The organism is Halomonas sp. LC1 (genome assembly GCF_030247125.1).
Lineage (GTDB): Bacteria > Pseudomonadota > Gammaproteobacteria > Pseudomonadales > Halomonadaceae > Vreelandella.
Window position 1 is genome coordinate 1 of the sequence record NZ_JASSPG010000007.1, and the last position, 56382, is coordinate 56382.

Annotated in this window: 58 protein-coding genes (1 of these 58 only partly in view); 19 read left to right on the forward strand and 39 right to left on the reverse strand. The window is 60.3% G+C overall.

Going from position 1 to position 56382, the window contains the following annotated elements; translation table 11 throughout:
* A partial coding sequence (locus QIT27_RS12000) for an ATP-binding protein (RefSeq protein WP_285263958.1) occupies positions 1–665 on the forward strand: 665 nt, incomplete at its 5' end.
* A 10-nt stretch (positions 666–675) separates the two neighbouring features.
* On the opposite strand, the gene QIT27_RS12005 is transcribed toward QIT27_RS12000, so the two are convergent.
* Together QIT27_RS12005 and QIT27_RS12010 are read right to left on the reverse strand one after the other, a co-directional pair.
* A complete protein-coding gene (locus QIT27_RS12005; RefSeq protein ID WP_253018591.1) occupies positions 676–1263 on the reverse strand; it encodes an NADPH-dependent FMN reductase in 588 nt (195 codons plus the stop codon).
* Positions 1260–2252, reverse strand: coding sequence for an alpha/beta hydrolase (locus QIT27_RS12010; protein WP_285263959.1), 993 nt, complete (start codon positions 2250–2252; stop codon positions 1260–1262). Before QIT27_RS12010 ends, QIT27_RS12005 begins: the two co-directional genes overlap by 4 nt.
* 219 nt (positions 2253–2471) lie before the next feature.
* Between QIT27_RS12010 and QIT27_RS12015 the strand changes: the two genes are divergently transcribed.
* Positions 2472–4646, forward strand: coding sequence for a malate synthase G (locus QIT27_RS12015; protein WP_285263960.1), 2175 nt, complete (start codon positions 2472–2474; stop codon positions 4644–4646).
* A 293-nt stretch (positions 4647–4939) separates the two neighbouring features.
* Positions 4940–5356 carry a PaaI family thioesterase gene (locus QIT27_RS12020; protein ID WP_285263961.1) on the forward strand — a complete coding sequence of 139 codons (417 nt, stop codon included), beginning with the start codon at positions 4940–4942 and terminating at the stop codon, positions 5354–5356.
* Between the two features lie 37 nt (positions 5357–5393).
* On the opposite strand, the gene paoC is transcribed toward QIT27_RS12020, so the two are convergent.
* Genes paoC through QIT27_RS12035 form a run of 3 tightly spaced genes read right to left on the reverse strand, consistent with a single transcriptional unit; the run spans position 5394 to position 9094 of the window.
* Positions 5394–7577: an aldehyde oxidoreductase molybdenum-binding subunit PaoC gene (gene paoC, locus QIT27_RS12025; protein WP_285263962.1), complete on the reverse strand. Its 2184-nt coding sequence runs from the start codon at positions 7575–7577 to the stop codon at positions 5394–5396.
* Between the two features lie 3 nt (positions 7578–7580).
* Positions 7581–8531, reverse strand: a complete 951-nt coding sequence (locus QIT27_RS12030; RefSeq protein ID WP_285263963.1) for an FAD binding domain-containing protein — start codon at positions 8529–8531, stop codon at positions 7581–7583.
* Complete coding sequence (locus QIT27_RS12035; protein WP_285263964.1) at positions 8528–9094, reverse strand: 2Fe-2S iron-sulfur cluster-binding protein; 567 nt, start codon at positions 9092–9094, stop codon at positions 8528–8530. The genes QIT27_RS12030 and QIT27_RS12035 overlap by 4 nt, the downstream gene beginning before the upstream one ends.
* A 168-nt stretch (positions 9095–9262) precedes the next feature.
* On the opposite strand from QIT27_RS12035, the gene QIT27_RS12040 reads away from it, so the two are divergent.
* The 3 genes from QIT27_RS12040 (at position 9263) to QIT27_RS12050 (ending at position 13446) form a co-directional block, all read left to right on the forward strand.
* On the forward strand, positions 9263–10252 hold the full coding sequence (locus tag QIT27_RS12040) for an XdhC family protein (RefSeq protein WP_285263965.1): 990 nt from the start codon (positions 9263–9265) through the stop codon (positions 10250–10252).
* A gap of 5 nt (positions 10253–10257) precedes the next feature.
* Positions 10258–10851, forward strand: coding sequence for a nucleotidyltransferase family protein (locus QIT27_RS12045; protein WP_285263966.1), 594 nt, complete (start codon positions 10258–10260; stop codon positions 10849–10851).
* Between the two features lie 90 nt (positions 10852–10941).
* Entirely contained in the window at positions 10942–13446 is a 2505-nt protein-coding gene (locus QIT27_RS12050; RefSeq protein WP_285263967.1) for an EAL domain-containing protein, read from the forward strand.
* On the opposite strand, the gene QIT27_RS12055 is transcribed toward QIT27_RS12050, so the two are convergent.
* Positions 13433–13873, reverse strand: coding sequence for a DUF411 domain-containing protein (locus tag QIT27_RS12055; RefSeq protein ID WP_285263968.1), 441 nt, complete (start codon positions 13871–13873; stop codon positions 13433–13435). The genes QIT27_RS12050 and QIT27_RS12055 overlap by 14 nt on opposite strands.
* Positions 13874–14038: 165 nt before the next feature.
* Between QIT27_RS12055 and QIT27_RS12060 the strand changes: the two genes are divergently transcribed.
* Positions 14039–14794, forward strand: a complete 756-nt coding sequence (locus QIT27_RS12060; RefSeq protein WP_285263969.1) for a MauE/DoxX family redox-associated membrane protein — start codon at positions 14039–14041, stop codon at positions 14792–14794.
* Positions 14795–14800: 6 nt separating this feature from the next.
* On the opposite strand, the gene QIT27_RS12065 is transcribed toward QIT27_RS12060, so the two are convergent.
* Positions 14801–15181, reverse strand: a complete 381-nt coding sequence (locus QIT27_RS12065; RefSeq protein WP_253018611.1) for a DUF423 domain-containing protein — start codon at positions 15179–15181, stop codon at positions 14801–14803.
* A 142-nt stretch (positions 15182–15323) separates the two neighbouring features.
* Between QIT27_RS12065 and thiS the strand changes: the two genes are divergently transcribed.
* The 3 genes from thiS to trmB are packed head-to-tail and all read left to right on the forward strand — an operon-like array spanning position 15324 to position 17129.
* Entirely contained in the window at positions 15324–15545 is a 222-nt protein-coding gene (thiS, locus tag QIT27_RS12070) for a sulfur carrier protein ThiS (protein ID WP_285263970.1), read from the forward strand.
* Positions 15546–15572: 27 nt separating this feature from the next.
* Positions 15573–16367 carry a thiazole synthase gene (locus QIT27_RS12075; protein ID WP_044629869.1) on the forward strand — a complete coding sequence of 265 codons (795 nt, stop codon included), beginning with the start codon at positions 15573–15575 and terminating at the stop codon, positions 16365–16367.
* 12 nt (positions 16368–16379) lie between these two features.
* Positions 16380–17129: a tRNA (guanosine(46)-N7)-methyltransferase TrmB gene (gene trmB, locus QIT27_RS12080; RefSeq protein WP_285263971.1), complete on the forward strand. Its 750-nt coding sequence runs from the start codon at positions 16380–16382 to the stop codon at positions 17127–17129.
* Between the two features lie 3 nt (positions 17130–17132).
* On the opposite strand, the gene QIT27_RS12085 is transcribed toward trmB, so the two are convergent.
* Both QIT27_RS12085 and QIT27_RS12090 read right to left on the reverse strand, forming a co-directional pair.
* Positions 17133–17735 (reverse strand): glutathione S-transferase family protein, encoded by a 603-nt coding sequence (locus tag QIT27_RS12085; protein WP_285263972.1) that lies wholly within the window; start codon positions 17733–17735, stop codon positions 17133–17135.
* A 255-nt stretch (positions 17736–17990) separates the two neighbouring features.
* Positions 17991–18905, reverse strand: coding sequence for an AEC family transporter (locus QIT27_RS12090; RefSeq protein ID WP_253018617.1), 915 nt, complete (start codon positions 18903–18905; stop codon positions 17991–17993).
* Between the two features lie 121 nt (positions 18906–19026).
* Here QIT27_RS12090 and QIT27_RS12095 point away from each other — a divergent pair, with 121 nt between their 5' ends.
* A complete protein-coding gene (locus QIT27_RS12095; protein ID WP_285263973.1) occupies positions 19027–19530 on the forward strand; it encodes a hypothetical protein in 504 nt (167 codons plus the stop codon).
* Positions 19531–19534: 4 nt separating this feature from the next.
* The gene (locus QIT27_RS12100; protein ID WP_253018621.1) at positions 19535–20137 is read left to right on the forward strand and encodes an SCO family protein; all 603 of its coding nucleotides are present in this window, start codon (positions 19535–19537) and stop codon (positions 20135–20137) included.
* Positions 20138–20180: 43 nt separating this feature from the next.
* Here QIT27_RS12100 and QIT27_RS12105 read toward each other — a convergent pair whose 3' ends face one another.
* The 7 genes from QIT27_RS12105 to QIT27_RS12135 all read right to left on the reverse strand — a co-directional run bounded on the left by QIT27_RS12105 (position 20181) and on the right by QIT27_RS12135 (position 26513).
* Entirely contained in the window at positions 20181–21248 is a 1068-nt protein-coding gene (locus tag QIT27_RS12105) for an alpha/beta hydrolase family protein (RefSeq protein ID WP_285263974.1), read from the reverse strand.
* Positions 21249–21251: 3 nt separating this feature from the next.
* The gene (gene bamJ / locus QIT27_RS12110; RefSeq protein ID WP_159343528.1) at positions 21252–21932 is read right to left on the reverse strand and encodes a BamJ family beta-barrel-assembly machinery protein; all 681 of its coding nucleotides are present in this window, start codon (positions 21930–21932) and stop codon (positions 21252–21254) included.
* 148 nt (positions 21933–22080) lie between these two features.
* A complete protein-coding gene (locus tag QIT27_RS12115; protein ID WP_159343529.1) occupies positions 22081–22524 on the reverse strand; it encodes a universal stress protein in 444 nt (147 codons plus the stop codon).
* A 21-nt stretch (positions 22525–22545) separates the two neighbouring features.
* Positions 22546–23829, reverse strand: coding sequence for a TRAP transporter large permease (locus tag QIT27_RS12120; RefSeq protein WP_159343530.1), 1284 nt, complete (start codon positions 23827–23829; stop codon positions 22546–22548).
* Positions 23830–23857: 28 nt separating this feature from the next.
* Positions 23858–24436: a TRAP transporter small permease gene (locus QIT27_RS12125; RefSeq protein ID WP_159343531.1), complete on the reverse strand. Its 579-nt coding sequence runs from the start codon at positions 24434–24436 to the stop codon at positions 23858–23860.
* A gap of 271 nt (positions 24437–24707) precedes the next feature.
* Entirely contained in the window at positions 24708–25757 is a 1050-nt protein-coding gene (locus QIT27_RS12130) for a TRAP transporter substrate-binding protein (RefSeq protein WP_159343532.1), read from the reverse strand.
* Positions 25758–25940: 183 nt separating this feature from the next.
* A complete protein-coding gene (locus QIT27_RS12135) occupies positions 25941–26513 on the reverse strand; it encodes a TIGR02444 family protein (RefSeq protein ID WP_285263975.1) in 573 nt (190 codons plus the stop codon).
* Positions 26514–26542: 29 nt separating this feature from the next.
* Between QIT27_RS12135 and QIT27_RS12140 the strand changes: the two genes are divergently transcribed.
* Entirely contained in the window at positions 26543–28489 is a 1947-nt protein-coding gene (locus tag QIT27_RS12140) for an ABC-F family ATP-binding cassette domain-containing protein (protein ID WP_285263976.1), read from the forward strand.
* A gap of 6 nt (positions 28490–28495) precedes the next feature.
* Here QIT27_RS12140 and dtd read toward each other — a convergent pair whose 3' ends face one another.
* The 10 genes from dtd to QIT27_RS12190 all read right to left on the reverse strand — a co-directional run bounded on the left by dtd (position 28496) and on the right by QIT27_RS12190 (position 37210).
* The gene (gene dtd, locus QIT27_RS12145; protein WP_285263977.1) at positions 28496–28933 is read right to left on the reverse strand and encodes a D-aminoacyl-tRNA deacylase; all 438 of its coding nucleotides are present in this window, start codon (positions 28931–28933) and stop codon (positions 28496–28498) included.
* A 94-nt stretch (positions 28934–29027) separates the two neighbouring features.
* The gene (locus QIT27_RS12150) at positions 29028–29609 is read right to left on the reverse strand and encodes a chalcone isomerase family protein (protein ID WP_285263978.1); all 582 of its coding nucleotides are present in this window, start codon (positions 29607–29609) and stop codon (positions 29028–29030) included.
* Positions 29610–29713: 104 nt separating this feature from the next.
* Complete coding sequence (locus QIT27_RS12155; RefSeq protein WP_285263979.1) at positions 29714–30559, reverse strand: universal stress protein; 846 nt, start codon at positions 30557–30559, stop codon at positions 29714–29716.
* A gap of 105 nt (positions 30560–30664) precedes the next feature.
* Positions 30665–31495 (reverse strand): bifunctional hydroxymethylpyrimidine kinase/phosphomethylpyrimidine kinase, encoded by an 831-nt coding sequence (thiD, locus tag QIT27_RS12160; protein WP_285264127.1) that lies wholly within the window; start codon positions 31493–31495, stop codon positions 30665–30667.
* 139 nt (positions 31496–31634) lie between these two features.
* Entirely contained in the window at positions 31635–32747 is a 1113-nt protein-coding gene (locus QIT27_RS12165) for a TRAP transporter substrate-binding protein (RefSeq protein ID WP_159343537.1), read from the reverse strand.
* A gap of 172 nt (positions 32748–32919) precedes the next feature.
* Positions 32920–34323 carry a TRAP transporter large permease gene (locus QIT27_RS12170; RefSeq protein WP_285263980.1) on the reverse strand — a complete coding sequence of 468 codons (1404 nt, stop codon included), beginning with the start codon at positions 34321–34323 and terminating at the stop codon, positions 32920–32922.
* Positions 34323–34883, reverse strand: coding sequence for a TRAP transporter small permease subunit (locus QIT27_RS12175; RefSeq protein WP_159343538.1), 561 nt, complete (start codon positions 34881–34883; stop codon positions 34323–34325). Before QIT27_RS12175 ends, QIT27_RS12170 begins: the two co-directional genes overlap by 1 nt.
* A 96-nt stretch (positions 34884–34979) precedes the next feature.
* The gene (locus QIT27_RS12180; protein WP_502875205.1) at positions 34980–35828 is read right to left on the reverse strand and encodes an endonuclease/exonuclease/phosphatase family protein; all 849 of its coding nucleotides are present in this window, start codon (positions 35826–35828) and stop codon (positions 34980–34982) included.
* Positions 35829–35830: 2 nt separating this feature from the next.
* A complete protein-coding gene (locus tag QIT27_RS12185) occupies positions 35831–36463 on the reverse strand; it encodes a thiol:disulfide interchange protein DsbA/DsbL (RefSeq protein WP_159343540.1) in 633 nt (210 codons plus the stop codon).
* Positions 36464–36580: 117 nt separating this feature from the next.
* The gene (locus tag QIT27_RS12190) at positions 36581–37210 is read right to left on the reverse strand and encodes a c-type cytochrome (protein WP_159343541.1); all 630 of its coding nucleotides are present in this window, start codon (positions 37208–37210) and stop codon (positions 36581–36583) included.
* A 309-nt stretch (positions 37211–37519) separates the two neighbouring features.
* On the opposite strand from QIT27_RS12190, the gene yihA reads away from it, so the two are divergent.
* Positions 37520–38167 (forward strand): ribosome biogenesis GTP-binding protein YihA/YsxC, encoded by a 648-nt coding sequence (gene yihA / locus QIT27_RS12195; RefSeq protein ID WP_159343542.1) that lies wholly within the window; start codon positions 37520–37522, stop codon positions 38165–38167.
* A gap of 6 nt (positions 38168–38173) precedes the next feature.
* Here the strand turns inward: yihA and QIT27_RS12200 are convergent, their stop codons facing one another.
* From QIT27_RS12200 to QIT27_RS12235, 8 genes are all read right to left on the reverse strand, one after another.
* Positions 38174–38911: an HAD family hydrolase gene (locus tag QIT27_RS12200; protein WP_285263981.1), complete on the reverse strand. Its 738-nt coding sequence runs from the start codon at positions 38909–38911 to the stop codon at positions 38174–38176.
* Positions 38908–39822 carry a tyrosine recombinase XerC gene (locus tag QIT27_RS12205; RefSeq protein ID WP_285263982.1) on the reverse strand — a complete coding sequence of 305 codons (915 nt, stop codon included), beginning with the start codon at positions 39820–39822 and terminating at the stop codon, positions 38908–38910. Before QIT27_RS12205 ends, QIT27_RS12200 begins: the two co-directional genes overlap by 4 nt.
* Positions 39815–40540 (reverse strand): DUF484 family protein, encoded by a 726-nt coding sequence (locus QIT27_RS12210; protein ID WP_285263983.1) that lies wholly within the window; start codon positions 40538–40540, stop codon positions 39815–39817. Before QIT27_RS12210 ends, QIT27_RS12205 begins: the two co-directional genes overlap by 8 nt.
* 16 nt (positions 40541–40556) lie before the next feature.
* Positions 40557–41390 carry a diaminopimelate epimerase gene (dapF, locus tag QIT27_RS12215; protein ID WP_285263984.1) on the reverse strand — a complete coding sequence of 278 codons (834 nt, stop codon included), beginning with the start codon at positions 41388–41390 and terminating at the stop codon, positions 40557–40559.
* Entirely contained in the window at positions 41390–42661 is a 1272-nt protein-coding gene (gene lysA / locus QIT27_RS12220; protein ID WP_253018643.1) for a diaminopimelate decarboxylase, read from the reverse strand. The genes dapF and lysA overlap by 1 nt, the downstream gene beginning before the upstream one ends.
* Complete coding sequence (gene lptM, locus QIT27_RS12225) at positions 42661–42789, reverse strand: LPS translocon maturation chaperone LptM (RefSeq protein ID WP_159343548.1); 129 nt, start codon at positions 42787–42789, stop codon at positions 42661–42663. Before lptM ends, lysA begins: the two co-directional genes overlap by 1 nt.
* A complete protein-coding gene (gene argH, locus QIT27_RS12230) occupies positions 42786–44189 on the reverse strand; it encodes an argininosuccinate lyase (protein ID WP_159343549.1) in 1404 nt (467 codons plus the stop codon). Before argH ends, lptM begins: the two co-directional genes overlap by 4 nt.
* A gap of 96 nt (positions 44190–44285) precedes the next feature.
* Positions 44286–46730, reverse strand: coding sequence for a sensor domain-containing protein (locus QIT27_RS12235; protein ID WP_285263985.1), 2445 nt, complete (start codon positions 46728–46730; stop codon positions 44286–44288).
* Between the two features lie 138 nt (positions 46731–46868).
* Here QIT27_RS12235 and hemC point away from each other — a divergent pair, with 138 nt between their 5' ends.
* From hemC to QIT27_RS12255, 4 genes are read left to right on the forward strand one after another with little or no spacing between them, the layout of a single operon-like run.
* Positions 46869–47813, forward strand: a complete 945-nt coding sequence (hemC, locus tag QIT27_RS12240) for a hydroxymethylbilane synthase (RefSeq protein ID WP_253018649.1) — start codon at positions 46869–46871, stop codon at positions 47811–47813.
* Entirely contained in the window at positions 47810–48562 is a 753-nt protein-coding gene (locus QIT27_RS12245) for a uroporphyrinogen-III synthase (protein ID WP_285263986.1), read from the forward strand. Before hemC ends, QIT27_RS12245 begins: the two co-directional genes overlap by 4 nt.
* A 43-nt stretch (positions 48563–48605) precedes the next feature.
* Positions 48606–50054, forward strand: coding sequence for a uroporphyrinogen-III C-methyltransferase (locus tag QIT27_RS12250; protein ID WP_285263987.1), 1449 nt, complete (start codon positions 48606–48608; stop codon positions 50052–50054).
* Positions 50051–51313: a heme biosynthesis HemY N-terminal domain-containing protein gene (locus QIT27_RS12255; RefSeq protein ID WP_159343553.1), complete on the forward strand. Its 1263-nt coding sequence runs from the start codon at positions 50051–50053 to the stop codon at positions 51311–51313. The genes QIT27_RS12250 and QIT27_RS12255 overlap by 4 nt, the downstream gene beginning before the upstream one ends.
* Before the next feature lie 57 nt (positions 51314–51370).
* Here QIT27_RS12255 and mscL read toward each other — a convergent pair whose 3' ends face one another.
* A complete protein-coding gene (gene mscL / locus QIT27_RS12260; RefSeq protein WP_159343554.1) occupies positions 51371–51862 on the reverse strand; it encodes a large conductance mechanosensitive channel protein MscL in 492 nt (163 codons plus the stop codon).
* A 322-nt stretch (positions 51863–52184) separates the two neighbouring features.
* Here mscL and QIT27_RS12265 point away from each other — a divergent pair, with 322 nt between their 5' ends.
* On the forward strand, positions 52185–53087 hold the full coding sequence (locus QIT27_RS12265) for a LysR family transcriptional regulator (RefSeq protein ID WP_285263988.1): 903 nt from the start codon (positions 52185–52187) through the stop codon (positions 53085–53087).
* Between the two features lie 20 nt (positions 53088–53107).
* Here the strand turns inward: QIT27_RS12265 and QIT27_RS12270 are convergent, their stop codons facing one another.
* The 4 genes from QIT27_RS12270 to QIT27_RS12285 all read right to left on the reverse strand — a co-directional run.
* The gene (locus tag QIT27_RS12270) at positions 53108–53911 is read right to left on the reverse strand and encodes a universal stress protein (protein ID WP_285263989.1); all 804 of its coding nucleotides are present in this window, start codon (positions 53909–53911) and stop codon (positions 53108–53110) included.
* A gap of 37 nt (positions 53912–53948) precedes the next feature.
* Positions 53949–55136 carry a benzoate/H(+) symporter BenE family transporter gene (locus QIT27_RS12275; RefSeq protein WP_285263990.1) on the reverse strand — a complete coding sequence of 396 codons (1188 nt, stop codon included), beginning with the start codon at positions 55134–55136 and terminating at the stop codon, positions 53949–53951.
* A gap of 79 nt (positions 55137–55215) precedes the next feature.
* Entirely contained in the window at positions 55216–55947 is a 732-nt protein-coding gene (locus tag QIT27_RS12280) for an ABC transporter ATP-binding protein (RefSeq protein ID WP_285263991.1), read from the reverse strand.
* A protein-coding gene (locus QIT27_RS12285) for an ABC transporter ATP-binding protein (protein ID WP_285263992.1) crosses the window boundary here: on the reverse strand, positions 55944–56382 show its 3' portion. It continues 329 nt past the right edge of the window; the window shows 439 of its 768 coding nt (coding positions 330–768); its start codon lies beyond the right edge, outside the window — the gene reads right to left on this strand; it ends in the stop codon at positions 55944–55946. Before QIT27_RS12285 ends, QIT27_RS12280 begins: the two co-directional genes overlap by 4 nt.

Here is a 56382-nt window from a genome sequence, read left to right on the forward strand (position 1 = left end):
GCGGCTCAAAACCCAAACCGGGTGAAATTTCATTAGCGCACCACGGCGTGCTGTTTTTGGATGAGCTGCCGGAGTTTTCCCGCAACGTTTTGGAAGTATTACGTCAACCGCTGGAAACAGGGGAGATACATCTGTCTCGCGCCAGCCATGAACGGCGGTACCCTGCTCAATTTCAGCTCGTTGCCGCGATGAACCCTTGCCCCTGCGGGCACCTGGGCGACCCACGCCAACGCTGCCAGTGCAGCGCCAGCCAAATTCAGCGCTATCAGGCACGGCTCTCTGGCCCGCTGTTGGATCGTATTGACCTGCAAGTGGAAGTGCCCGCGCTGCCACCAGAGCAGCTCACCGCACAAACTCAGGGCGAACCCTCCAGCGCGGTGCGCGAGCGGGTGATGGCGGCTCGGGAGCGGCAAATGACCCGGGGCGCGCTCAACAGCCAGCTCAGCGGTAAAGCGCTGGAAGCCGCCTGCGCCCTCAATGATGAAGAGCGCGCCTGGCTGGCAAGCGTGCTGGAAAAGCTCAAGCTCTCCGCCCGCGCCTACCACCGCGTGCTACGCGTTGCCCTCACGCTGGCCGACCTGCAGGGTGAGCCCAAACCCTCCCAGCCGCACTTTATCGAAGCCATCGGCTACCGGCAGTTGGACCGACTGTTGAAGGGGGCATAAGCCCCCTTCGTCATTTGGCATGTGTCGCCGCGAGAGAGTCGACTAAGCGTTGGCACAGCGCATCCAGCTTTTGGCCTGTGGCCTCGTCGTTCAGCGCGCCGCTGTCGTTAAAAGCGCTGCCTGCTTTGGGGAGCGACAGCGGCTGGGGCAGCACGGTGAGGCTCAAGTTAGCCAGTAACTGCTGGCCTAGCGGTAGCGCGCGAATGCCGCCCAAGCCACCGGGGGAAGCGGCTACGAGCGCCGCCCACTTACCGGCAAAGAGCCCCAAGCCCGGCGTGTCCCCGTAGGGGCGTGAAAGCCAGTCCAGGGTATTTTTCAGCAGCGGCGTGATAAAGCCGTTGTACTCCGGCGAAGCGATCATTAGCGCCTGGTGGTCCGCCAAGATCTCACGCAGTTTCAGCACGTTCTCCGGCATCCCCTGCGCTTCGATATCTTCATCGAACAGCGGACAGGGATACTCTTTTAAATCGATAAACGTGGCCTTGCCGCCTAACGCCTCGATGCGCTGGGCGGCGTATTTTGCGAGGCGTTTATTGAGCGAACCTTCCCGGGCGCTACCCGCAAACACCAGGACTTTTGGGGATGTGGGGGTGGTCATGGTTTCTCCTTTGATGGGGTTTCATGCACGTTGTCGACAAAGTGGTCGAGCGCTTCGAACAGCACTTGACGAATCGGCTCGGCTTCGTTCACCAAGTGGTGGCGCGCTTCCGGGTGGCGGTGAATCTCCGCGTTGGGGAATTTTTCCGCCAGAATGGCAAGGTTCCACTCCCAGTCCACGGTCAGGTCCTGCTCGCCTTGCAGAATGAGCGTGGGCAGCGGGTTGGGCGCAAGCGCCAATAGGCGCGGCATCCAGCGGCGCATGGCGGTGATCCAGGCCACGCTTAAGCGTTCTGGCTGTAGCGGGTCCTGGTCGCGTAGAAAGGCGGTGAACTGCTCATCGGTGGAGTTGGGGCGATACTTGCGCGGCAGCTCTTTTACAAAGGGGCTGGCAATTAAATGCAGCCAGCTGGCCTGGCTCCAGCGCCAGGGGCGCACCAGCGGTGCCAACAGCACAATGCCTGCCCAGCCGGCCGTGTCGCGGCGGGTGAGCGCATCGGTGGCGAGAATCGCCGCGCCAGTGCTTTGGCCCACGCCTAGCCACGGTGTTGGCGCCATGTCTAAGGTTTGCAGCGTCTCCTGGAGGTGTGCCAGGCAGTGCTGGTAATCGTCGAAATCTTCGATTTCCGCCCGAGGGCCGCTGGAGAGCCCGTGACCCGGCAAATCCCAGAGCACCACGCGCCAGCCTTTCGCCAGCAGGCAGCTGAGTAGGTGGCGATACAGGCCTAAATGGTCAAAGTAGCCGTGAATCACAAACGCGGTGCCGGTGGGCGCAGGCGGGCTCCACACTTGGCACCACAGCGCGAACCGCCCGGTATCAATAAACCCGGCGTGCACTTCGCTGGTGTCGTTGAGCAGCGTCTCTAAGCCGTAGTGGCGAAAGTAGTCATGCACAGCTTCCGTGAGCGCATCGCCCGGGGTCAAACGGGAGAGCGATGTCTCACCTTGCGCCTGCCGAAACAGACCTTCCAAGTGTTGGAAATTATGCATCAACGTCTCTCCGTGAACACCACACTTCCATGGGCTGAGTAACAGCACAAAATAACAGCGGCGGTGGCGCCCGCTCTTATCATTTGGTCGAGCATTTTACCGCTTTAGGGTCTACGCTGTTTACATGCCCGCGCAGGTGTGGAAGTATTTTCCATAAATCACCATTTACCCTGACCGTGGCACTCTAATCAACCACGGGCACCTTCACAGGAGAACCCCATGAACGAGCGTATCACGCGTCACCGTTTACAGGTGGCAGCCGACCTAGATCGTTTCATCAACGAGCAGGCTCTGCCAGGCACCGGCGTCGACGAAAGCGCCTTCTGGGCCGGTGTCGATGCTCTGTTTCACGATTTGACCCCGAAAAACCGCCAGCTGCTCGAAGAGCGCGACACGCTGCAAGAGAAGCTGGACGCTTGGCACCGTGAGAACCCCGGCCCGGTCAGCGACATGCCCGCCTACCGCAGCTTCCTGAAAGAAGCGGGCTATTTGGTAGACGCGCCGAATAGCGTGAAAGCCACCACGGCCAATGTTGACCGCGAAGTCGCCACGCAAGCAGGCCCGCAGTTGGTGGTACCGGTGAGCAACGCCCGCTACGCCCTGAACGCGGCCAACGCCCGCTGGGGCAGCCTGTACGACGCGCTGTATGGCACCGACGCCATCTCCGAAGAGGACGGCGCGGAAAAAGGCACCAGCTTCAACCCGAAACGCGGCGAAAAAGTCATCGCTTACGCCCGTGGCGTGCTGGACCGTGCCGCCCCGCTGGCCACTGGCTCTCACCGGGATGCCGTGAAGTACGCCATCCGCGACGGCCACTTGGTCGTCAGCCTGGAAGGCGGTCGTGAAACCGGCCTGAAAGACGCTGGCAAACTGATTGGCTTTAACGGCGACGCCTCCGCTCCCGAATCGATTCTGCTGGCCAACAACGGTCTGCACCTGGAGATCCAGGTCGATGCCAACCACCCCATCGGCAAAACCGATCCGGCGCACGTCAAAGACGTCGTGGTTGAAGCCGCGCTGACCGCCATCATGGACTGCGAAGACTCCGTCGCGGCGGTGGATTCTGAAGACAAAGTCGGTGTGTACAGCAACTGGCTCGGCCTGATGAAGGGCGACCTGGAAGAGACCATCGAAAAAGGCGGCAAAACCTTCACCCGTAAGCTGCACGCCGACCGCACTTGGCAAACCACTGACGGCAACACCGTCACACTGCCGGGCCGCTCGCTGATGTTCGTGCGCAACGTGGGCCACCTGATGACCACGCCTGCGGTGCTGGACGAGAACGGCAACGAGCTGCCGGAAGGCATTCTGGACGCGGTGGTCACCTCGCTGCTGGCCCTACACGACCTGAAGAAAGACGCCGACCAGCCGCGCAACTCCCGCGCAGGCTCGGTGTATATCGTCAAGCCGAAGATGCACGGCCCGAAAGAAGTCGCCTTCGCCAACGAACTGTTTGGCCGCGTCGAAGACATCCTGGGCATGAGCCGTGACACCCTGAAAATGGGCATCATGGACGAAGAGCGTCGCACCACGGTGAACCTCAAAGCGTGTATTGCCGAAGCGACCTCTCGCGTGGTCTTCATCAACACCGGCTTCCTGGACCGCACCGGCGATGAGATGCACACCGCCATGGAAGCAGGCCCGATGGTTCGCAAAGGCGATATGAAGAGTGCTGCGTGGATCACCGCCTACGAGAAAAACAACGTGCAGGTCGGTTTGGCCTGTGGCCTGCGCGGCCGCGCCCAGATTGGTAAAGGCATGTGGGCCATGCCAGACCTAATGCACAACATGCTGGAGCAGAAGATTGGTCACCCGAAAGCCGGTGCCAACACTGCGTGGGTACCTTCCCCCACCGCTGCTGCCCTGCACGCCCTGCACTACCATCAGGTGAACGTGGCCGACGTTCAGCGCGAGCTGGAGGCCCAAGGCGAGCCGGACTTCCTGGACGACCTGCTGAGCGTGCCGGTGGCGGAAAACGCCAACTGGTCAGAGGAAGAGATTCAGCAAGAGCTGGATAACAACTGCCAGGGCATTCTGGGTTACGTGGTGCGCTGGGTGGAACACGGTGTAGGCTGCTCCAAGGTGCCGGATATTCACAACGTTGGCCTAATGGAAGACCGCGCCACGCTGCGTATCTCCAGCCAGCACATTGCCAACTGGCTGCATCATGGCATCGTCGATGCGCCCCGCGTTGAGGAAACCCTCAAGCGCATGGCGAAAGTGGTTGATGAGCAGAACGCCGGCGACCCCACGTACACCGCCATGAGCGCCGACTTTGAAAGCTCTACCGCGTTCAAAGCCGCCTCTGACCTGGTGTTCAAGGGCCGCGTACAGCCGTCTGGCTACACCGAGCCGCTCCTGCACGCATGGCGTCAGGTACACAAGGCTAAGTAAGCCCTATCGCTTAATAGCCCCCAGCCCCAAGGCTCGCGCCTTGGGGCTTTTTTATTTATGCTGACTTACGTTAACGTAAAAGAAACACAGCAAGCTACGCGACAATTTGATGCGCTGGCAGTAGGTTGCCGAGAGGGTCTTATGCCAGGGCCGTGAAATGCTTCCTTGCAATCACGGCATTCCCGCCATCCATGGCGGTCAGTGGCATAAGTAGCGCCCAGGGACGGGTTCACAGCACCCTCTCGGCGGCCTACTGGCAGCAGATTCCCAGCCTGTCAGAGTGAATAACAACAATGACCGTGATGACCGCCGAGCAGATTGAGCACTTCCTGGATGAGGTCTTTCCCCAGCGAATGGGCAAGATAGTGAGCGTTGGAGAGAGGTGCGCCACCATGCGGCTAAGCATTGGCCATGAGCATCTGCGCCCTGGCCCTCGCGTTTCCGGCCCCACCATGATGGGCTTTGCCGATGTAGCGCTGTACGTGGCGATACTGGCCCAAATAGGCCCCGAAGCGATGGCCGTGACCAGCGATTTAAACTGCCACTTTCTACGCGCAGCCTCCGGCGACCACGACATTATTGCCCACGCCAAGCTGATCAAGCTGGGCCGACGCTTGGCGGTGGGCGAAGTGCAAATCTTTTCCGCCAGCGATGACACGCGCCCCGTGGTGCATGTCACCGCTAGCTATGCGCTGCCGGATAAACCCTAGGCTGCCAAACAGCGCGGTCGTTCACGCCTTAACGCGCTCAACTCACTTTGGGGAGCTGGTCGATCAGTCGATCCAGCGTCATCGGGTAGTCTCGTACGCGGATGCCAGTGGCGTTATAGATCGCATTCGCCACGGCCGCCGCCACGCCACAGATGCCCAGCTCCCCCACGCCCTTGGCTTTGAGCGGCGTCGAGGCGGCGTCGGTGGTGTCCAAAAAAATCACCTCCTGCTCCGGAATGTCCGCATGCACCGCCACCTCGTAACTGGCGAGGTCGTGGTTGACGAAAAAGCCGCGCTCCACATCGGGGGTGAGTCCCTCCATCAAGGCACTGCCCACGCCCATAGTCATCCCCCCAATCACCTGGCTGCGCGCCGTGACCGGGTTGAGAATGCGCCCTGCGTCGCACACCGCCAGCATACGGCGCACACGGGTTTCGCCGGTATGGGCGTGTACGGCCACTTCAACAAAGTGCGCGGCGAAGGTGCCGATTTGCAGCGTGTCTTTGAAGTCGCCAAAGTGGATGGTGTCTTCTGCGACCAGCTCTTCGCCATCAGCCACCTCCGCAAGCGCTACCTCCGTGGTGCCTGCGATCACCCGGCCCTGTTCAAACCGCGGCGAGTTCATACCAAGGCGCTGGGCAATCTCCTCTTGTATCTTCAGGCAGGCCGCGTAAACACCGGCGGTGGCGCTGGCGGCACCAAACTGCCCGCCGGAACCCGACGAGACCGGGTAGTCGCTGTTGCCCAGCCGTACCTCCACGTCCTCTAGCGTCAACCCCATGGCTTCCGCGGCGGTTTGAGCAATAATCGTGTACGAACCGGTGCCGATATCGGTCATATCGGTCTCGACCACCAAGCGCCCAGCCTGCAAACGCACCCGGGCGCCGGAATCCATGGTGGGCGCGCCGCGATAAGCCCCTGCCATGCCGTGGCCGATCAGCCACTGCCCTTCCCGCTGGCCGCCTGGGGTGCGGTTGCGCGCCTTCCAGCCAAACGCCTCGGCCCCTTTTTGCAGGCACTCTACGTAGTGGCGGTCGCTAAACGGTTTGCTGGGGTCTTCCGGATCGACTTGGGTGTCGTTGAGGATGCGAAATTCTACCGGATCCATGCCCAGCTTCTCGGCCATTTCGTCCATGGCGATTTCCAACGCGGCAAGGCCGGAGGCTTCGCCGGGGGCGCGCATATCCGCCGACTCGGGAAGGTCCATCTCGATAGCCGTATGAGCCACGCGGCGGCTTGCACCGGCGTAAAAGGCGCGGGTTTGGTTGACCGGGTTCTCACCGCTGCCGCCGGGCAGCGTATGGGAAAACGCCGAGTGGTCGAAGGCGGTAATCCTGCCCTCGGCATCGGCGGCGATACGCAGGCGCTGAACAGTGCCGGAGCGGTGGGTGGCGTTGTTGAACACCAGAGGGCGCGGTAGCGCGAGCTTAACCGGCCGCCCAGCCGCCCGAGAGCCGAGCGCGGCCAGCACGGTATCTGCCCGCAGCCAGAGCTTGCCGCCAAAGCCGCCGCCCACATAGGGGCTCTCTAGACGAATGGTCTCGAGGTCAATCGCAAAGGTGGTGGCCAGCGCTTTGCGGGTCCAGGCAATCATCTGGTTGGAGGTCCAGACCGTCATTTGTCCGCCATCCGACCAATCCACGATGGAGGCGTGAGGCTCCATCATCGCGTGGCTTTGGGAGGCCGTGCGGTAGACTTCATCCAGCGTTACCGCTGCGTTTTTAAAGGCCGCATCCACATCGCCCACATCAGAGAGTGGCTCGTCGGGTGTTTGCTGCTCCCAGGCGGCGTCTAAATCAAATACGCCTTGCTCTTCTTGGTAGCGCACGTCAATCAGAGAGGCAGCACTTCGCGCCTGCTCTAAAGTGTCGGCCACCACCACGGCAATGGCCTGATGGTAGTGGGCAACCGTATCGCCACCAAACAGGCGCGCCACGTTGCTTTTGGCTTGCGCCAGCGGTTCTATATCTAGGGTGGTGACCACCGCGGCCACCCCAGACGCGGCGCGGGCAGCCGTGGCATCCATATGGGTAATGCGCCCTTTGGCGATGGTGGCACATAGCGGGTAGCCCACTAGCTGGTGGGCCGCTACGTCATGGCGCTCGTAGGCATAGGGGGCTTGGCCGGTCACTTTGAGCGCACCATCGATGCGCGCATGGGGCTTGCCGACAATACGGGCGCGGTCAAACAGGTTATCGTCGGTCGATTGATTGAAATCCATCGGTTACTCCTCGGCCAGCAGCGCGGCGAGCGTTCGCTCTGCCAGGGTCAGCTTGTAGGCGTTCTCTTCAGTCGGGCGGGCACCATCCAGCAGCTCAGCCATCACTGCGGCTGCGCCTTGGGGCAGCGCGGCATCCGCCGCATCGCGCCGCCAGGGCCGTGGGGCCACGCCGCCCAGCGCCACACGCCCCGTGCCGTCCGGTGCGTGAATCAGCGCCACTGAGACCAGCGCAAAGGCGTACGAAGAGCGGTCGCGCACCTTGAGGTAGGCATGGCGCCCTTCCATCGGCGCGGGCAGCACCACCCCGGTAATCATCTCGCCCTTGGCCAGGACATTTTCTACCTCGGGGGTATCGCCGGGCAGCTGATAGAACGCATCCAGTGTTAGACTGCGGGTCTCGCCCTCGGGGGTAATGGTTTCCACGCGGGCATCCAGCGCTTGTAGCGCCACCGCCATATCGGAGGGGTGCGTGGCAATGCACGCATCAGAGGTACCAATCACGCCGAGCTGCCGAGTGGTCGCGCCTTTTCCCAGCGCCGCGCAGCCAGCGCCCGGTGAGCGCTTATTGCAGGGCATGGCGGTGTCGTAAAAATAGGGACAGCGCGTGCGCTGCAGCAGGTTACCGCCGGTGGTGGCTTTGTTGCGCAGCTGGCCAGATGCCCCCGCCACCAGCGCCCGGCTCAACACGCCATAGGCTTCACGCACGCGTGGGTCGGCCGCCAGGGTGCTATTGCTGACCATCGCCCCCACGCGCAGGCCGCCTTCTTCCGTAGCCGTAATGGCGTTCAACCCCGTGCCGCGCACATCGATCAGGTGCAGCGGGGTTTCGATCTCGTGCTTCATTAAATCCAGCAGGTTGGTGCCGCCAGCAATGAATTTAGCGCCCGGCACCTCGGCCGCGCGGGCCGCTGCTTCGGCGGGGCTAGCCGCCCGCTCGTAGGAAAAGGCTCTCATGCGCGCTCCTTGGCAACCTGGGTAATGGCCTTGAGGATGTTGGCGTAAGCGCCGCAGCGGCAGAGGTTGCCCGACATCCGCTCGCGAATCTCGGCATCGGTGATCTCGATAGGCGCGGTGAGATCCGCCGTGACATGGCTGGGAATATTGGCGGCGATCTCCTGCAGTACGGCGTTGGCCGAACAGATCTGCCCCGGCGTGCAGTAGCCGCATTGAAAGGCATCGTTATCCACGAACGCCTGCTGCATGGGGTCTAGCTGCTCTACCGTGCCCACGCCTTCGATGGTGGTGATCTCGTCACCTTCGTGCATCACTGCCAGGGTGAGACACGCGTTGATGCGTTCGCCATTCACCGACACGGTGCAGGCGCCACACTGGCCGTGGTCGCAGCCTTTTTTGGAGCCGGTGAGCGCTAGATGTTCCCGCAGGGTATCCAGCAGCGTGGTGCGGTTATCAAGTGTCAGGGTGTGCTGGGTGCCATTCACCACCAGCGTCACGGTTGAGCGCGGCACTTCTTGCGGTGCCTGATCGCGGCGCTGTTCAGCGCTATTTGAAGCGTTCATAAATCGGTGCCTTCCCTGCTCATTGCTGTTGCTTATCGACGGTCTCGCCCCTTCAGCATAGACATAAATCGGCGGCAGCGACCTGACGCGTGCCAAGCGGCTGCGCTACGCTTAGCGCAACGACCCGCGCTAAGCGGGCAGGGTGACTCACGAAAGGACGCGACATTGATGCAACACTTGGATCGACAGGTGATTGAAAACGCCCTGGCGTGGTGCCAGCAGGGCCGCCCTTTTTGGCTCTGCACGGTGCTGGCGACCTTTGGCTCCTCTCCTCGCGAGCCGGGTTCCTGGATGGTGGTGAACAAAGCGGGAGAGGCCATTGGTTCGCTGTCCGGGGGCTGTGTGGAGGAGGACTTTCTCCAGCGCGTCAAAGAGGGGGCGTTTGAGCGCCCGGTGACGGTCATCCGCTATGGCGACCCGGACGACGTTCAAGGGGCTAACGTAACGCTGCCCTGCGGCGGTATCCTAGAAGTGCTGATTGAGCGCCTGCCCGCCACCCAAGCCACCGAAGCGCATCTCACTACGCTGCTGGCGACGCTAGACGGCCAGCAGCCACTGGTGCGCCATGTCGACCTCCCCAGCGGGCGCGTTGGCTTTCACGAGGATGCCTCGCTTGGCCCGCGAGTTTACCGTGAGCAGGTGCAGGGGGAATCCGAGCGCATCTACCTGCGCGTTGCCCCCGCCAGGCGGTTAATTATTGCGGGCATCTCCGCCATTACCGCCCCTTGCGCGGCCTTTGCCGTCACGCTCGGGTTCGAGGTGATCGTATGCGACCCAGACGCCACCGCCTGCGCGCAGTTCTCCGTGCCCGGCGCGTTGGTCAAGGCACAGCTGCCGTCCCAATACATCGCCTCCGGCGCTTGCCATGGGGCGACGGCAGTGGTGGCGCTCACTCATGACCCGCGCATCGATGACTTAGCCATGATGGAAGCCGTACGCACCCCCGCGTTCTACATTGGCGTAATGGGCTCTCAACGCACCTCCACCGCCCGAGCAGAGCGGCTGATACGCTCCGGCGGGCTCACCCAAGCGCAGGTGAAGCGCCTGCATATGCCCATTGGCCTGGCGCTGGGCAGTAAAACCCCGGCGGAAATCGCCCTAGCAGTGATGGCGGATATCGTACGGGTGCAGCACGGTAAGGCCGTGGATGAGCTTTAATCGCCATGAGCGCTAACCACGTCGTCGCCCTGATAATGGCGGCAGGCTACTCGCGGCGCTATGGCGAGGCCGATAAGCGCCAGGAGCGTCTTGCCGATGGCCGAACGCTGTTGGCCACCACCGTTGCGCGCACCGAGCAGGCGTTTAGCCAGGTACGGGTCGCGATTCGTGAGGAGGACGACGCGTTTCAGCTTGGCTTGGCTGCCAGCACGCCGCTGATTCGGCTGCGCCAAGCGCACCTGGGGCTGGGCGTCAGTTTGGCCGAAGCGGTGGCGGCGCTAGGCGGTGATTGCCGCCTGAACGACAGCAAGGCGGTGGCGGTACTGCTAGGCGATATGCCGCGTATTCACCCCGCGACGCTGCGAGCACTGCAGCAGCAGGCCACCCGCGATACCATCTGGCGACCGCGCTACGGCGGGCAGCCCGGCCACCCGGTGCTGTTTGGCCGGGCTTTTTGGCCGGAACTAGCGCATTTACGAGGCGAAACGGGCGCTAAGTCGCTGATTCAGCGCCACCCATCCCACTACCATACGCATGACGTCGACGACGCGGGCACTCTGTTCGATATCGATACGCCAGACGCGCTTGCCTGCTTTTAGCGTTTAAGCGCTCATTCGATTATCAAAGAAACCATTTAATAAACATTATAGAGTAGTGTGTGCATGCCACTGCCACACAGCGATCGATGAATGTTACTGCCCAACCTATTACTGGATCCGCAGGCGCTGAGTGCTTTGCAAGGAAAGCACGATGTTCTCCTGGTGATACTCTCCTGGCTAGTTGCTCTGGCGGCATCTTATGCCAGCTTGGAAATTATTCGTCTCGTCGGGAGCACCTCGTCGTCGCTCTGGCGCAGCACTTGGCTCGCCGCGGGGGCCAGCGTAATGGGCGCGGGCGTCTGGAGCATGCATTTCGTCGGCATGCACGCCTACCGGCTGGCGTTTCACGTTAGCCACGGCCATCTATTAACACTGCTTTCCGTTGTGCCCGCCATCGTCGGTAGCTTGGTGGCCATGACGCTGCTCTGTCGCGAGAAGCTCTCGCACCGCACGCTGATTCTCGCGGGCACGAGCCTGGGGCTGGGGATTGGCGTGATGCACTATAGCGGCATGGCCGCCATGCGTATGCCCGCCACGCTCTACTATGCGCTGGATCTATTTTTAGCCTCGTTGGTCGTTGCCGTTGGGCTGGGCATTTTGAGTGCCTATGCTTACCGCTTATGCCGTCTTGAAAACGGCAAAGCGCGCTATCAGCGGTACGCGTTCATATCTGCGCTGTGTATTTCGCTCGCCGTCAGTGGCATGCACTACGTGGCCATGCAGGCTGCCTGGTTCGTGCCCATGAGCGATGCCGCCGAGCACGCCCACATAGAGGGCTCCCAGTGGCTTATTTTTGTGATCAGCGGGGCAGCCGTTTTTGCCGCGCTGCTGACGGTGCTGACGGTGCTGGCGATTAAAATCCAGCGCCGCCTGGAAGACAGCGAGCGCCACGGCCATATGACGCAACGGCGTCTACTGGAAGTGATTGCCGCTCTTCAGGATGGCGTGGTGCTGTTCGATGATAGCGCCCGCATTCGGCTGTGTAACGGCGCCTTTGAGAAACTGACGGGCATGACCCACGCGCAGCTCGTCGATGCCGATATCACCCAAGTGCCCTACGCCAAAGATAGCCAGACGCTCACCCCCACCATTCACCACGCACTGGTGGCAGAAGGGGAGTGGAGCGGCATGATCACGGCGCTGCGCACGAATGGCGATGAGTACCCGGCATGGCTCAGCATCAGCCGCGTGAACTATGCCCACAGTAAAGATCGGGATTACGTGGCCCTGATCAGCGACCGCACCGACGAGCAAAACGCGCAGCAGCGGATTCGCTATCTGGCTTACCATGACATGCTCACCGGCTTGCCAAACCGCTTGGCACTTCAGGAGTATTTGACGACACACCTGCAGGATAGCCGTCATCAGGGCCACTACTCGGTGCTAGCGCTGTTGGACGTCAACCGTTTCAAAGTGCTGAACGACAGTATGGGCCAGGATATCGGCGACGAGCTGTTACGACAGCTCGGCAGCCGCTTGCAGCAGCAGGCCGGACAGGAGGTGATGGCAGCCCGCTTGGACGGTAATGAATTTGCGCTGTTGTCCACGTTCACTGCCACGGATCAAGCCACCGCCGAACGGCGGGCGTACCAGCATATCGAGCAGGTACTGGCGACGCTGGTGGCCGATTATCAGCTTCACGGGCACACCTACCCTTGCAACATCAACGTGGGCATGCTGATTTTTTGCCCTCGTGAGATTGAGAGCGTCGGGCAGCTGTTCAAACGCGCCGGGCTGGCACTGTTGGAAGCCAAGCGCCAGCGAGACGGTGTGCCCAAGCGCTTCTGTTCGGAGCTGGAGCAGAAACTCGAAGAAGATATTACGCTGGAGCGTGAGCTGCGCCTGGCGATCAATAGCGGTGCGCTTAGCCTGCATCTTCAAGCCCAGGTAGATACGCACCACGACGTCATCGGTGCCGAAGCCCTGGTGCGCTGGCACCACCCACAGCAGGGGATGATCTCACCGGGGCGCTTTATTCCCATCGCCGAGCAAACCGGACTCATTTTGCCCCTGGGCGCTTGGGTGTTAAAAGAGGGCTGCCGTCTGCTCGGCGAGTGGCAGCACGACCCACGCCTGCGCCATTTAAAGCTCTCGCTCAACGTGAGCGTGCGTCAGTTCCAGCAGCCCGATTTTGTCGAGCAGGTCACCACCACGCTGCGCGCGACCGGCGCCCCGCCTGAGCGTTTGACGCTGGAGCTTACCGAATCGCTGCTGATGAGCGACCCGGAAGGCACCATCGACAAGATGCGCCGACTGCGGCAACTGGGCATTCGCTTTGCGCTGGATGATTTTGGCACCGGCTATTCGTCGCTGGCGTATCTCAAATCGCTGCCGCTGGACACGCTCAAAATCGACATTGCCTTCGTCAAAGATTTGACCCTGGACATGCAGGCGACGCCGATAGCCGCCACCATCATCGCCCTGGCAGAGAGCCTGGGGCTAGACGTGATTGCCGAGGGCGTGGAAACCAACGATCAGTGTACGGTGCTGGCGCGCTTAGGGTGCCATGTGTATCAGGGCTACTACTTTGGCAAGCCAGCACCCGCAGCAGCGTTTACGCGACGCAATGGTGCCTCTTCTCCTACAGCGTCATGAACGGCTGGGCGTCTTGATTGCTGAACATATACACGTGATAAGGCTCGCTCTGGGGCCCAGGCATGCCCGGTGTGCCAATCGGCATACCGGCTAAGCCGATGCCATCGACCTCAGGCTGCTGGTCAAACAGTGCCTCAACCGCCTCCATCGGCACGTGCCCTTCGATCCAGTAGTTGCCTATCTCGATGGTGTGGCAGGAGCCCATGCCGTAAGGCACGCCCGCCTGCTGCTTAATATCACCCAGCTCGACGTCATCGATGATGGTGACGTCTACGCCAAGTTCTTCAAGATGACGCGCATACTCATCGCAGCAGCCACATTGAGGGTTCTTATACAGAGTCGCCTCATCCGGCAGCGCCGCTTGGGCTGTTGCGGCACCAAACATCAGTGCACCGGATACCAAGAGCGCCGTGGCGTTACGTTTCATATGTATCTCCTGTTAAATGGTCTCTGTTGTAAAGCTTACAACCTAGGGGTTACCCATAGGTCAAGCCCGCTGCAGCATCATCAGCCCGGTTATTTGACCTATGGGCGGCACTGGGTTCTACGCTAAAGGGTGGACGTTGATCGCAAGACGACAAGGAGGCTAACCATGGCAGCAACGACCCACCACACCGCACAGGTGTATCGGATGAAAACCGCCGAGCACATGTGCCCGTTCGGCTTGAAGACCGTCGACTTGCTCAAACGCAAAGGCTACGCGGTGGATGACCATACTCTCACCAGCCGTGACGACGTCGACGCATTCAAGGCACAGGAAGATGTCGATACCACGCCGCAGGTATATATCGATGGCGAGCGGATTGGCGGCTACGAAGACGTGCGCGAACACTTGGGTATGAGCGTTCCCAATGCCAAAGAGACTACCTACCGCCCGGTGCTGGCCATTTTTGCCGTCGCGCTATTGATAGGCCTGGCGATGAGCTGGGCAACCGAGGGCACGCTGCTCACGGCGCGCATGCCAGAGTTTGCCGTGGCAACCGCGATGGTGCTGCTGGGCCTGCAGAAGCTGCAGGACATCGAAAGCTTCAGCACCATGTTTCTCAACTACGACCTGCTCGCCCAGCGCTACGTGCCCTATAGCTACGTTTATCCCTACGCCGAAACCGCCGCCGGGCTGTTGATGCTGGCGGGCACGCTGATTTGGGTAGCCGCACCGCTGGCACTGTTCGTCGGCACCGTGGGCGCGGTATCGGTGTTCAAAGCGGTTTACATCGACAAGCGCGAACTCAAGTGCGCCTGCGTGGGTGGCAATAGCAACGTACCGCTCGGCTTTGTGTCGCTCACCGAAAACCTGGTGATGATCGGCATGGGCCTGTGGATGCCGCTGCGCCTACTGCTGGGCTAGCGTCGATTAAGAGCGGCTTAGCAGCGCCGTGACGCCCAGGGCCAGCCAGCCGGCCATCAGCAGCAGCCCGCCAATCGGCGTCACGATACCTACGCTCAACCCGGCCAGCGCCATCAGGTAGAGCGAACCGGCAAAGGCCAGTACGCCTAACGTCCATAGCGCCAGTACGACCTGCTGACCGGGGAGCGGACGGTGGCTACGCCAAGCCAGCACCGCCAGCATAGCCAGCGTGTGCCACGCTTGGTAGCGCACGCCGGTTTCCACGATATCCACCATCGCAGCGCTGGTGCGTGCCGCTAACCCGTGGGCGGCGTAAGCCCCCAGCATCACCATGGTTGCCCCTAAAAGCGCCACCACACACCACCATAGCTTGTCGATTCGCTGCACGCCTGACTCCTTTTCACCTATGTTGGCGGCGCATCGCCACCCCGTTAATCATTGAGATATTCACCCCGCTGCATACCTTGCACGGGTCGAAACCGCTACAATAGAGGCCGTTTTGCCTCATCCACCAGGGTGCTTACTGTTTATGTCTACCCCCAATGAGTCGATACAGCTTACGCTCAACGGCGAACCCTACGCCATGACCTCTGGCCTCACCGCTGCCGACTTGGTCGAGCAACTTGGCCTGGGCGGGCGTCGTATCGCTGTCGAAATCAACGAACAGATTGTGCCCAAGAGCCAACTGGCCGCGACCCCGCTGGCCGCAGGCGACCAGATCGAAGTGGTCCACGCCATTGGCGGCGGCTAGCTGCCGGTGCTTTTTCAAGGAATCGCTATGACGCAACTGACTGATACACCGTTCACCATTGCCGGACGTGATTTTAGCTCCCGCCTGTTAGTGGGTACCGGCAAGTACAAAGACTTTACCGAAACCGGTGCGGCCATTGCCCAGAGCGGTGCCGAAATCGTCACCTTTGCCGTACGCCGCACCAACCTTGGCCAAGATGCCGATGCGCCGAACCTGCTCGACGTCATCTCGCCCAAGCAGTACACCCTGCTGCCCAATACCGCTGGCTGCTACAACGCCAAAGATGCCGTGCGCACCTGCCGCTTGGCCCGCGAACTGCTGGATGGCCACAACCTCGTCAAGCTGGAAGTGCTCGGCGATGACCATACGCTCTATCCCAACGTGGTCGAGACGCTCAAAGCGGCCGAGACCCTGCTGGCCGACGGTTTCGACGTGATGGTGTACACCAGCGATGACCCGATTGTGGCACGCGAACTGGAAGCCATGGGCTGCTGCGCCATCATGCCGCTGGGCTCATTGATTGGCTCGGGCCACGGCATTCAAAACCCGCATAACGTTCGCCTCATCGTGGAACAGAGCAGCGTGCCGGTTCTGGTGGATGCAGGCATTGGCACGGCCTCCGATGCCGCCATGGCCATGGAGCTTGGCTGCGACGGCGTGCTGCTCAACAGCGCCATTGCCCACGCCCGCGACCCGCTGCGCATGGCCAACGCCATGAAGCTCGCCGTCGAGGCTGGCCGCGATGCGTTCTTGGCAGGCCGCATGCCGCGCCGCCAAAGCGCCGACCCCTCTTCGCCTTTTGCAGGCCGAATCAACGGCTGATACAGAGACACCATGACCGATACGAACGACACCGCGCCCGAGAGCAACACCACTGGCCCCGAAAGTGCCGATGCGCCGCTGCACCGCCGCGGCATTAAAAGCTATGTGATTCGCGCCGGGCGCATGACCCAAGCCCAACAACGCGGCCTGGAAGACGTATGGCCGCGCCTGGGGCTGACCATTGCCGATGGTCGCCAGGATTTAGACGCCCTGTTTGGCCGCCACGCCCCCCGCGTGGTGGAAATTGGCTTTGGCATGGGTAACTCGCTGATCGAGCAGGCCGAAACCCACCCGGATACCGACTTTATCGGCATCGAAGTGCACGCCCCCGGCGTTGGTAAACTGCTCGATGAGGTGGATAAACGCGGCCTGACCAACCTGCGCGTTTACCGTGAAGACGCCCTGGCGGTACTGGAGCAGTGCCTGCCCGAAGGCTCGCTGACCACGCTGCAGCTGTTCTTCCCCGACCCGTGGCCGAAGAAGAAGCACCATAAGCGGCGCATCGTGCAGCCTGCGTTCGTGGAGCTGATTCGCACACGCCTCAAGCCCGGCGGCACGTTCCACATGGCCACCGACTGGGAAGCCTACGCCGAGTGGATGGCGGAAGTGATGGAAGCCGCCCCCGGCTACGCCAACACCGCCACCGCCGAGACCGCGCCTTACGTGCCCCGCCCGGCCTTCCGCCCGCTCACCAAGTTTGAGGCCCGCGGCGAAAAGCTTGGCCACGGCGTGTGGGATCTGATTTACCGGCGGGAAGCGTAACGCTTACTCAAACGCCGTGAGTGCAAAGCTGTCGCACTCGGCCACCTTGGCAAACCACGCCTGCAGCCGTGGAAAGCGGTTCGGCCACTCAAAGGCCGGTAAGCGAAAGCTGAGGTACGCCAAGGCGACAGCGACCACAATTGCCCCTAGCGTGCGCTGGGTATGACCGGCCAGCACGCTAGGGTGCGCTTCCAGCGTCACCAGCGTGCGCTCAATCGCTTTTAACCGTCGGCTTCCTAACAGCGTCTCATCCACGTCTGGCCCGCCATGCTTGCGGCCAATCACCACGTTGAACGCCGCCTCCATCAAGCCCTGCCCTAACCCCGCCAGCGCCAGGTTTTCCGCTAAACCATCCGTTGGTAGCAGCTTCGCGCCTTCGCCCACGGCATCCAGATAGTGGGCAATCAGCAGCGATTCGGTCAGCACCTCGCCGCCTTCCGTCACCAGCGTCGGAATACGACTCAGCGGGGTAATCTTTAAAAGCTCGCTATCCGCCGCCCAGGGGTCGCACCAGCAAAGCTCAGTGTGTGCCATCAGCCCTTTTTCATACAGGCAGATCCGTACCACACGAGCGTAGGGGGAAGAAGTATTGAGGTAGAGCTGCATAGTGGTCTCCCATCGAGGTCATGAATCCGTATCGTAAATCACGGGAAGACACTACAGGAGCCCCAAAAAAAGAAAGCCGCTCCATGGGGGAGCGGCAAAAGACCGTGACTAGCAATGAGAGGGAGAAACCATGACAGGAAACTGGCGGTTTCTGTCGTGGTTGCCAGCGTCTCATCAAACGCTGACCATCACAATATAATCATTCTCATTTACCCCGTCAACACAAATGCGAATACTTTTTATTTATTTTTTAGATCAACTGATGAGCTGGAGCCACAACGGCAGCGTCAGCATGGCGAGCAGCGTTTGTCCGGTAATGATGGCTGCCATTAATTCCGCATCGCCTCCCAACTGGCGGGCAAGAATGTAGGCCGAGGTCGCCGTGGGCAGCGCGGCAAACAGCAGCGCGACGTCTCGGCTCACGGGGTCGAGCCTCAGTAGCCACGCCAACAGCAGGACCAAGGCGGGCATCAGCAGCAGCTTGATCGCGTTTGTGGCGATCACGCCACGGTCAAGACGCAGCAGCGCCATGGGCCTGAGCGCCACGCCCACAGCCACTAGGCCCAGCGGCAGGGCTGCGCGCCCCAGCAGCGAGACGGTCGCCTCGCTCCATCCAGGCAGGCCAATACCGCTAAGATTCAGCCCAATACCGGCCAGACACGCCAAAATGAGCGGATTTTTCGCCAATGCCAACGCGCTCTTACCCAGACTTGCGCTACCCAACGTGCCCGCCGCCACGAAACTGGCCACGCACATGACGTTCACCACAGGCACCATGAGCGCCACGGCCACCGCTGCCGTGGTGGCCCCCAACGAGCCATGCAGCGCCGCCGCCCCTGCCACGCCCACGTACGTGTTGAAACGCACGGCCCCTTGAAACACCGAGGTGAACGCCGGCGCGTCGAGTGCCAACCAGGCGCGAAAATGCCACAGCAGCAGGCCAAACAGCACCATCGCTCCCAGCAGCGCCAGCGCTAATCGACCGACGGGCACTTGGCTCACGTCGGCCGTTGCCAGCGTGCCGATCAGCATGGCCGGGAACAGCACGAAATAGATCAGCCGCTCCATCTGCGCCCAAAATTCGACGCTCGGCCAGCGGCCCGCTCCCAAGGCGGCGCCCAATAAAATCAATAAAAACAGCGGCCCTAACGCTCCGGTAATGCTCTCCATTGTTATTCCTTATCAAGTGCGACATCCCAGCACAGCGACATCTGCGGGATAGCTGTTACCATGAATTGCATACCATGAAACAAATTTCCCGCCTTATGGCCTGCGTAGCGACTATTCTGCCATGAAGAATTTGCTTAAACCTGTCGAGGTGACGGGTTTTCCAGCGCTCAAAGTGCTTATCCTGGTGACTGGCCTCGCGCTGGCCGCATGCACGTGGTACGTCTTTGCTAACTGGCTGCGCGACGATAGCGATATCGTGTGGTTCTCCCCCAGCGGTGAATGCAATTTGCATCAAACGCCCTGTTCGGTAACGCTGGGCGACAAAGGCCATCTCACGCTAGCTATCGATACCGACGGCCGCATCGAGGCACTGGAAGTGCTGCCGCTGGATGTCGAGGTAGAGGGCGTAGCCCCTAACCAAGTGACGGTCGATTTTGTGGGTCGCGGCATGGACATGGGGCTCAACCGGTTCGCGCTCACCGCCACGGCGCCGGGCCACTTTCACGGTCAGGGGCAAGTCGGCGTGTGTACGCAAGCCGTCATGCCTTGGCGGGCGCGGGTCATTCTGGAAACGCCGGACGGTAAGCTGGGTAGCTGGTTCGATTTCGACGTGACAAGGAGTTAAGCACATGGCAATACGCAAGCCACTGTGGCTAGGCATCGCCCTACTTGCCCTTCTACTGGTCGTGGCAAGCGTTGGCATGTACCAACTCCGCGCGGGTGAGGATCCCGACGAACCGACAGGCGGCCCCATCGCCATGCCGTCGACACAAGGCGACTTCTCCCTGGCTCAGCTCGGCGACGACGAGATTGCCATCGTCTCCTTCGGTTACACCTACTGCCCTGATGTCTGCCCCATGAACCAGGCGGTCAAACGCCAGGCCCTGGCGCAATTGAGCGATACCCAGCGTGAACGGGTGGTGCCTGTCATGATTACGGTAGATCCAGAACGCGATACGCTCGACCGGATGAGCGAGTATATGCAGTTCTTCGGCGAAGAGTTCATTGGCTTGGTGGGTAGCCAAGCACAGCTGACCGATGTCGCTGAGCGCTACGGGGTGATTTGGCGGCGGGTCGACGCACCAGAGTCGGCCATGGCGTATACCATCGACCACAGTGCGTCGCTGTTTTTGGTCAACCGCGATGGGGAGATCCTGCAGCGGGTGCTCTACTCCCCAACGCCACACGGGTTAGTTTCGGCGTTGGAGAGCGAGCTTAGCGGCTCATCGTGACGAAACCGTCCTTCAAACGACCGTGGCGCCGTGGCTGGATACCTTAGCGGTCTGAGGACGTTTCGCTCGTCTGATCGGCCTGCAGGCGGTCCAACATGGCCATCAGCGCCTGCGCCTGGGTGCCATCGCGGGTATCGTGTAGCGGATTGATCTGCCACGTACTCTCCGCGAACCCCCACCAGTCCCAGCACGCTTGCGGATTGGCCATACTGCTCTCCGCCTGTGGATACAGCACCACCTGGGCATGTTCCGCCGCCCAGCGGTTCAAACCGCTGTAACGCACGAACGTATCCCCAATAGTCTCTGCGTTCATCTGGCAACCGTGCAGCGCCACGGTAACCGGGCAGCCGCCCGCTTCACACGCCTCGGGCACGAACAGATAGCCCGTATCGGCAAAGCCCTTCACTGCGAAGTCAGACTGGTCAAAGGCCAACAGCTCACCTTCGCTGGCGTTCGCCTCGCGCTCGGGATAAAGCCACGCCTGCATCTCCCCCGCCACGTCGTCGCCGCAGGCCAGCAGGTGGCTAGCGCCGCCGTTATGGCAGTCGCCCAGCGACTGCGGGTCGAGGGACGCGTCGTTGGGCATTGCCACTGGCCAGCCGTGTCCGGTGTTGTCCCGCTGAACGAAACGTAGCTGCTGCTCCGGGTCCGCTAGCCAGCGCTGCCACTGCTGTGCGAGCAGATCGCCCAGCGCAGGCGAGATCGTTTCGTCTGACGCGCCATGCCACACGAAGGCGCGAAGCTGGCGAAGCGCCTCTTGGCTGCCTACCTGCTCCATCTCTGCGTAGCGCTCGCGGCGCTGCGCCAGCTCGTCCAAAGACGGCAAGCCACGTCGGGTCATCATGCACTGATTGAGGGCCGTACTTAATGCCCCCTGCGCACAGCCCCACGGTCCAGCCGCCAGGACACCCAACCCGCTAAAACGCTCGGGCCACGCTACCGCGAGCTGAGTGGCCATGTAGCCCCCTGAGGAGACGCCCACCACGCTCGCCTGATCGCTCGCTGCCGCCAGCGCAGGTAAGCCAGGCGTCTCTTCTTGGGCATGGGCAGCGCTGCTACCCAAGACGATAAGCGCCGCCATCCAGCGGCGCTGACGAACGGCCATGCCCATGGCTTATTCGATGCCTAGTAGTTCGACGCGGAAGGTCAGCATTTCGTTCGGGCCGATCGGACCCTGACCGCGTTCGCCGTAGGCGAGATCCGCCGGAATGTAGAGCATCCAGCTATCACCCACGCTCATGAGCTGCAGCGCTTCTTGCCAGCCTTCGATCACCTGGTTGACCTGGAAGCTCACCGACTCGCCACGCTCGAAGGAGCTATCGAACACGGTGCCATCCAGCAGCATGCCTTCGTAGTTCACTTCGACGGTGTCTTCGGGCCCTGGTGTGGCGCCGTCACCGGATTCGATCACTTCGTACTGCAGGCCCGACTCGGTCACTTCGACCTCGTCACGCTCGGCATTGTCGGCCAGGAAGTCTTGTCCCTCTTCCAGGTTCGACTGGGCCAGCTCGGCGGCCTCCTGCTCGCGTGCTTCCATCGAACGCTCTTGGAAGGCCATCAGCGCTTCCATCATCTCTTCTTCGTTCATCGCTAGCTCGTTGCCATCAAAGACATCGCGCATACCATCGGTGAACGCATCCAGATCGAGATCGTCGATGTCTGCCTGCATGCTTTCGCCCAGGGTCACGCCCAGGCTATACGCCAAGCGCTGCTCGTCGGTTTCCGGAGCGGCGGCGGCAAACGGCGCCACCAGCAGCAGGCCAGTGAGCGCGGTAGAAGAGAGTAATGCTTTCATGGAAAAAACCTTATCCAGCGGCGCAGCGCGCCAAATGTTTTTGGGTGCCTCAAAGACTAACACCCGCCGCCTCAGGCTGCATTACCTGAAACGACGGGTGCTCTTCGGACCACGCGGTTGCGTAGAGGTTTAGCCTGATGGCCTCACATTAGACCACTAACGTCGGGCAATGCGCGGCCCCGGCCACGCGTTGGGAAACGCTGCCCAGCAGCAAATTCTTTTCCCCGTTGGTTCCCTGTGCGCCAATCACGATCAGATCGCACTCCCGCTTACGAGCAAAGCGCACGATGGTGCGGGAGGGACGTCCGCCTTTGACAAAAGCCCGCACGCGAACGCTGTCGGCGCCCAGCTCGATGGCATGAGACTTGGCGTGCACGGCAATCTCGGTGGCGTACTCTTTGAGCGCGTCATCAGGAATATCCAGACGGTTGGGACGCACCATGGAGAGCGACGCTTCCAACAGGCTGTGGTGTTTGAACACGCACAGCAGGTAGAGCTCGGCCCCGGTAAGCATGTGCAGACCAACGGCTTTTTCGAGCGCTTTGATGGCCCCCTTGGAGCCATCGACGGGAATCAGAATGCGATTGAACATCCGCGTTCTCCTTGTGACTGCTTAACGGAAGGCAACATCACGCAGGAACAGCGCAATTTGCGGGAACATGATCAGCAGGGCCGCCGCCAGAATCAGCATAAAGATGAACGGTGGCGTCCCTTTGATCACCTCCCAGTAGGGGCGCTTGAAGATCGCAATGGCGGTAAAGATATCGCAGCCAAAGGGTGGCGTGGCCGAGCCTATCGCGACCTGCAGGGTAATCAGAATACCCACCAGGACCGGGTCGAGCCCGGTGGCCGCAATCGCCGGTGCAAAAATCGGTGTTAGCACCAGAATGACCACGATGGGGTCGACGAACATACACGCCACGAAGAACGAAATACAGATGGCGATCAGTACGCCCGTGGGCCCGGCCTCGTTGACCCCGACGGCCTCGAGAATCGCCTGAGGAATCTGCGCGAACGAGATGATCCACGAGAAGCCGTTGCCGACGGCCACCAGAATGAACACCACGGCGGTAATCAGGCCAGTGGATTTAGCAATGGCGTAGATGTCGCGCATTTTCAGCGAGCGGAAAACGACGAACTCCAACAGCACGGCATACAGCACGCAGGCGGCCGCCGCTTCGGTGGGGCTGAAGATACCGCCATAGATCCCACCGACGATGATCACTGGAAAGCCCAGCGGCCAGAGCGCTTTTTGCACGGCCGTGGCGCGCTCTTTCCAGCTCGCGCGCTCTTCGGTGGGCACGTCCTTCACGATGGCGTAAATGATGCAGTAAGTGGAGAACATGAACAAAATCAGAAGCCCCGGCCCGATACCGGCGATGAACAGCTCGCCGATCGACGTACCGGAAATGACCCCATAAATAATCATGCCGATGCTGGGCGGGATCAAAAAGGCAATGTCGCTGGCATTGATAATCAGCGCCAGCGTAAAGGGGTCCGAGTAGCCCGCTTTGAGCATCTTCGGGCGCAGCGGTGAGCCCACCGCGACCACAGTGGCCTGGGTCGACCCCGACACGGCACCAAACAGCGTACAGGAGGCCGCGGTGCTGACCGCCAAGCCGCCTTTGATATGGCCAATGAAGGACATCACCATATCGATGAGGCGGTTAGCCGACTGCCCTCGGGTCATGATGTCGGCAGCGAGAATGAACATCGGCACGGCAATCAGCGACGCCGGACGTATGCCCGCCATCATCTGCTGAATCAGCGTATCCATCTGGCCAAAGCCGTTGAACATCATATAGAAGCCGATCACCGCAGCGGTGATCAGCGGGATCATCATTGGAAAGCCCAGCAGCAGCAGGGCAATCATGGTGACTACCATTATCGTCGTCATAGCGTTCCCCTAGGGTGCAATCCCTGCGTTACACTTCTGTTTCGGTATCTTTGTAGCCGTCCACGACCCCGGTGGAGAGGTAAACGTCCCGAGTGGAAAGGTTTTTAATGGCGGTCAGCAGGTATTGAATCCCGGTAATCAAAAAGCCCATGGGTACCCAGACGTAAATGATCCACACCGGCAAGCCCAGAGACGGAAGTACGCGCCCTTTGCTATACAAGTCGAGGATGTACACCACGGAGTAATAAAGCAGGAAGAACATCACCAGCGAGGTAAAGAACGCAATGCCGATCATCAACACTTTGCGCCCACCCACCGGCAGCGCATCGTAAATCGCCGACATGCGAATATGGCGACCGTGACGGGCGGCATAACCAATACCCGCAAAGGTGATCATGATGATCAGGATACGGTTTAGCTCACCTGAAAACATGATGCTATTGCCGAATACGAAGCGGGCAATGACGTTGGTGACCGTGTTCAGCGCCATTAGCAAAACCCCCATCGCCAGTATGACTGACTCGATTTTGCTAATTGCAGTGTCGATCACTCCCAATACACCGGGCAAACCCGACCGGTAATTCTTTTCGGACTCTTCTTCGGACATGGCCGTTCTCCTTTAAACGCAGCGTGGTCGCTTGCTCGATCCGCGACGCGACATTCCCATCACTGACACCGAACGGAGTAGGTTCGGCCTTGCTCATTTTGTAGCGTAACGGGTAATGACTCTTTTCGCTTCAACGCTGGATGGACGTAGATTTTTCTGTGTTCCACCGCGAAAGCACGTGTTTTTTCGCTGCCTGAGCGAACAATAAAAAAGGGGCAGCGCTGGCTGCCCCTTCGTGATGTCATCTGATCAACGCGAACGCGCTAACCCATTAGGACTCACTGTTGACGGCTTCGAGATCGGCCTTGAACTGCTCCAGCAGCTCAGCGCCACGCTCACCCGTCATTTCGAGGAAGGCATCTTCGACCTGCGGTGCGCGCTCACGGAACGCTTGAATCTGCTCTTCGTTCAAGCGCGTGACGGTCACTTCGTCGGACGCTTCCTGAATCTTGGCGAGTGCTTCGTCAGCCAGCCCCTTGATGTGCTCGATCGTGTGGTCGTAGGCCGCGTCAGAGGCTTCCTGCACCAGCTCTTTATCCTCATCGGACAGGCCTTCGTAGAAATCTTGGTTCGCCATCATGGCGGTGGTGAACCAGCCGTGACCGGTGAAGGTCAGGTGCGGAGACACTTCATACAAGCCGCCAGACTCGATCCAGAAGATCGGGTTTTCCTGGCCATCGATGATGCCGGTCTGCAGGCCGCCGTATACTTCGCCCCAGGGCAGCGGTGTCGGCGTCGCGCCAAAGGCGTCGTAGGTTTCCGACAGCAGCGGGTTGGTCATGGTGCGGATTTTCTTATTATCCATGTCTTCCGGCGAGCTGATTGGCTCGTCGGTGGTGACCACCATTTCACCCTCTGGGTACATCTTCAGAAGTTCGAGACCCTGCTCTGCGTAGAGCTCCGGGAACATTTCGTTGATCGCTTTACTCTCGTCGAAGAACGTCAGTACGGTCTCTTCGTCGGTCGGCAGCAGATACGGAATAAAGAAGATTTGCGCTTCCGGGATCAGTGCGCCAGTGAAGCCAGGCGACTGGTTCACGAACTGGAGAATGCCGTTTTGGGTTTGCTCCATGATGTCATCGGACTCACCCAGCTCGCCAAAACGGTACACTTGTACGGAGTGGTCAGAGTTCTCTTCGATGTACTCTTTGAACGCGTAAGCGAATACATCCTGCACGTCGCCTTCGTACTCTTCGTGAGCGTAACGCCAGTTATCCGCCTGGGCTGTCGCGCTCAGGCCCAGCAGCAGAGCCCCTACGCTCGCCGTGGTGAGTAACTTGGTGGAAACGGAACGAGTCGAAACTAATTTGCTTGCCTTCATGCAGAGTTCCCCTAGCAGTGGTAAGCGCGCCGTACGAGAGCGCTAGAATCTAATTTTTGTCTATCCCATGCCGCTGCACGTTTTCTCAGCCGCTAACACGCAGTAACGTCGTTCATTGCTGTGGGTTAGCGGGCGATATCAGCGCGGCCAGCGCGGGTTATTCAAAAACAGCTTAATTTCAGGCTAGCGTGGTGGCTCACAGCGGTCAAGCTGGCTTGCCAGGGTGAAAAGCGCCGTTGTCGTGCTTTCGCGCACGCGTTGCGCTTGTGGAAAATGTTTGTCAAGCGGTGCCGAAAACAGCGTATCTTGCAGCCACTGTGCAACATTGTGCTGGCTTATGTCGCTTTTTGTTAAACGAACGTCATTTGTCGACGATGCGAGCGCCCACTGCTGCCAACGTTGAAGGTTTTCACGCTCAGCCTGCAGCTCGGCACGCTGTAAGGTCGCACGCAGCGCTTCAATGGCCTCGTTCTGGGCGGCCTCGGGCTTCAATCGACGGCGCAGTGCCCGCAGCGGGGCCGTCACCTGCTGCTGCCAAGCCAAACGCTCAGCGCGTATCGCGTCGAGCGGCGCCGGTTTGGCCGCCAGGCCATGCTGGTAGAGCCAACAGTGAAAGAGCAGTTCACACACATCCACGCCCGCCTCGTCTTGTAAGGTGAGACAGGCCTGCTCGACGCCGGGCTTGGCATACAACGCCAAGGCAAAATCCCATAGCGGCCTCTGCTGCAAGCCCTGCAATCGGTTAGAATCGCGCATTGGTTTACCCACTTTTTTCGGGAGAAAACATGATCGCACTGCGCCAAGTCGCCCTGCAACGGGGCACGCAAACGCTCCTAGAAAACGCCGACCTTACGCTTCACAACGGCGTGAAGGCCGGCATCATTGGGGCCAACGGTGCCGGTAAGTCGAGCCTGTTCAAACTCCTGCTGGGCGAGCTGGGCCCTGATCAAGGCGATGTCGAGATGAGCGGCGGTCAGCGAATCGCCCACATGGCTCAGGAAGTGGAGGCCCTGGATCGCCCCATCGTCGAGTACGTGTTGGATGGCGACCATGCGCTACGGAAGGCGCAAGCCGACCTGCTTGCCGCCCGAGAGGCGAGCGATGCGCACCGCGAAGCAGAACTACACGGGCTGATAGAGACACTGGATGGCTACACCGCCGAATCCCGTGCTGCCCAGCTTCTGGTGGGATTGGGTTTTGTACAAGCAGACATGACCCGCCCCCTGTCCGACTTTTCCGGCGGCTGGCGGATGCGCGTCAACCTCGCCCGCACGCTGTTCATGCCGTCCGACTTACTGCTGCTCGATGAGCCGACCAACCACCTGGACCTGGATGCGCTGCTGTGGCTAGAGCAGTGGCTCACCCGCTACCCCGGCACGCTGCTGCTGATCTCCCACGACCGGGACTTTCTCGATGCCGTCTGCGATCACATCGTGCACATGCATCACCAAACGCTGGAGCTTTATCGGGGCAACTACTCTCGCTTCGAGCGCACGCGGGCGGAGAAACTCGCGCTGCAGCAGGCGGAAGCGGCCAAACAGCAGGCGCGCCGCGAAGAGATCGAGCGCTTTATCGCCCGCTTCAAGGCCAAAGCCACCAAAGCGCGTCAAGCGCAGAGCCGCGTCAAGATGTTGGAGCGCATGGAAGATATTGCCATGGCCCACGTGGATTCACCGTTCCACTTCACCCTGCCGGCCGCCGATAAAACCTCCCATCCACTGCTGGTGCTGGACCAGGCCACGTTAGGCTACCGCAGCCAGGCGGGCGATATCGCTCAGCTCGACAAGGTAAACATTACGCTGCTCCCCGGTAGCCGCATTGGCCTGCTGGGCCCCAATGGGGCGGGTAAATCCACGCTCATCAAGTCGCTCACCGGCGAGCTAGCGCTATTGAACGGCAAACGTGTGCCCGGCGAGCACTTGGCGATTGGCTACTTTGCCCAGCACCAGTTGGAAGGGCTAGACGTGACCACGACGCCGTTCGTCCACGTGCAGCGGCTCTCTCCCACTGCCAGCGATCAAGAGATTCGCAACTTTCTTGGCGGCTTCGGTTTCAAGGGCGACGATGCCTTCGGGGAGGTCGCCACCTTCTCAGGCGGTGAGAAAGCGCGGCTGGCCCTGGCACTGGTCGCTTGGCAAAAGCCCAACCTACTGCTGCTGGACGAGCCGACCAACCACCTGGATTTGGAGATGCGCGAGGCGCTCACCGAAGCGCTGGCAGGCTTCGAGGGCACGGTCATTCTGGTCTCCCACGACCGTCACCTGCTGCGTGCCACGGTGGATGAGTTTTGGCGAGTCGCCGACCACCGGGTCGAACCCTTCGACGGCGACTTGGAGGATTATCGGGCCTGGCTCAAAGCGCGTCTGGAAGAGAACCGCCGCGACGCGCGGAGCGAAAAGAACGAACGCCAGAGCCAACAGCCCAGCAGCGACCGTAAAGCCGCCCGCAAAGCGGCGGCCGAGCTGCGCGAAAAGCTGCGCCCATTGAAAAAAGAGCGCGACAAGGCAGAAAAGGCCATGGAAGCAGCGCAGCATTCCCTGGAAGCGGTCGAAGCCATACTCGCCGATCCTGAGCTCTACACCGACAGCGCCCGCAAAGCAGAGCTGACCGATGCGCTGGCCAAGCAGGCAACGATCAAAGCGCAGCTAGACGACGCCGAGCAGACGTGGCTGGCCGCCGAAGAGGCGCTGGAAGCCATGGAGGCCGAACTGCTCGCCAGCGAAAGTGCCTGAGGAACGCTAGCTTTCCAGCAGGAACGTGACCGGACCATCGTTCGTGAGCGTCACCTGCATGTCCGCGCCAAACTGGCCGGTGGCTACCTGGGGCCACGCAGCGCGCGCTTGATCGGCGAGGTAATGGAACAGACGTTGCCCCTCCTCGGGCGGCGCAGCGCTGGAAAAGCTGGGGCGCAGCCCCTTGCGCGTATCGGCCGCGAGCGTGAATTGCGACACCAGCAGCAATCCTCCCCCGGCCTGCTGCAGGTTGTGGTTCATCTTGCCCGAGTCATCGCTGAACACGCGATAGTGCAGTAGCTTGTGCAGCAGTTTATCGGCATCCGCTTCACGATCGCCTTTCTCGACGCCCACCAGCGCCAGCAGCCCGTGGTCGATCGCACCGATGGTGCTGCCCTCCACCGTGACGCTGGCGTGCTTGACCCGCTGAATCAGTGCTTTCACGCTGCCCCCTTCGTCCCTTCACTTGGCCTATCGAAGGGGGCGAGTGTAAACCGAGGCGAGGGCTGGCCCAAGCGTGATGGCGCGAGGTCTGCGTCTATCCGTTCACGCCCAGTAGCGCATCGCGAAACTCGTCACCTAGCGGGCGCTCGCCCAGCCAAATACCGAACATCGCGCTGGCAAACTCGGCGCTGCTGTCCTCGTAGAGCGTCTCACCGTTGAGAGCGAGGCGTAACTGCTCGCCATCCCAGCTCAACAGATAGCGGTCGCCGGGTGCCACGTCGCGATACTGCCGCTTTAGCTGCTCCAGATTCTCTTTCACCTGATTGAATTCGTAGAGCGTGAGCGAGTCGCTGAGGGTCTTTTCGGTCGCGTCTGCGAAATCCTCGGCGGCGATGTCATGGAAATAGGCGAGTTCTAGCCGCCGGGGCACATCGCTGAGCGGTTGAGGGTCGCGTTCGCCCTCCAACTGATAGTAAGCGCCTGCGTAAGCGGTCCAGATCATGTAACGGAATACGCCGCTCCCCAGCAGGGTATAGCGCTGGCCATTCTCTTCGACCACGCGCTCAAAGCGCTCCCCCCGCTCGGTCACGCTCTCGGCGGCGGCACTGCTGGATAATAGCGCCGCTCCCATCCATAGCGCGGCCGATAGCAGCGCTGGCATATGACGTCGTTGCACGGTGTCGTCCTCCCTTATTGGCTTGGCTGGCATAACGCACAGCTATACATACACACCTTATCCATAAAGGTTCCGTACAACCAACCGTACGACGAGTTTTTCAGTTACCAGGGTCGACACACCATGACGTCACAATGGGGTTCGCTCAGCAGCATGTCGGTGAGTGGGTTGGGATGATGCGGTCGGCTGCGGCTACCCAACATGACCAGCTCTGGCGAGTGCCGTTTGATGTAGTCGTGGAGCACGTCGCAGGGCTGGCCCGGCTCCAGCACCAGCTCGATGTCGGGGACACCGTCCAGATCGCGCATGAGGCTTTCGACCTCGTTGTCCAACGCCTCCCGTAGGCGAGCGACCTCATGATCGCGCCACTGTGCATAAAACGCTTGGTTACCCAACTCCCGTTCACCCGGCAGGTTCCACGCATGTAGTAGGGTCAGCTGGGCTTCAGGAAAGCGGATCAGCGCCTCTTTCAGAGTTTGTCGTGCGGTAAGCGAGAAGTCGATGGGCACCACGATATGCTGCCACGGCTGCGTCGGTAGATAGGACGCCACCACCACGGGGCAAGGCGCGCTGCGCAGAATGCGCATCAAGGTCGTGCCATAGAGCAGATCTTTCTGACCGCGCTTGCGGTGCATGCCCAGAACGATCAACGAAGCGTGACGCTCATGGGCCTCCCGAACGATCTCCACGTGTGCGTCGCCCACCACCGTTTGGATCATTAGCGCAGGAAGTTCGAGCGCGTAATCCTCCCGAAGATCGGTGAGCGTGGCGCTGATGTCATCGCTCACCGCTCGCTCAAGATCATGCAGCATTCGGTGAGGAAGGTAGGGGTCGAGCACGTGGAGCACATCCAGCTGCGCTCTCTGTTGATGGGCGAGGCGCAATGCTCGGGCAAAGGCCGCGCGATTTTCCTGGGAGAGGTCGGTGGCAAATAGCAGCGTGCGGGACATGAGCAGCTCCTTGGCCGAATGGCTCAGCCTCATAGGCAAACAAACGGGCACCCTTCAGCATGGTGCCCGTTGCCCTATCCCGCAAGGAGACTCTGCCCCGGCGGCTTACCACCACGCATGGAAGTGGTGTACCGGACCGCGCCCTTTGCCGACCGCCAAGCGGTGGCTGGCCGCCAGTGCGCTATGCAGCCACTGCTTCGCGTCGGTAATGGCCTGCTCTGGCGCGTCTGCCTCAGCCGCTTCCGGCAGCTTTGCCAGACAGGCGGCAATCGCAGACGAGAGCGCGCAGCCCGTGCCATGCAGGTTCTCGGTGGCAATGCGAGAAGCCGGTAACCACTGGTGACCGTTGGGGGTGGCCAACAGATCCGGACAAGTATCACCGCGTAAATGGCCGCCTTTCAGCACCACAAAGGGGGCGCCCAACGCCACCAGCTTGGGCAGCAGCGCTTCCATCTCATCCAAACTCGCAGGGGCGGGAGCATCCAGCAGCACGGCCGCTTCCGGCAGGTTGGGGGTAATCACGTCGGCCAGCGGTACCAGCACCTCCCGCACGGCACGAATGCCCGCGTTATCGACCAGGATATCGCCGCTCTTCGCCACCATCACCGGGTCGAGTACGATCCAGCGAGGGCGCTGTTGGCGCAATACGTCGGCGATGACCTCCGCCACGTCGCGACTGGCCACCATGCCGATTTTCACCGCATCGATGGTCACATCGCTCAACAAATGCTCGAGCTGCTCACGAATGGCTTGGGGAGACACGGGGTACACCGAGGCCACGCCGCAGGTATTCTGGGCAATCACCGCCGTGATCACGTTCGTGCCATACACACCGAGCGCGGAAAATGTCTTGAGGTCGCCCTGCAGCCCCGCGCCACCGGAGGGGTCGGACCCTGCAATGGTCAGCACATTACGCAGGCGAGGTTCGGTCGGCATCGAGTTAGCGGGGGTAGACATAGAGCTCCTTACACGGCAGAACAGTATCAGCCATAGGATACCCAAGCCGCGCCACTTACGCTGCTTTAATCGACGGATACGAAAAGGCCGCCCGAAGGCGGCCTGGAAAGAGCTGACGTTACTGAGTGGTATCGCCTTCCGGATTGCGGGCGTTGTAGTACGCCTGCTCGGAAATCGCGTGGTAATCCTCGACTTTATCCTGGAACTCCCGATAGGAGTCGTAGATACGGGTCGCCAGCTCGCTGGACGCAGCCAGCTCACCCACGACGTCGGCCGAATGTTCGCGGGCTTGGGCCAGTACGTCGTCAGGAATGCGGCGCAGTTCCACCTCGTGCTCGTTGACTAGGGTCTCCAGCGCATCGTTGTTACGAGCGGTGTACTCATCTAAAACGCTTTGGTTGATGTCGCTGATGGCCGTGCGCAGAATCGCTTGAAGATCAGCGGGCAGTTCGGCCCACGCCTCTTCGTTCACGATGGCTTCGAACATCACCGTCGGCTCGTGCCAGCCGGGGTAGTAGTAGTAATCGGCCGCTTGGTGCAGGCCGAAGGCGAGATCGTTGTAAGGGCCGATCCATTCGGTGGCGTCGATGGCACCGGACTGCAGCGACGTGAAGATTTCACCGCCAGGCATGTTGACGATCGCCACGCCCATGCGACTCATCACCTCGCCCCCCAGACCCGGCATGCGCATTTTCAAGCCTTCCAGGTCGTCCACCGAGTTGATCTCTTTGTTGTACCAGCCACCCATCTGGACACCGGAGGCACCGGCAACCAATACGTCGACACCGAACTCATCGTAAAGCTCGTTCCACAGCTCCATGCCACCGCCGTAGCTGAGCCAGGCGTTCATTTCCTGAGCGTTCATGCCAAACGGTACGGCGGCGAAAAACTGTGCCGCTGGCGCTTTGCCTTTCCAGTAGTAGGAAGCGGAGTGGCCCAACTCGGCGGTGCCATCCGACACGGCGTCGAACACTTCGAACCCTGGTACGAGCTGCCCCGCTCCGAAGACTTCGATGGTCAAGCGGCCATCGGACATCTCCTCGACGAGTTGGGAGAGCCGCTCAGGGCCTTGGCCTACACCGGGGAAGTTTTTCGGCCAGGACGTGACCATTTTCCAGCGGAAGGTCTCTTCTTGTGCCTGGGCCTGGTTATCGAAGCTGGAAACGACCAGCAGGCTGGCAGAAAGAGCGGTCGTCATGGCAATGGCGACAGGCAGTGCTTTGGCTTTCATGCGTTAACCCTCTTGCTTATTTTATTGCTGTTATGGGTAGGGAATACCCCGCCTGACGTTTGCCGCCAGGCGGGTTGTTACAAGCCATTGTGTGTCTGCAGCTTGGCTGCTTTTGATTAAGGTTGCCACGCCCTTGCGTTGATAGCAGGGTTATTTTTCAACTGAGCTCCTCTTAGAACTGCGTTGGTAGCCAGGTCGCCAATTGCGGGAAGAAGGTCAGCAACAGCAGCATGCCCAACTGCATCAAGATAAACGGCACCACGCCACGATAAATGGCCGATGTGGGCACCGAAGGCGGCGCCACGCCGCGCAGATAAAACAGCGCGAAACCGAACGGCGGCGTCAGGAACGAGGTCTGCAGGTTGATAGCGATCATGATCCCTAGCCAGATCGGGTCTAGCCCCATGGCCAGTAGAATCGGCCCGACGATCGGCACCACCACGAAAGTGATTTCGATGAAGTCGAGAATGAAGCCGAGGAGGAAGATCACCAGCATGACGATGATCGTCGCGCCAATCACGCCGCCCGGCATACCCTCGAACAGCTCGGTGACCATGTGCTCACCGCCGTAAGCACGGAAGACCAGCGAGAACAGCGCCGCGCCGATCAAGATCAGAAACACCATGGTGGTGACGTGGGTCGTCGAGCGCAGCACCTCTTTCAGGGTGGCCCAGTCCAACTGGCGATAGGCCAACGCCAGCACCAGCGCGCCAAAAGCCCCGACGGCCGAGGCTTCGGTGGGTGTGGCAAAGCCGCTCAAAATCGAGCCCAACACCGCTACGATCAGCACCACCGGGGGCACCAAGCCTTTGAGCAGCAAAATCCCCAGGCCCGAGGTGTGGCCAAGCTCGGCCATCAGCTCTTCGCGGTCGGCCGCGGGCGCCATACTGGGCCGGAAGAACGCTACCAAGCCCACGTAGATCATGTACATGACGACGAGGATCAACCCCGGCACCAGTGCGCCCATGAACAGATCGCCCACAGAGACCGTTTTCGGGCTAAAGATGCCCATATCGAGCTGCGCCTGCTGGTAGGCCGACGAAAGAACGTCGCCCAGCAGCACCAGGGCGATGGAGGGGGGAATAATCTGTCCCAGCGTGCCGGTGGCACAGATGGTACCGGTGGCCAGCGACGTGCTGTAGCCCCGCTTGAGCATGGTGGGCAGTGACATCAGTCCCATAGTGACCACGGTTGCCCCGACGATGCCCGTGGACGCGGCCATCAGCATGCCCACCAGCGTGACCGAAATCCCCAAGCCACCGCGCATGGAGCCAAACAGCAGCGCCATGGCATCCAGCAGCGTTTCAGCGACTTTGGATTTCTCCAGCAGCACGCCCATCAAGACGAACAGGGGCACCGCCAAGAGCGTCTGGTTGGTCATGATGCCGTACAGGCGATTGGGCAGCGCGGCTAGATAGCCACTGTCGAAGTTGGCATCGATGCCCACGGCTTCCAGGCCCAAGCCCATGCCGGCAAACAGCAGCGCGGTGCCCGCTAGCGATAGCGCCACGGGAAAGCCGAACATCAGCACGATACAGATGGCGGCAAACAGAATAAGCGGCATAAATTCGAGCATCAAACGCGCTCCTCAAGGTGATGGTCATCGGCGGCTGGCGGCGTGATCCGCCCGGTGAAGACATAGCCATTGCGCACGACTTCGATCAGCCCCTGAAGGATCATCAGGACGGCAAACACCGGAATCAGCGTTTTCAGTGCGAAAACAGCCGGTATGCCACCGTAATCCGAGGAGGTTTCCAAAATGCGCCAGGAGTTCGCCACATAGCCATAGCTGGATGCGATGATGAACAGCATCACCGGAATCAGCAGCAGCAAAATGCCGAGAATGTTCACCAACGCTTGACGACGAGGCGTCATACCGCGGTAAAAAATATCGACGCGGACATGGCCATCGTGGCGAAAGGTGTAGGCAGCCGCGAGCATGAAGACGCTGGCGTGCATGTACATCACCAGCTCTTGCATGAAGATGCTGTTGATACTGAACATATAGCGAAGCAGTACAATCGCGAACTGAATCAACATCATGATGATGATCAGCCACGCAAGGGTACGCCCGAACCACTCCGAAGCGCGGTCCAGCGCACCGATAAACGCAGGTAGTTGTGTTGTGTCCGACATGGAAGTGTCTCGCGTAAAACGGCTAAGGGGAGTCAGCGCCCCAGACAATAGCGCATATACGCGGACAATGCAGCGCCCGACAGCCGCTCGTGCGGCTTATTGTTTAACGCTTGCGCGAATTGTCGCGAGACACGGCGCTGGCAGCGGTAAATCCACCGCGATCGGCAGATGATCGGAGAAGAGATGATCCAGCACGCGCACCTCTGCGGCCTCCAGGGTTTGCGAGAGCAGAATATGATCCAACGCGCGGCGCGGCTGCCAAGAGGGGTAGCTCAGCAGCGGCTTCACGGGGTGCAGCGGCAGCGACGTGCTAAACCGCTCGTGGGCGTGAAGCTGCTCAGGCGTGCAGTTCAAGTCGCCCATCACCACCACGTGCCGCAGCGGCTCGATGATGTCGCTCAGGTAGTCGAGCTGACGCACGCGACCACGGTGGCTGAGCGCCAAATGCGCCACGAAGATATGCAGCGCGTCGGGACCGTCACCGTAGCGAACGTGAATCGCACCGCGCCCAGGCAGCATGCCCGGTAACCGATGCTCTTCGATATGGCTAGGCGTCAAGCGGGAGAGCAGGCCGTTGCTGTGCTGGGCGAATTGGCCTAAGTTGCGGTTAAGCTGCTGGAAATAATGAGGAAATTTGGCTTGTGCCGCCAAATACTCCACTTGGTTGACCCGGCTGGAGCGAAAGCTGCCGCCATCGACCTCTTGCAACCCCACCACGTCGAACTGCTCTAACACGCTACCCACCAGCGCTAATCGCTTGAGGCGCTGCGGGTTGGGCAACACGTGCTGCCAGCTCCGCGTGAGGTAGTGGTGATAGGCAGACGTTTGAATGCCCACCTGCAGGTTGAAGGTCAGCAGCCGAAGTTGGCCGCGCTCCAGCAACGCAGAGGTGGGCAGCGCCCCGGGCGAGCGGGTTGGCCCGCTCGTGTGGCCGTGCTCAAGCACCGTTATTGCGCACGCTCGCTGCGAACTTTCTCGATCAGCGCATCGGCGATTTGCGGCATGTTTTCCAGGCTGCCGGCCGACTGAGGCGATACCACGTAACGGCCATCCACGATCAGCGCGGGCACGCCCATCAGGCGCATGTCACGCATACGGCTGTTAGCCTTGTTGACCTCGCTGCGCACGCTGAACGCCGTCAGCGCTTTTTCGGCCTCTTCTTCGCTCACGCCGTAATCAGAGAAGAACTCGGCAATGTCGTCTGCCTCGGTCAGCGAGCGGCCATCCTGGTGAATGGCGTCGAAGAAGTCCTGATGCAGCTCTTCTTCGATACCCAACGACTGAGCGGCATAGAAGGCCGTCGCATGGGTATTCCAGTCGCCGCCCATGGTGGCCGGCATTTTCACGATGCTCACGTCATCGTCCAGCGTCTCGTACCACTCGTTCACGGACGTTTGCAGCCGGTAGCAGTGCGGGCAGCCAAACCAGAACGCTTCGGTCACTTCGATCTGGTCATCGTCTACCTGGGTCGCCACCGGCGACTCCAGCAGCGTGTAGTGCTGGCCTTCGACCAGCTCCTGAGCGCTTACCGCTGCAGACAGGCCAAGACCGGCCAGTGCGACCATCAACGTTTTCAACATAGCGAGAACTCTCCAAAAAAGCGGGCCAACAAAAGTGAGGCTATGACCCCTAGCAGGGCAGGCAGGTTCCCCATCCTGCGGATAATGCACAAAACGGGGAGGCCTGCGGCAGGGAAATTAGTTCAAGCCCAGCACGTAGTTGGCGACGGCTTCCATATCTTGGTCGCTCATTTTGGACGCGATATCGCCCATCACGTTGTTCGGGCTGTTGGCGCGCTCACCGGACGCAAAGGCTTGCAGCGTAGAGACGGTGTACTCCGCATGCTGACCCGACAGCGCCGGATACACCGCGCTGCCGATGCCTACGCCCGTGGGCGAGTGGCAAGCGCTACAAGCGGGAATGCCTTTGGACATATCACCCGCACGGTACAGCTCTTCACCGCGAGCGAGCAGCTCAGCGTCTTCATCGCTGGTTTGGCCAAGGTTCGCGTCTTGGCCTGCAAAGTGCGCCGCCACGTCCCAGGCGTCTTGGTCAGAGAAGTTATCGACCAAACCGGCCATCTGGGCAACGACGCGGTTGCCGTCACGGATATCCATGATCTGCTTGGCGAGGTAGGACATCTGCTGCCCTGCCAGGTTAGGGAAAGTGCCCACTGCGCTGATCCCTTGCTGGCCATGACAGGCGGCACAAGTTTGCGCGAGTTCACGACCTGCCGCTGCGTCAGCGTCGGCTTGAAGGTCCGCTTGGGCGTGGACGGTGCCAACGGCACCCATGGTAATTGCCAGGCTTGCCAGTAACTTTCTCATTGCTTTTCCACTATGCCGTTTGATTATTGACTGGTACGCACCCTGGGCGCTGCCCAGGTTCAGCACATTACCAGGGTCAGCTCCGCCAAAACGAACAACGTGTCGTGTTGGTCGCTGCTGGCCAGAGCGCGATGGTACACTAGCGCCCCAGGTCGCAGTTATAAGACGCTTGCATTATAACGAATCACCCTAGCGGCGGGAATGCAAGTCCAGATCTGCTTTTGGGGTAATTCGTCGCGGCACCGCACGCTTCCACGTCACAGGACGCTTGCAGGCCGTGTTATACGTTTGTTTTTCAGGATGAACTCCATGTCTACCCCTCATGATAGCCCAGTCCCTCGGCTGAACTACCCCACCGCGCGTTTTATGATCAGCGCGCCGACGCTGGCCCTGTGTCCGGACGACACGGGCGCAGAAGTGGCCTTTGCCGGACGCTCCAATGCCGGTAAATCCAGCGCCATCAACGCCCTGACCCAGCAAAACGCCCTGGCGCGCACCTCGCGTACGCCGGGCCGCACCCAGCTCATCAACTTCTTCACCGTGATGAACGATGAGTCACGCCGCCTGGTGGACCTACCCGGCTATGGCTACGCCAAGGTGCCGGAAGCGGTCAAGATCGAGTGGCAAAAGCACCTGTCGGACTACCTGCGCGGCCGTTTCAGCCTGCGGGGTCTGGTGCTACTCATGGACGTGCGCCACCCACTGACCGAGTTCGACCAAATGATGCTCGATTATGCCGACCAGCGCGGCATGCCGGTGCATATCCTGCTGACCAAGGCCGACAAACTGAAACGCGGCCCAGCCAGCGCCGCCCTCCAGAAGGTACGCTCTCGCCTGCGGGAGTGGGAAGATCTGGTATCGGTTCAGCTCTTCTCATCGCTCAAGCGCGACGGCGTCGACACTCTCTCCCAAAAGCTCGACCAGTGGCTCTACACCCCTGAAGACACCCACGATTAAGCGGGGCTAAGCCCGCCGTTCCAGCCACGCAATCAGCTCGGGTAGCTCTTTGACGTGGGCAATGCGATGAACGCGCTCGGGCAGTGCGTGATCGCCGCGATCGGCCACCCAGGCGGCGTGCATACCGAGCTGCTGGGCGGGAAGCACGTCTTCTGCCCAGGAGTCGCCCACGTGCATGGCGCGCTGCGGTACGGTCTTCAGCCGCTCCAACGCGGTGAGAAAAGGCTTGGGGTCAGGTTTGGGAGCCAGCAGCTCTCCGGCGGCAATCGCTACCGGAAAGTGGGACGCCAATGGCTGACGCTTGAGATGAATGTTGCCGTTGGTGATCGCCGCGAGCCGATAGCGCTCGGCCAGCGCCGACAGCAGCCCGGCCGCTTCCGGGTGCGGAGTGACCTGCACGCGCAGGCGGTGGAACTCGTTCATGGCGGCGGCAGCCCATAAGAGCGCGGCGCTGCGCGGCAGGCCGCTCGCTTCGAGCTGGTCCTCCAGCGCCCGCAGCCGAAGCCAGGTAAAGTCGCCACGCCGCTCCGGTACTTGGCTGGCCCACTGTTGGCGACGCTGCAAGTAGTCCGCCACCCCCGCCTCGTAGGTAAGCGGCAGCGGTGCCTCCTGACGCGCCGACCGCCATGCCGTGAGCGCGTCCAGCAACCAGCGGTAGTGCCCCTCTTCGGTTTTCAGCATCACCCCCTGGTTGTCCCACAGGGTGTCGTCCAGATCAAAGGTGATGGCGTCTAACGTGATCATGATTCACTCTCACTCGGGCGGCGCTTGGCGCGCGGGTGGGCGGCATCGTAGCTTTCGGCGAGATGCTGCCAATCCAGACGCGTGTACACCTGGGTCGTGGATAAATTGGCGTGGCCCAGCAGCTCCTGCACGGCGCGCAGATCCTGACTGGATTCCAGCAAATGGCTGGCGAAGGAGTGGCGCAGGCGGTGGGGATGAAGGTGCTCCGGTAGGCCGCGCACCACCGAGAGCTGCGCTAGGCGCTTCTGGATTGCTCGATGCCCCAACCGCTGCCCCCGTTGACCGACGAAGAGCGCCGTTTCAGCGCTGGCCGCCAAACTGGCCCGGCAGGTGAGCCACGCGGTGAGTGCCTGCTGGGCGCGTCGCCCTACGGGCACCTGGCGAGGTTTGCTGCCTTTCCCCATCACCCGCACATGGTTGGCCGCCAACTGGCTCACGTCCAACGCCGCCAGCTCGGCCAAACGCAGACCGCTGGAGTAGAACAGCTCCAGCATGGCCTGGTCACGAAGCGAGAGCGGCGAGCCGTCGTGGGGCATATCGAGAAAGCGTGCCAGCGCATCCACATCCAACGGTTTTGGCAGATGGCTGGGCTGTTTGGGGGTGCGCAGCAAACGGATCGGGTTATCCATCAACACCTGATCCCGTACCAGCGCGTCGGCAAAGCGCGATAGCGCTGCGCGACGGCGGGCCAAGCTGCGCGGCGACAGCCCCCGGCTACGCTCGGCACCAAGGAAAGCCCTTGCCAGCGCCGTGTCCAGCGCGCTGGCCTGGATCACACCTCGCTGTTCGGCAAACTGACAGAACGCGGATAAATCCTGACGATAGGCCGCAACCGTCGCGGGGCTCGCGTGGCTGGCCAGTGTCGCTAAATAGCCCGCCACGGCGTCTACCAGGGTCTCTGGGCTACCCATGGTGCTCCGCACCATGCGGCCCTAACCGCAGCAGCAGTCGGGCGACGATATCGCCCAGGTACTCGGTAAACAGCGTGTCCATACTGGCGCGATAGCACTCGGGGGCGGGGCTGGCGAGCAGTAAATAGCCCAGTTGCTCGCCAGCCGAGAGCCGTGTGATCGCACAGGAGCCTGCCTTGCGGGGCGCCTTGGTGTGGGGCAGCAGGCACTTCCAGTCGCTGACGCTCAGCTTGGCGCAGCGGCTGGTACGGCCATCCAGCAGCGCCGCTAGGCGGGCGCTGGCGTGCTGATCGAGAATATGGCGCGGCGGCTGAGGCGGCGTCGGCTCGGCATCGCTCAACGCAGCGGGGCACCATAAGGCCATTGCCGGGGTTTGGAAACGCTCGCTCAACTGCGTCGCCAGCGCCTGGGCCAGCGCATCGCGATCTTCCGCTTCGACCAGGCTGAGCAGCGTTTCCCGCAGGCGACGGTACTGAGCTTCGTTATGGCGTGCGGTTTCCAACAGATGCTCAAGCCGCCCTTCTGCTGTTTCGGCTCGCTGACGCAGGTCGATCACCAGCCGCTCCAGCAGCGATACCGCGCCATCGATATGGGGATGCGGGACTTTGAGCTGCTGCAGCAGCCCTTCACGGCCAATAAAAAAGTCGGGGTGACGGGCCAGCCAAAACGCCACTTGATCCGGATCGAGCGTTTTGCGCGGCTCAGGAGCTTGAGACATCGCCGTTCTCCTCGAATTAGTTGAGTGATACCCGACCGTCAAATACCCGCGTCGCGGGGCCTACCATGACCAGCGACGCCTCGGGATCCGGCCACTCGATGCTTAACTCGCCGCCGGGCAAATGGACTTTCACCGGACTTTTTAACAGCCCTTGGCGAATACCGCTGGCCACCGCCGCACAGGCGCCCGTGCCACAGGCCAGAGTTTCACCGCTGCCACGCTCGAACACCCGCAGACGAATCTCGCTGGGCGAGACCACCTGCATGAAGCCGACGTTGACCCGCTTGGGAAACCGAGGATGCGACTCCAACAGCGGCCCTAAGCGTTCCACCGGCGCGCTCTCCACGCTTTCGACCTGGAGAACAGCATGCGGATTGCCCATAGAGACCACGCCAAGCTGTAGCGTGTCGCCTTCGACCTCTACCTCGTGCAGCGGCTGGTCCCCCGGCGCGTCGAAGGGCAGCGTGGCCGGGTTGAAGCGCGGCCTGCCCATGTCCACCCGCACCATGCCGTCGTGCTGCACGTTGAGCACCAACGGGCCACCGGCGGTTTCCACATGGATTTCATGCTTGTGGGTCAGGCGCTGGTCACGCACGAAGCGGGCAAAGCAGCGCGCGCCGTTACCGCAGTTTTCTACTTCGCTGCCGTCGGCGTTATAGATGCGGTAGCGAAAGTCCATGTCCGGATCGCGGGGCGGCTCGACGATCAGCAGTTGGTCAAAGCCAATGCCAAAGCGCCGGTCCGCCAGCTGGCGGATCTGCTCGTCCCGCAGGCGCGCCCGCTGGGTGACCAGGTCCACCACCATGAAGTCGTTGCCCAGGCCGTGCATTTTGGTGAAGTGCAGCAGCATCAGCGTGCCCCTTCCGGCAGCAGCGCCTCGCCGGCCCACAGGCTTTCCAGCGTTTCCCGAGCGCGCACCACGTGGTAGGTGTCACCATCCACCATCACCTCCGGCGGGCGCGGGCGGCTATTGTAGTTCGAGGCCATGACGAAGCCATACGCCCCGGCCGAGCGCACCGCCAACAGGTCGCCTTCGGCGATAGCAAGCTCGCGCTCTTTGCCCAGGAAGTCGCCGGTTTCACACACAGGGCCGACCACGTCGTAGGTGGCGGTATTCCGTACTTGGCGGGTATCCACCGGCACGATGGCCTGCCACGCTTGATAAAGTGCCGGACGAATCAGGTCGTTCATGGCCGCATCGACGATGGCGAAGTTCTTGGTCTCGCCGGGTTTCAAGAACTCTACCCGGGTGAGCATCAATCCGGCGTTGGCCGCAATGGAGCGGCCCGGCTCGAACAGCAGCGTGAGCTGTTCACCGCCTTCCCAGCGGGAGAGGCGCGCCAATAGTTGGCTGGCGTAATCGAAGGGCTGGGGTGGCTTCTCGTCCCGGTAGGGGACGCCTAAGCCGCCACCCAAATCCAGATGGTCGATCTCGATGCCGCGCTCACGTAGGCGCTCCATCAGCACCAGCAGGCGCTCCAGGGCATCCAGGAACGGCGCGGTTTCGGTGAGCTGCGAGCCGATGTGGCAGTCAAGTCCGGTCACCCGCAGGTTGGGCAGGCTAGCGGCCAGCTGGTACACCTCCAGCGCCTCGTCCACCGGAATACCGAACTTGTTGTCCTTCAAACCGGTGGAAATGTACGGGTGGGTCCCCGCATCCACGTCGGGATTGACGCGCAGCGAGACCGGAGCGACTTTCCCCAGCTCGCCCGCCACGGCGTTCAAGCGCTCGAGTTCCGGGCGCGACTCGACGTTGAAGCATTTGATGCCGACCTCCAGCGCACGCGCCATCTCCTGGGGCTGCTTGGCGACGCCAGAAAACACCACTTTGGCGGGGTCACCACCGGCTTTGAGCACTCGCTCCAGCTCGCCCACGGAGACGATGTCGAACCCGGCCCCTAGGCGCGCCAACAGGCCCAGCACGGCCAGGTTCGAGTTGGCTTTCACCGCGTAGCAAATCAGGTGCGGGTGGCCGCCAAGCGCTTCGGTGTAGGCACGAAAGTGGCGCTCCAGGGTCGCTTTGGAGTAGACGTAGCAGGGTGTCCCCAGCTTATCCGCCAGCTGCGTTAACGGTACGTCCTCGGCGTAGAGCACGCCGTCGCGGTAGTTAAAGTGATCCATTACCCCTCCTGCTCGGCGGCCGAATCGGATGTGTCATCAGGCAAATAGAGTGGCCCTTTCTGGCCACAGCCGACGAGTAGCAGCGCGGCCAGCAGCAGCGCGCTAAGTGTGATCGCGTGACGCATCATGACGTACCCTTGAGCGCCGCCAGCGCTTCACGGGCACGGCTGGCCGCCGCGCGCACTTGGTCAGGCGCGGTGCCGCCAATATGGTTACGGGCGGCCACCGAGCCCTCCAGGGTCAGTACGTCAAAGACGTCCTGCGCGATGATATCGGAGAACTGCTGAAGCTCTTCCAGCGTCATTTCAGAGAGGTCTTTCTTGGTTTTCAGGCCGTAGGCGACTGACAAACCAACGATTTCATGGGCATCGCGGAAGGCCACGCCTTTACGCACCAGGTAATCCGCCAGATCGGTCGCGGTGGAGAAGCCGCGACGCGCCGCTTCGTACATGCTCTCTTTCTTCGGCTCGATGGCAGGCACCATGTCCGCAAAGGCTTTCAGACAGTCGCGCACGGTGTCGACGGCGTCGAACAGCGGCTCTTTGTCTTCCTGGTTGTCCTTGTTGTAGGCCAGCGGCTGCGACTTCATCAGCGTCAGCAGCGCCATGAGATGGCCATACACGCGGCCGGTTTTACCACGCACCAACTCGGGCACGTCGGGGTTCTTCTTCTGCGGCATGATGGAGGAGCCGGTGCAGAAGCGGTCGGGCAGGTCGATGAAATCGAACTGGGCGCTGGTCCACAGCACCAGCTCTTCGCTCATGCGCGACAGGTGCATGAGCAGAATGCTGGCAAAGCTGGTGAATTCGATGGCGAAGTCGCGATCCGACACCGCATCCAGCGAGTTTTCCGCCGGGCGGTCGAAGCCGAGCAACTCGGCGGTTACGTGGCGGTCGATGGGGTACGTCGTGCCCGCCAGGGCGGCGGCACCCAGCGGCATCACGTTCACACGCTTGCGGCAATCCAGCAGGCGCTCGTGGTCACGGGCCAGCATCTCTTGCCACGCCAGCAGATGATGGCCAAAAGTGACCGGCTGGGCGGTTTGCAGATGGGTGAAGCCCGGCATGATGGTGTCGGCTTCGCGTTCGGCAAGTTCGATCATGCCGTCGCGCAGGCGTGTCAGCTCCGCTTCGATCACGTCGATCTCATCGCGCATGAACAGGCGAATGTCGGTCGCGACTTGGTCGTTGCGCGAGCGACCGGTGTGCAGCTTCTTGCCGGTAATGCCGATTTTGTCGGTCAGGCGTGCTTCGATGTTCATGTGCACGTCTTCCAGCGGCACCGACCAGTTGAACTCGCCCCGCTCGATTTCGCCCTGGATCTCGGTCAAGCCGTTGATGATGGCATCACGCTCGTCGTCGGTCAGCACGCCCACTCGCGCCAGCATGGTGGCGTGGGCGATCGAGCCCTGAATATCCTGGCGCGCCAGGCGCTGGTCGAAGGTCACAGACGCGGTAAAGCGCGCAACAAAGGCATCGGTGGGCTCGCTGAAGCGACCGCCCCAAGACTGGTTCGTAGCTTGGCTCATCGGTGAGATATCCTGCTGACAAATCTAATGGAGTCGTTAAGAGAAAGTGTACCAGAGTCACTGCGTGGAGCGGCATGCCATTTGCGATCGCGCCCCTTACGAGGTCGGGGCGGCGGGGCTGGTGGTGTCCACCGGCGACTCCAAAAAGTGCCGAAGCGCGCTCAGCGACATCGGGCGGGCGAAGTAGTAGCCCTGGAAGTGGTCACACTGCAGAGTGCGCAGGTGATGAAACTGTTCGGCGGTTTCGATGCCTTCGACGAGCACCTCCAGCCCCAGCTTGTCGGCCATGGTGACCACGCCCTCGACAATGGCCGCGTCGCGGGAGTCCGTGGCCACGTCGCGCACGAACGAACGGTCGACTTTCAGCTTGTTGATCGGCAGTCGTTTCAGGTAACTCAGGCTGGAGAAGCCGGTGCCGAAGTCGTCGAGCGCGATGTGAACGCCCAGCTGGCGCAGCGCTTGCAGGGCTTGAATGGTGTGCTCGGCACTATCCATCAACACGCCTTCGGTCAGCTCCAACTCCAACAAGGCCGGCGGTAAACCGCTGCGCGCCAGCACCTGCTGTACGGAATCCAAAAAGCCCGGACGCTGAAACTGCATGGGCGACACGTTGATCGCCATGGTCATGGGTGCCGCGCTTTGTGCGTTGAGCGCGACCGCGTCACGACAGGCCGTTTCCAGCACCCACTCACTGATCGGGATGATTTGACCGGTATCCTCGGCCAGAGCAATGAACTGACCCGGCGGAATGTTGCCACGCTCGGGGTGGTGCCACCGAATGAGCGCTTCGACCCCGGCGACGCGACCGCTGTGATGTATCTGCGGCTGGTAATGAAGCTCGAACTGCTGCTGTTCGATGGCCTGCTGCAGCGCGTGGCGCAGATTGACCCGTTCGGTCACCTTGCGGTTCAGCTCGTCGGTGTACCACTGGAAGGTGTTACGCCCCCGCCGCTTGGCTTTATACATGGCAAGATCGGCTTGTTGAATCAGTTGGCGGGGCGCTTGAATCGTCCCATCGTCGGTGGCGATGCCGATACTGGCGGTAATGCGTAGCTCGCTACCACGATACCAATAGGGGGCCGACACTCTCGCCAGCAGCCGCTCGACCACCTGCAGCACGTCATCTTCGTGGGCCAAGTCCGGCAGCAGCACGATGAATTCGTCGCCTCCAAAGCGCGCTACGGTATCCCAAGGGCGCAGCTCTTCCTCCAGGCGCTTGGCGACGTCGCGCAGGATATAGTCGCCCACTTCATGGCCCAGGGTGTCGTTGATCGGTTTGAAGTCATCCAGATCGATGAACAGTACGGCCAAGTACCGGTGATAGCGCCGGGCCAGCAAGCAGCCTTGATCGAGACGCTGGTCGAGCATGAGCCGGTTGGGCAGCCCGGTCAGCGCGTCGTGGTTGGCGTTATGACTCAGCTGAGCCTGGTACTCTCGCTGGGCGGTAATGTCGTTTTGCGCGCCGATGAAGTGCGTCACGACGCCCCCCTCATCGCGCACTGGTGAAATATAGAGGTCGTTCCAGAAAGGAGCGCCGCTGCGGCGATAGTTACGAATCACCACGTGGACATCGCGCTGCGCTTTGATGCCCTCACGCAGCTGCGCCAGGGTAGCGGGGTCGGTATCGGTGCCCTGTAAAAAGCGGCAGTTGCGACCCAGAGCATCCTCGCGGGAGTACCCGGTAATGCGCTCGAACGCGGCATTGACGTAGACCATGGGCAAATCGGGGCGCTGGGCATCCACGATCACCACCCCGTTGGTGCTGGACTCCACGCTGCGCTCCAACAGCGTCAGCTGCCGCTCGGTGTCTTTGCGTTCAGTGATGTCTTGGGTCGACCCCTGCACCTGAATAATCTGCCCCAGCTCATCGCGCACGGCACGGCCAATCACCCGCACCCAGCGCCGCCGTCCTCGCTGGGTAATGATTTCGAACTCTTCATCGAAGCTTACCCCCTGCTCGCAGCAGGCGGAGAAGACGGCTTGCAGACGCGGCCGCGCGCTGGGAGTGTAAAACCCAATGGCTTCTTCCAAAGTAGGCTGATGCCCCACCGGCATATCGTGCAGACGGCACACCTCCTCGGACCAGATGGGCAGCCCCACCGCCATGTCCAGATACCAACCGCCGATATGCGCCGTTTCACCGGCAATGCGAAACAGGCGCTGGTTGCGCCTAAGCTGCTTTTCCACCGCTTTGCGCCGGGTAATGTCCCGCGCGATGACGTAGATCACCCGATCACCGGCGGAGGCCGACACTTCCAACCAAACCCGCTTACCGTCTAACGTCAGCGCGCACACGTCGAAAGCACTGACCTTCTCCCCGCGGCACAAGCTTGCCAGCGCCGCTTCGATCACGGGATGATCACGCGTCTCGATCACGACACCGCACGGCTTTCCCAGGAGGGCGTCCGCTGAGTAGCCGAGCAGCGTCTCGAAGGTGGGGTTGACGCTGAGCAGCGTACCCGCAAAGTCAATGCAACAGAACAAATCCTGCGAGAGCAGGAAGAACTGGTCGAGCTTGCCTTGCGGTTCAGCGAGGGGCATGGCGTTTCCTAAATAGGCGTTCAACGCATTCAATGCTGGCCTTAAATATGGCCGGTTATTTTTACTGTGTGGCTGGGTGCTTTATGATGAGAATTATCACAGTTCGACGCGCCGTGTCAGCGGCAAAGGGAGAATCAGGTGTCATCCATCACTAAATTGCGCATCGCCACGCGTAAAAGTCAGTTGGCCATGTGGCAGGCCGAGTACGTCCGCGACCGCTTGATGGCGGCACATAGCGGTCTGGAAGTTGAGCTTGTCCCCCTCTCCACCAAAGGTGACAAAATTCTCGATACGCCTCTCTCCAAAATTGGCGGGAAAGGGCTATTCGTCAAGGAGCTCGAAGACGCCATGCTGGATGGGCGCGCCGACATTGCCGTGCATTCGATGAAAGACGTGCCGATGCACTTTCCAGAAGGCTTGGGGCTCTCGGTGATTTTGGAAGGGGCAGATCCCACCGATGCGTTTGTGTCCAATCACTATAACAGTATCGACGAGCTGCCCGAAGGTGCACGTATCGGCACCGCCAGCCTGCGCCGTGGCCTGCAAATGCGCGAAGCACGCCCGGATCTCCAGATTCTCAACCTACGCGGTAACGTACAAACCCGTCTTGGCAAGCTCGACGACGGCGAATTCGATGCCATTATCCTGGCGACCTCCGGCCTGCAGCGTTTGGGTCTCGACGCACGGATCGCGCAAGCGCTGCCTCCCGAAATCTGCCTGCCTGCCTGTGGCCAAGGCGCGCTGGGCATCGAGTGCCGCCTGCACGACCCCGAGCTGATTGCGCTGCTGGCACCCTTGGACGACCAGGACACCGCCACCCGCGTGCGCGCCGAGCGCGCCATGAATACCCGCCTGGAAGGCGGCTGCCAAGTGCCCATTGCCGGGCATGCCATTCTGGATAAAGCCAACGACACCCTGTGGCTACGCGGGCTTGTCGGTAACCCCGAAGGCACGGAAGTGCTGCGCGCCGAAGGCCGTGGCTCTATCCACGAGCCGGAAGCGCTCGGTATTCGGATTGCCGAAGAGCTGCTGGATCAAGGCGCTGGCGATATCCTGGCCGAGGTGTACGGCCGCCACGTATGAACCAACCGGTACTGATTTGCCGCCCCGGAGAGCGGGGGCAAGCCCTGGCGGATGCCTTACGCGAACGCCATGGCTGGGTGGAGCCGCTTGACATGATGCGCCTGGAGGCGCTGCCTGAAGAGGCCGCCCAGCGCCAAGTCTGGTTGGATATTGATCAGTACCATAAGATAGTGGTGGTCAGCCCCTTCGCTGCGCACTGTTTGAGCGAGGCGCTGGATCGCTACTGGCCCCAGCTCCCCGTCGGGATTGATTACTATAGCGTTGGACGGGGCACTGCCAGCATACTGTCCGATCAGCTTGGGGTGCGGGTGCGTATTCCTCCGCCCCAACAGGGGGAGGACACCAGTGAAGCGCTGCTCTCGCTGGCATCGCTTCGCCAGTTGACGCACCAGCGCGTACTGCTGGTGGCAGGCGAAGGGGGTCGTACGCTAATCGCCGACACCCTGGCGGCACGCGGCGCCCAGGTGACTCGTTTGGCGGTCTACCGGCGAACGTATCAGCCGCCGCCCCCCGCCCTGCGCGAGCGCCTACACAGTGGCGACTACCGGGCGCTGATCGTCACCAGCGGCGAACTGCTTGAATATCTGGCAAAATGGTGTGGTCCAGCAGCGTTGAACCAACCGCTAATCGTTTCCAGTCACCGTTTAGCTACACTGGCCGGTAAACTGGGTTTTTGTGACCTCAAGGTGGCGTCGGGAGCAACGCCGGCTGCGCTGGTGGCCGCGTTGGATCGGTCCTGCAACCCATAGGGTGCCGATGTCGATCAAGGAACTTAATAAGGGCTAGCGACAGATGAGCAAACAACCAAACGAGCAGGAAGGCGTCAACAACACGTCTGCCGATGCATCCCAAGCGAGCACGCCGTCGAGCGATACTGCGGCCTCCTCGGCGAAAAGCGAGTCGACTGCTGGCAGCGCCTCCTCGTCTTACGCGGCCAAAAATAGCCGCTCGCGCCGCCGTAACAAAGGTGGCCCGACTAATTCCCACACGAGCGCATCCAGCGCCAGTGCAACCACGTCCAGCCCCGCTCAGGAAAGCGCCTCTAAACAGACAAGCGCCCCTAACGATACCAAAGCGACGGCAGCAGATACCAAACCGACTGCCACAGCTACGCCTGCAGCGTCCACATCTGCTAAAAGTGGCAACACATCCGCTACGGGCAGCACAGGCAAACCGACGCCGCCCACTTCTACCGGTGGTGGTGGCAGCAAAGGTGGCGGCGTAGCCCTTGCCCTGGTGATTATCCTGGCACTCGCCCTGGGGCTGGTCGCTTGGCAAGGATGGCAGCGCCTGGATAGTCAGCAGCAGCGCTTGGATGAGCTGGCACAGCAAGCGCAAAACAGCGCCTCCCAGCAAGCCGTCAGCGAGCTTGAAACACGTATCGATGAAGGCGAAGCCGAACGTAGCCAGGCACTAGACAGCACCATGAGCGAGCTGCGTAGCGAGCTGGATAGCTACCGCAGCGAAGTGAACGGCACGCTGGACGACGTACTGGCACAGCTTTCTCAAGAGCAGGACACCGACGAGCGCGACTGGCTCCACGCCGAAGCCGCCTACCTGCTGCGCTTGGCGAATCAGCGCCTACAGCTGGAAGGTGACGTAGAGGGTGCTGCCGCCCTACTGCGCACTGCCGATGCCCGGTTGGCCGATGCGGATAACCCGGCACTGACGCCCGTGCGTCGCGAGATTGCCAACGAGCTCGCCGCGCTGGATGCCGTGCCTCAAGTGGACCGCACCGGTATTTACTTGGCCCTGAATGCCCAGCAAGAGCGCGTGGCAGGCCTACGTCTGTCTCAAGAAATCGAAGAGCGCGCCGTGACGTCGAGCATCGAACAGCCGCCTACCGGCACGTTCCAGCGCCAGCTTGCCCGGTTCGGTGAAGAGCTCAAAGACCTCGTCGTCATTCGTCAGCACGATGAAGCACTGGAAGCGCTGATCACTCCTGAACAAGAGTCCTACCTGCGCCAGAGCCTGCGCCTGATTCTTGAGCAGTCTCAGCTAGCGCTGCTCAAAGAGGAGCCGGAGCTGTACGAAGCGAGCATCGACAAAGCTCTGGAACTGCTGAACGGCTACTACGACACCGAGCGTGAAGAGACCCAGAGCGTGATTGCCCGTCTGCAAGAGTTGAAGCAGGTTCAGGTACAGCCTGAGCTGCCGGACATCAGCGCCTCTCAACAAGCGCTGGCCAGCTTCATCGACAATCGCTTCGAGTCGCGCCGTCAGGATGGAGGTGATGCATGAGAAAACTCATCCTGCTAATTGTTGCGGGCCTTGCGGTTGGCGCACTCTTCGGGCACCTGATGATGTCGGTGCCCGGCTACTGGCTGATTCGGGTCGGTGACACGTCGGTTCAAACCTCGTTCTGGTTTGGTCTGGTGCTGCTGCTGGGTGCCTTTATTGTGCTGCACTTCGCGCTGCGCCTGCTCACCGGCATTATTCGCCCAGTGGGTCGCTTTCGCACCTGGAACAGCCGTGCCCGTAACCGTCGCGCCATGAAACGCACCGTGCGCGGCTTGGTGGCACTCACCGAAGGCCGCTGGAAGAAAGCGGAGAAAACCTTGGTGCGCGCCGCCGACGACTCCAGCACGCCGCTGGTGAACTACCTATCGGCCGCGTTGGCCGCTCACTACCAGGGCCACCACGAGAAGTCTCAAGAGCATCTGAACCAGGCCCAGCTGACCACCGACGGTGCGGATACCGCCATTGGCTTGATGCAGGCGCAGCTGATGATCGACCGTCAGCAGCCGGAAGAGGCCCTGGCGATTCTCAATCGCCTGGATAAGCAGCTCACCAATCATCCTCAGGTACTGAAGCTTCTGAAGCAGGTACACCTGAGCGTCAACGATTGGGAAGGCCTGCGTCGCCTGATTCCACGCTTGGCCGCGCAGAAGCTCATTACGCAGCAGGAGCGCGAACAGCTGGAGTTCAAAGCGTATCGCGAGCTGATCATCTTCGAAGCGAAGAACCCTACCAATATCGAACGGGTTCGCGGGCTGTGGGCGGATATGCCCGACTACCTGCGCGGCAATACCGAGCTGATCGTGCTCTATACCGAGGCACTGCTACACGCCAACGAAGAGCCGATTGCCGAGCGTTTGCTGAACCACTCGCTGGATAACCACTGGGACGCCCGCTTGGTCAAGCGCTACGGTCTGCTCAACGTGGATGCCGCTCGCCAGCTGGCCAAGGCCGAAAAGTGGCTGCAAGAGCGCCCCAACGACCCCGAACTGCTGCTCGCCTGTGGCCGCCTGTCGCTGCGCGTAGGGCAGTGGGAAAAAGCGCTGGAGTACTTTGAAGCCAGCCAGCGCCAGCGCCCCAATGGCGAAGTGTGTGCCGAGCTTGCCCGCCTCTACGCAAGCCTAGGCGAGCACAACAAGAGCCAGCTCTACTATCGTCACAGTGTGGATATGCTCGCCAAATCTCTGCCATCGCTGCCCCAACCCAGCGATGCCAGTGACAGCACGCAAAGCGATAAGAAAGCAGCGAAAAAGACGGCGTAACCGCCTTCTGTAACGCAAAAAGGGTGCCCACGGGCACCCTTTTTTTATGACGCTTCGCTACACGCTCTCGGCAGGCTTCTCTGGGGCCGCTGTCTGCAGCTCAGACGTACAGTGACCACAGCGGACGGCCTTGATCGGCACCACCATAAAACAGTACGGGCAGGGCTTTTCGGTTGGGTCTGCCGGTGCCACCGCCTCTTCACGCTTTAAGCGGTTGATGGTACGCACCAGCAAAAACACCACGAACGCGACGATGGAGAAGCTCACTACCGCGTTGATAAACAGCCCCACGTTCAGCGTCACCGCCCCCGCCGCTTGAGCTTCCGCCAAGGTGGCATAGGGCGCTCCCGCCACGCCTTCCCGCAATACAACAAACAGATTCGAAAAATCGATCCCACCCACCAACAGGCCAATCAGCGGGTTCATCACGTCTTTGACGAGGCTTTGCACGATCAGCGTAAACGCTCCGCCAATGATGATACCCACCGCCATATCAATGACGTTGCCCTTAACAGCAAACTCGCGGAATTCCCGAAAAAATTTAGCCATACGCCGTTTAACCTCACCAAGCCAATGAAACGCCAAGGGCTAAGTTGCCCTGAGAGAAGAATGGGCCACGGTTAAAAGTGCGGCAAGGGCTAAAGGAATGAAGATCGGATTAACTGCGAGAGATCATCACCAACATTCATATGAATAGTTATCTTTTGTATTTATCTAAAGTAGTAGACGATCCTTTTAGAAAAACTGATAACCTATACTTTTAAGGTATGCAAAGTAGATCCAGTCTAATTTTAAATAACATCTATGTATTCATACTCTTATAAAAATAGCTTCAATATCATAAAAAAGATAAGTATACCCTGGAGGTATCATGGAACTACGGCACCTCAGATACTTCTGCGTTGTTGCTGAAGAGCTAAACTTCACGTGCGCTGCCGAACGCCTACACATGTCTCAGCCTCCACTTTCTCGTCAGATCAAGCAGTTGGAGCAAGAAGTAGGTACTGATCTTTTTGAGCGCAGCTCGCGAGGACTGCAACTTACCCCTTCAGGCATTTTCTTCCAACAACACGCCATACAAATATTAGAAAAAGTCGATGTAACGGTTGAGGCTACTCGCCATATGGCGCGCCATAAACGTCAGCTATTTGGAATTGGCTTTGTGCCTTCGGTTTTCTATGGGCAGCTGCCCACGCTCGTGCGTGATTTAAGACAAATGGACAATGTCGAGCTATCGCTAGCTGAGCTGACGACGGTACAGCAAATTCAAGCTTTGAAAGCCGGGCGTATCGATATGGGGTTTGGCCGTATAAGGATCGACGATCCCGATGTGGAACAGGATATCCTTTTTGATGAACCCATCATTGCGGCTTTGCCCAGCGGGCACCCACTCGAAGGAACAACCCCCAGCTGTGAAGAGCTTGCATGCTACCCCCTCATTCTCTTTCCCGCCAAACCGCGCCCGAGCTTAGCGGACATGGTACTTGGCATATTTCGTAGACGGGGATTAAAAGTTCAGGTTTTTCAAGAAGCAAATGAGGTGCAAACTGCGCTCAGCCTCGTCGCTTCTGGCATTGGCATTACGCTCGTACCAGAGCAGGTCAAACGCGTGCAGAGAGACGGCATCACCTATGTATATTTGGCGGACAGCAGCATCACATCGCCCGTTATTTGCAGCCGTCGTCGTGGCGAAAAACCGTCTCCACTCATGCAAAAAGCCAATGCCATCTTAGATGTGCTTGTTGAAAACCGGCGCACAGGCCGATATCCGTAGCCTCGGGATCGCTAACAGCTCTATGGACGAAGCACAGCAACCGGGCATGGCGCTTCATGAACGACTTCATGGCTTACGCTTCCCGCAACCACTTGAGAAAGACCACTTCGGCCATGGGTTGTCATGGCCAGCATGGTGTTGTGACTATCTGCTAAGTAATTGACGATAGAATCTGCTGGGTCGCCATGGAGAACTTCCCAGTCAACCTCAAGCGCTTGCTCGCTTTCAACACGGCGTGCCAACCCAGATAAATAAGCCGACTCTGAGACGTCGGTGCGGTCTAACGACGTTGGTTTTCTAACAGTTGAAGTATTGATAACTTGTAAAAGCTGTAAGCGCGCACTTAATCGCTTTGCCAGCACGGCGGCATAGGGCAACATTTTTTCAGAGAGCGCAGATCCATCAACACAAACAGCTAATACGTCAACTTGCTGGTGAGCACGGCCATTATAACGAGGCCCACACAAAAAAATTGGCCGTCGAGAACGCCGAACCACACCGGCGGTGACGCTACCGATCAGCATCTCCGGTACGGGGCGGCGCCCATACGCCATCATGCATACCCCAATATCCTCGCGATTTGCTAGCTCCCCCAAGTAGTCTTTGACGCTGTGATTAGCGACCACCTCAAGCGCAATATTATCGAAACGGTGTGCCTCAAGGCGTGCTTTCAGCATCGCCGAACATGAGGTGACAGCCTCTTGCTCGGGCACCACTGAGATTGCCTTCACCTCTACGCCAAGCTGCGACGCGAGGCGCCTACCAAACTCCACCGACTTGAAAGAGTCTGTACTATCATCAATAGCCACTACAATCGTATCCATCGTTATTCTCCAGTGACTGCTTAAGCCATCCTTATTGCTATTGCGTGTTTTTGTTTAATGACGAAAAGCGCCGATGCAGTATGTTATACGCCAGCCCTCCTACAACAACGCCCCAGAAGGCCGAGCCAAGCCCCAAAAAGCTAACGCCGGATGCCGTGGCAACGAACGTCATCACAGAAGCTTCCAAGTGGCTCTTTTCGGCGGCGAAGGCACTTATATTGCTGCTGATAGCGCCAATCAACGCGAGGCCCGCCAGTACTGCAACAAACTCATTCGGCAATGAAGTAAACAGCGCCACAATAGTGCCTGCAAAAATACCGCCCACCAGATAAAATACACCGTTCGCGACGCCAGCAACGTAACGCTTATCAGGGTCTTCATGCGCCTCTTTACTGGTGCATATTGCGGCGGTAATTGCAGCGATAACCGTGGTAATACCGCCAAAAAAAGCCGTTAACAGCGAAGTGATACTGGTCAAGGTGACAATTGGCTTGGCGGGCGTTGAGTAGCCCGAGGTACGCAATATCGCCATGCCCGGTAGGAACTGCCCCGTTAGGCTGACAAGCACCAGCGGTATCGCTAGGCTAAGGGTCGCATGCCATGTCCAGTCCGGTTGAATAAATTGCGGCTGCGCTAACTGGAACCCCACGCCCTTCAGGCTCGCCCCCTCCAGAAAAACCGCTAGAACGACACCTACAATCAATAGGCATACCAAGCTGTAGCGGGGCGTCAGACGTTTAAAAACCAGATAAGCGATAATCATCCCAATCGCCAATGCGGGCACATTGTTTAATGACACGAAAATACCGATACCAAATTGAAACAAGATGCCCGCCATCATGGCACTGGCAATTCCAGGAGGAATCAGCTGGATAATTCGATCAAACGAGCCTGTTACGCCGATCACGAATATGATGATGGCTGCCGTTAGATAAGCGCCTATCGCCTCATTGAGCGACAGACCCGGAAACAGTGTCACCAACAATGCAGTTCCCGGAGCAGACCACGCAGTGACGACGGGCACTTTCAACCAAAAACTCAGCAAGATACCCGAGATGGCAGCTCCAATCGAAATGGCCCAAACCCAAGAGGTCATCATAGTGTTCGAAATGTCAGCACTCTGAGCGGCTTGAAAAAAAATAGCCAGTGGGCCGGAGTACGAGACCAGAACGGCCACGAAGCCTGCGGTGACCGCGGGAACCGACCAGTCCTTGTGTAATTGCATACTAGAAGTATCCCAAAGCGATTAAGTGTTACTACCCAATGTTAATGGCCTGGCAAGTACAGACTTGCCAGGCTTTTCATTACGCAACGCCTAGGTGCGTTTCCAAAAGCTCTGGGTTATCTCTTAGTCCCTGTGAATCACCGCTGTACTTCACTTCGCCTTTTACTAGCAGCAAGTGCTTTTCAGCCACTTCCAGCAAGTTATCGATATTTTTGTCAACGATGATTGTCGAGATCCCCGTAGTCTTGATGGCGCGAATAATCTTCCAGATTTCATCACGTATCAGTGGTGCCAAGCCTTCGGTGGCTTCATCAAGGATCATCAGATCGGGGTTTGTCGTCAGCGCACGACCAATCGAGAGCATCTGCTGTTCTCCACCAGACAACAGCGCTCCATCATGATTAATCCGTTGCCCTAGGCGCGGAAACGTGTCCAAAACCCGCTCCATAGTCCAGAGCGTCTCTCCCCGCTCATTAGGGCGCGCCGCCATGATGAGGTGCTCACGCACGCTGATACCGGGGAATATCCCACGCCCTTCCGGCACGTATCCAATCCCTTGACGCATTAGCTGCCAGGGACGACGCTTCGCAGTTGAGACCCCCTTGATAAAGACTTCCCCACGGCGTGGTGGTACAAAGCCGAGAATCGATTTCAGCGTGGTGGTCTTGCCCATGCCGTTACGCCCAAGAAGGCTAAGTGTTTCACCTGGCATTAAGACCAAATCCACACCATGCAAAACATGACTTTCACCGTAATAGGTATGCAGCCCTCGGGCATCAATTAAGGGCGTCTCTGTGGCGTTTGTGGTCATGCGGTTGCCCCCTCATCATGGCGTCCCAGGTAGACATCACGAACTTTCTCACTTGTACGTATCTGTTCCGTTGGGCCGCTCTCCAGTACACAGCCATCGACCATTACAGTGATGCGATCGGCCAAACGGAACACTGAGTCCATATCGTGCTCAATCAACACCAAGGTATAGCGATCCTTTAAACTGGCGAGCAGCTCCGTGACCTGGGCAGTCTCTTCACGCCCCATGCCTGCCATCGGCTCATCCAGCAGCATCAAAGACGGTGCTGTCGCTAGCACCATGGCAATTTGGAGCTGGCGTTGCTCACCGTAGCTCATGTCCGAGGCAATCGTGTGTGCCCGATGGTTCAATTGACAGGTTTCCAGCACCTCTTGGGCGCGCTCGCTCACCTGCTGCGCCGTATGACGAGAACGCCAACTGCCAAACACACCGCCC

Coding starts and splice junctions, on each gene's coding strand:
- QIT27_RS12210 (WP_285263983.1), bottom strand. CDS start 40,540: ATGTCTCAAGCTCCTGAGCCGCGCAAAACGCTCGATCCGGATCAAGTG.
- QIT27_RS12235 (WP_285263985.1), bottom strand. CDS start 46,730: ATGCCCCTCGCTGAACCGCAAGGCAAGCTCGACCAGTTCTTCCTGCTC.
- QIT27_RS12050 (WP_285263967.1), top strand. CDS start 10,942: ATGTTACTGCCCAACCTATTACTGGATCCGCAGGCGCTGAGTGCTTTG.
- dapF (WP_285263984.1), bottom strand. CDS start 41,390: ATGCTGCTGCACTTCACCAAAATGCACGGCCTGGGCAACGACTTCATG.
- QIT27_RS12280 (WP_285263991.1), bottom strand. CDS start 55,947: ATGACCACAAACGCCACAGAGACGCCCTTAATTGATGCCCGAGGGCTG.
- bamJ (WP_159343528.1), bottom strand. CDS start 21,932: ATGAAAGCATTACTCTCTTCTACCGCGCTCACTGGCCTGCTGCTGGTG.
- QIT27_RS12255 (WP_159343553.1), top strand. CDS start 50,051: ATGAGAAAACTCATCCTGCTAATTGTTGCGGGCCTTGCGGTTGGCGCA.
- QIT27_RS12165 (WP_159343537.1), bottom strand. CDS start 32,747: ATGAAAGCCAAAGCACTGCCTGTCGCCATTGCCATGACGACCGCTCTT.
- QIT27_RS12125 (WP_159343531.1), bottom strand. CDS start 24,436: ATGTCCGAAGAAGAGTCCGAAAAGAATTACCGGTCGGGTTTGCCCGGT.
- QIT27_RS12120 (WP_159343530.1), bottom strand. CDS start 23,829: ATGACGACGATAATGGTAGTCACCATGATTGCCCTGCTGCTGCTGGGC.
- QIT27_RS12190 (WP_159343541.1), bottom strand. CDS start 37,210: ATGAGAAAGTTACTGGCAAGCCTGGCAATTACCATGGGTGCCGTTGGC.
- QIT27_RS12045 (WP_285263966.1), top strand. CDS start 10,258: ATGAGCGCTAACCACGTCGTCGCCCTGATAATGGCGGCAGGCTACTCG.
- QIT27_RS12265 (WP_285263988.1), top strand. CDS start 52,185: ATGGAACTACGGCACCTCAGATACTTCTGCGTTGTTGCTGAAGAGCTA.
- QIT27_RS12130 (WP_159343532.1), bottom strand. CDS start 25,757: ATGAAGGCAAGCAAATTAGTTTCGACTCGTTCCGTTTCCACCAAGTTA.
- QIT27_RS12030 (WP_285263963.1), bottom strand. CDS start 8,531: ATGAGAGCCTTTTCCTACGAGCGGGCGGCTAGCCCCGCCGAAGCAGCG.
- QIT27_RS12010 (WP_285263959.1), bottom strand. CDS start 2,252: ATGCATAATTTCCAACACTTGGAAGGTCTGTTTCGGCAGGCGCAAGGT.
- QIT27_RS12200 (WP_285263981.1), bottom strand. CDS start 38,911: ATGATCACGTTAGACGCCATCACCTTTGATCTGGACGACACCCTGTGG.
- QIT27_RS12020 (WP_285263961.1), top strand. CDS start 4,940: ATGACCGTGATGACCGCCGAGCAGATTGAGCACTTCCTGGATGAGGTC.
- QIT27_RS12090 (WP_253018617.1), bottom strand. CDS start 18,905: ATGGAGAGCATTACCGGAGCGTTAGGGCCGCTGTTTTTATTGATTTTA.
- QIT27_RS12005 (WP_253018591.1), bottom strand. CDS start 1,263: ATGACCACCCCCACATCCCCAAAAGTCCTGGTGTTTGCGGGTAGCGCC.
- QIT27_RS12075 (WP_044629869.1), top strand. CDS start 15,573: ATGACGCAACTGACTGATACACCGTTCACCATTGCCGGACGTGATTTT.
- QIT27_RS12055 (WP_285263968.1), bottom strand. CDS start 13,873: ATGAAACGTAACGCCACGGCGCTCTTGGTATCCGGTGCACTGATGTTT.
- argH (WP_159343549.1), bottom strand. CDS start 44,189: ATGAGCCAAGCTACGAACCAGTCTTGGGGCGGTCGCTTCAGCGAGCCC.
- QIT27_RS12140 (WP_285263976.1), top strand. CDS start 26,543: ATGATCGCACTGCGCCAAGTCGCCCTGCAACGGGGCACGCAAACGCTC.
- QIT27_RS12035 (WP_285263964.1), bottom strand. CDS start 9,094: ATGAACGCTTCAAATAGCGCTGAACAGCGCCGCGATCAGGCACCGCAA.
- QIT27_RS12085 (WP_285263972.1), bottom strand. CDS start 17,735: ATGCAGCTCTACCTCAATACTTCTTCCCCCTACGCTCGTGTGGTACGG.
- QIT27_RS12175 (WP_159343538.1), bottom strand. CDS start 34,883: ATGTCGGACACAACACAACTACCTGCGTTTATCGGTGCGCTGGACCGC.
- QIT27_RS12095 (WP_285263973.1), top strand. CDS start 19,027: ATGAAGAATTTGCTTAAACCTGTCGAGGTGACGGGTTTTCCAGCGCTC.
- yihA (WP_159343542.1), top strand. CDS start 37,520: ATGTCTACCCCTCATGATAGCCCAGTCCCTCGGCTGAACTACCCCACC.
- QIT27_RS12105 (WP_285263974.1), bottom strand. CDS start 21,248: ATGGGCATGGCCGTTCGTCAGCGCCGCTGGATGGCGGCGCTTATCGTC.
- QIT27_RS12115 (WP_159343529.1), bottom strand. CDS start 22,524: ATGTTCAATCGCATTCTGATTCCCGTCGATGGCTCCAAGGGGGCCATC.
- QIT27_RS12185 (WP_159343540.1), bottom strand. CDS start 36,463: ATGTTGAAAACGTTGATGGTCGCACTGGCCGGTCTTGGCCTGTCTGCA.
- mscL (WP_159343554.1), bottom strand. CDS start 51,862: ATGGCTAAATTTTTTCGGGAATTCCGCGAGTTTGCTGTTAAGGGCAAC.
- QIT27_RS12270 (WP_285263989.1), bottom strand. CDS start 53,911: ATGGATACGATTGTAGTGGCTATTGATGATAGTACAGACTCTTTCAAG.
- QIT27_RS12135 (WP_285263975.1), bottom strand. CDS start 26,513: ATGCGCGATTCTAACCGATTGCAGGGCTTGCAGCAGAGGCCGCTATGG.
- QIT27_RS12245 (WP_285263986.1), top strand. CDS start 47,810: ATGAACCAACCGGTACTGATTTGCCGCCCCGGAGAGCGGGGGCAAGCC.
- paoC (WP_285263962.1), bottom strand. CDS start 7,577: ATGGATTTCAATCAATCGACCGACGATAACCTGTTTGACCGCGCCCGT.
- QIT27_RS12060 (WP_285263969.1), top strand. CDS start 14,039: ATGGCAGCAACGACCCACCACACCGCACAGGTGTATCGGATGAAAACC.
- lptM (WP_159343548.1), bottom strand. CDS start 42,789: ATGATGCGTCACGCGATCACACTTAGCGCGCTGCTGCTGGCCGCGCTG.
- QIT27_RS12100 (WP_253018621.1), top strand. CDS start 19,535: ATGGCAATACGCAAGCCACTGTGGCTAGGCATCGCCCTACTTGCCCTT.
- lysA (WP_253018643.1), bottom strand. CDS start 42,661: ATGGATCACTTTAACTACCGCGACGGCGTGCTCTACGCCGAGGACGTA.
- thiS (WP_285263970.1), top strand. CDS start 15,324: ATGTCTACCCCCAATGAGTCGATACAGCTTACGCTCAACGGCGAACCC.
- QIT27_RS12275 (WP_285263990.1), bottom strand. CDS start 55,136: ATGCAATTACACAAGGACTGGTCGGTTCCCGCGGTCACCGCAGGCTTC.
- QIT27_RS12015 (WP_285263960.1), top strand. CDS start 2,472: ATGAACGAGCGTATCACGCGTCACCGTTTACAGGTGGCAGCCGACCTA.
- QIT27_RS12250 (WP_285263987.1), top strand. CDS start 48,606: ATGAGCAAACAACCAAACGAGCAGGAAGGCGTCAACAACACGTCTGCC.
- QIT27_RS12205 (WP_285263982.1), bottom strand. CDS start 39,822: ATGGGTAGCCCAGAGACCCTGGTAGACGCCGTGGCGGGCTATTTAGCG.
- QIT27_RS12155 (WP_285263979.1), bottom strand. CDS start 30,559: ATGTCCCGCACGCTGCTATTTGCCACCGACCTCTCCCAGGAAAATCGC.
- QIT27_RS12170 (WP_285263980.1), bottom strand. CDS start 34,323: ATGCTCGAATTTATGCCGCTTATTCTGTTTGCCGCCATCTGTATCGTG.
- trmB (WP_285263971.1), top strand. CDS start 16,380: ATGACCGATACGAACGACACCGCGCCCGAGAGCAACACCACTGGCCCC.
- QIT27_RS12040 (WP_285263965.1), top strand. CDS start 9,263: ATGCAACACTTGGATCGACAGGTGATTGAAAACGCCCTGGCGTGGTGC.
- thiD (WP_285264127.1), bottom strand. CDS start 31,495: ATGCCGACCGAACCTCGCCTGCGTAATGTGCTGACCATTGCAGGGTCC.